At 62.6% G+C, this 56,715-nt stretch carries 55 protein-coding genes (1 of these 55 only partly in view); 26 read left to right on the top strand and 29 right to left on the bottom strand.

The features are described from left to right. Both T5B8_RS14385 and T5B8_RS14380 read left to right on the top strand, forming a co-directional pair. Nucleotides 1-335, top strand: partial view of an SLC13 family permease gene (locus T5B8_RS14385; protein ID WP_353179838.1) — the 3' end only. It extends 1,441 nt beyond the left edge of the window; 335 of the gene's 1,776 nt are visible here — the last part of the coding sequence; its start codon lies beyond the left edge, outside the window; its stop codon occupies nt 333-335. Between the two features lie 407 nt (nt 336-742). Continuing rightward, entirely contained in the window at nt 743-1,141 is a 399-nt protein-coding gene (locus tag T5B8_RS14380; protein ID WP_353179836.1) for a tautomerase family protein, read from the top strand. Nucleotides 1,142-1,633: 492 nt separating this feature from the next. Here T5B8_RS14380 and ybiO read toward each other — a convergent pair whose 3' ends face one another. The 5 genes from ybiO to glnT form a co-directional block, all read right to left on the bottom strand. Next, nucleotides 1,634-4,006 (bottom strand): mechanosensitive channel protein, encoded by a 2,373-nt coding sequence (gene ybiO / locus T5B8_RS14375; protein WP_353179834.1) that lies wholly within the window; start codon nt 4,004-4,006, stop codon nt 1,634-1,636. 358 nt (nt 4,007-4,364) lie between these two features. Continuing rightward, nucleotides 4,365-7,049 (bottom strand): DUF8508 domain-containing protein, encoded by a 2,685-nt coding sequence (locus T5B8_RS14370; protein WP_353179832.1) that lies wholly within the window; start codon nt 7,047-7,049, stop codon nt 4,365-4,367. A gap of 106 nt (nt 7,050-7,155) precedes the next feature. After that, nucleotides 7,156-7,785: a TetR family transcriptional regulator gene (locus tag T5B8_RS14365; RefSeq protein ID WP_353179831.1), complete on the bottom strand. Its 630-nt coding sequence runs from the start codon at nt 7,783-7,785 to the stop codon at nt 7,156-7,158. 79 nt (nt 7,786-7,864) lie between these two features. Continuing rightward, nucleotides 7,865-8,935, bottom strand: coding sequence for a putative urea ABC transporter substrate-binding protein (locus tag T5B8_RS14360; RefSeq protein ID WP_502950802.1), 1,071 nt, complete (start codon nt 8,933-8,935; stop codon nt 7,865-7,867). A gap of 45 nt (nt 8,936-8,980) precedes the next feature. Beyond that, nucleotides 8,981-10,339, bottom strand: a complete 1,359-nt coding sequence (glnT, locus tag T5B8_RS14355; RefSeq protein WP_353179829.1) for a type III glutamate--ammonia ligase — start codon at nt 10,337-10,339, stop codon at nt 8,981-8,983. A gap of 157 nt (nt 10,340-10,496) precedes the next feature. Here glnT and T5B8_RS14350 point away from each other — a divergent pair, with 157 nt between their 5' ends. Next, the gene (locus tag T5B8_RS14350; RefSeq protein ID WP_353179827.1) at nt 10,497-11,516 is read left to right on the top strand and encodes an alpha/beta fold hydrolase; all 1,020 of its coding nucleotides are present in this window, start codon (nt 10,497-10,499) and stop codon (nt 11,514-11,516) included. Between the two features lie 251 nt (nt 11,517-11,767). Here the strand turns inward: T5B8_RS14350 and T5B8_RS14345 are convergent, their stop codons facing one another. From T5B8_RS14345 to tadA, 3 genes are all read right to left on the bottom strand, one after another. Then, on the bottom strand, nt 11,768-13,030 hold the full coding sequence (locus T5B8_RS14345) for an aspartate aminotransferase family protein (RefSeq protein WP_353179825.1): 1,263 nt from the start codon (nt 13,028-13,030) through the stop codon (nt 11,768-11,770). A gap of 118 nt (nt 13,031-13,148) precedes the next feature. Beyond that, nucleotides 13,149-14,297: an isocitrate/isopropylmalate dehydrogenase family protein gene (locus tag T5B8_RS14340; RefSeq protein ID WP_353179824.1), complete on the bottom strand. Its 1,149-nt coding sequence runs from the start codon at nt 14,295-14,297 to the stop codon at nt 13,149-13,151. Nucleotides 14,298-14,409: 112 nt separating this feature from the next. Continuing rightward, nucleotides 14,410-14,865 (bottom strand): tRNA adenosine(34) deaminase TadA, encoded by a 456-nt coding sequence (tadA, locus tag T5B8_RS14335; protein ID WP_353179823.1) that lies wholly within the window; start codon nt 14,863-14,865, stop codon nt 14,410-14,412. A gap of 457 nt (nt 14,866-15,322) precedes the next feature. Here tadA and T5B8_RS14330 point away from each other — a divergent pair, with 457 nt between their 5' ends. Together T5B8_RS14330 and T5B8_RS14325 are read left to right on the top strand one after the other, a co-directional pair. After that, nucleotides 15,323-16,489, top strand: a complete 1,167-nt coding sequence (locus T5B8_RS14330) for a porin (protein WP_353179821.1) — start codon at nt 15,323-15,325, stop codon at nt 16,487-16,489. Between the two features lie 17 nt (nt 16,490-16,506). Further along, nucleotides 16,507-16,953, top strand: coding sequence for a hypothetical protein (locus tag T5B8_RS14325; protein WP_353179820.1), 447 nt, complete (start codon nt 16,507-16,509; stop codon nt 16,951-16,953). 451 nt (nt 16,954-17,404) lie between these two features. On the opposite strand, the gene T5B8_RS14320 is transcribed toward T5B8_RS14325, so the two are convergent. The 3 genes from T5B8_RS14320 to T5B8_RS14310 form a co-directional block, all read right to left on the bottom strand. After that, the gene (locus T5B8_RS14320; protein ID WP_353179818.1) at nt 17,405-19,420 is read right to left on the bottom strand and encodes a TRAP transporter permease; all 2,016 of its coding nucleotides are present in this window, start codon (nt 19,418-19,420) and stop codon (nt 17,405-17,407) included. A gap of 115 nt (nt 19,421-19,535) precedes the next feature. Then, entirely contained in the window at nt 19,536-20,531 is a 996-nt protein-coding gene (locus T5B8_RS14315) for a TAXI family TRAP transporter solute-binding subunit (RefSeq protein WP_353179816.1), read from the bottom strand. 134 nt (nt 20,532-20,665) lie between these two features. Further along, on the bottom strand, nt 20,666-21,577 hold the full coding sequence (locus T5B8_RS14310) for a LysR family transcriptional regulator (RefSeq protein WP_353179814.1): 912 nt from the start codon (nt 21,575-21,577) through the stop codon (nt 20,666-20,668). A 218-nt stretch (nt 21,578-21,795) separates the two neighbouring features. Here T5B8_RS14310 and T5B8_RS14305 point away from each other — a divergent pair, with 218 nt between their 5' ends. After that, nucleotides 21,796-22,590 (top strand): SDR family NAD(P)-dependent oxidoreductase, encoded by a 795-nt coding sequence (locus T5B8_RS14305; protein WP_353179812.1) that lies wholly within the window; start codon nt 21,796-21,798, stop codon nt 22,588-22,590. A 61-nt stretch (nt 22,591-22,651) separates the two neighbouring features. On the opposite strand, the gene T5B8_RS14300 is transcribed toward T5B8_RS14305, so the two are convergent. From T5B8_RS14300 to T5B8_RS14290, 3 genes are all read right to left on the bottom strand, one after another. Continuing rightward, nucleotides 22,652-23,398 (bottom strand): SDR family oxidoreductase, encoded by a 747-nt coding sequence (locus T5B8_RS14300; RefSeq protein WP_353179810.1) that lies wholly within the window; start codon nt 23,396-23,398, stop codon nt 22,652-22,654. A 47-nt stretch (nt 23,399-23,445) separates the two neighbouring features. Beyond that, on the bottom strand, nt 23,446-23,847 hold the full coding sequence (locus tag T5B8_RS14295) for a (R)-mandelonitrile lyase (RefSeq protein ID WP_353179809.1): 402 nt from the start codon (nt 23,845-23,847) through the stop codon (nt 23,446-23,448). A 205-nt stretch (nt 23,848-24,052) separates the two neighbouring features. After that, a complete protein-coding gene (locus T5B8_RS14290) occupies nt 24,053-24,559 on the bottom strand; it encodes a (R)-mandelonitrile lyase (RefSeq protein WP_353179808.1) in 507 nt (168 codons plus the stop codon). A gap of 142 nt (nt 24,560-24,701) precedes the next feature. On the opposite strand from T5B8_RS14290, the gene T5B8_RS14285 reads away from it, so the two are divergent. Next, nucleotides 24,702-25,595 carry a LysR family transcriptional regulator gene (locus T5B8_RS14285; protein WP_353179807.1) on the top strand — a complete coding sequence of 298 codons (894 nt, stop codon included), beginning with the start codon at nt 24,702-24,704 and terminating at the stop codon, nt 25,593-25,595. A gap of 153 nt (nt 25,596-25,748) precedes the next feature. Here the strand turns inward: T5B8_RS14285 and T5B8_RS14280 are convergent, their stop codons facing one another. Together T5B8_RS14280 and T5B8_RS14275 are read right to left on the bottom strand one after the other, a co-directional pair. Further along, complete coding sequence (locus T5B8_RS14280) at nt 25,749-26,294, bottom strand: DUF427 domain-containing protein (protein WP_353179805.1); 546 nt, start codon at nt 26,292-26,294, stop codon at nt 25,749-25,751. Further along, nucleotides 26,291-27,535 (bottom strand): magnesium transporter, encoded by a 1,245-nt coding sequence (locus T5B8_RS14275; RefSeq protein ID WP_353179804.1) that lies wholly within the window; start codon nt 27,533-27,535, stop codon nt 26,291-26,293. The genes T5B8_RS14280 and T5B8_RS14275 overlap by 4 nt, the downstream gene beginning before the upstream one ends. A gap of 179 nt (nt 27,536-27,714) precedes the next feature. Here T5B8_RS14275 and bhcB point away from each other — a divergent pair, with 179 nt between their 5' ends. Both bhcB and T5B8_RS14265 read left to right on the top strand, forming a co-directional pair. Continuing rightward, nucleotides 27,715-28,662 carry a beta-hydroxyaspartate dehydratase BhcB gene (bhcB, locus tag T5B8_RS14270; protein WP_353179802.1) on the top strand — a complete coding sequence of 316 codons (948 nt, stop codon included), beginning with the start codon at nt 27,715-27,717 and terminating at the stop codon, nt 28,660-28,662. A 67-nt stretch (nt 28,663-28,729) separates the two neighbouring features. Continuing rightward, entirely contained in the window at nt 28,730-29,959 is a 1,230-nt protein-coding gene (locus T5B8_RS14265; RefSeq protein WP_502950803.1) for a dicarboxylate/amino acid:cation symporter, read from the top strand. Nucleotides 29,960-30,013: 54 nt separating this feature from the next. Here T5B8_RS14265 and T5B8_RS14260 read toward each other — a convergent pair whose 3' ends face one another. From T5B8_RS14260 to T5B8_RS14250, 3 genes are all read right to left on the bottom strand, one after another. After that, the gene (locus T5B8_RS14260; protein WP_353179799.1) at nt 30,014-31,648 is read right to left on the bottom strand and encodes an acyl-CoA synthetase; all 1,635 of its coding nucleotides are present in this window, start codon (nt 31,646-31,648) and stop codon (nt 30,014-30,016) included. 63 nt (nt 31,649-31,711) lie between these two features. Next, entirely contained in the window at nt 31,712-31,909 is a 198-nt protein-coding gene (locus T5B8_RS14255; RefSeq protein ID WP_353179797.1) for a hypothetical protein, read from the bottom strand. 32 nt (nt 31,910-31,941) lie between these two features. Further along, entirely contained in the window at nt 31,942-32,211 is a 270-nt protein-coding gene (locus T5B8_RS14250) for a DksA/TraR family C4-type zinc finger protein (RefSeq protein WP_353179912.1), read from the bottom strand. Nucleotides 32,212-32,596: 385 nt separating this feature from the next. Between T5B8_RS14250 and T5B8_RS14245 the strand changes: the two genes are divergently transcribed. From T5B8_RS14245 to T5B8_RS14235, 3 genes are all read left to right on the top strand, one after another. Continuing rightward, nucleotides 32,597-33,169 carry a DUF421 domain-containing protein gene (locus T5B8_RS14245; protein WP_353179795.1) on the top strand — a complete coding sequence of 191 codons (573 nt, stop codon included), beginning with the start codon at nt 32,597-32,599 and terminating at the stop codon, nt 33,167-33,169. A 55-nt stretch (nt 33,170-33,224) separates the two neighbouring features. After that, nucleotides 33,225-34,394 (top strand): MFS transporter, encoded by a 1,170-nt coding sequence (locus T5B8_RS14240; RefSeq protein ID WP_353179793.1) that lies wholly within the window; start codon nt 33,225-33,227, stop codon nt 34,392-34,394. Between the two features lie 104 nt (nt 34,395-34,498). After that, nucleotides 34,499-34,891: a hypothetical protein gene (locus tag T5B8_RS14235; protein ID WP_353179791.1), complete on the top strand. Its 393-nt coding sequence runs from the start codon at nt 34,499-34,501 to the stop codon at nt 34,889-34,891. 86 nt (nt 34,892-34,977) lie between these two features. Here the strand turns inward: T5B8_RS14235 and T5B8_RS14230 are convergent, their stop codons facing one another. From T5B8_RS14230 to T5B8_RS14220, 3 genes are all read right to left on the bottom strand, one after another. After that, nucleotides 34,978-35,157, bottom strand: a complete 180-nt coding sequence (locus T5B8_RS14230) for a CsbD family protein (protein ID WP_353179789.1) — start codon at nt 35,155-35,157, stop codon at nt 34,978-34,980. Between the two features lie 233 nt (nt 35,158-35,390). After that, entirely contained in the window at nt 35,391-35,921 is a 531-nt protein-coding gene (locus T5B8_RS14225; RefSeq protein WP_353179787.1) for a cytochrome b, read from the bottom strand. A 42-nt stretch (nt 35,922-35,963) separates the two neighbouring features. Then, nucleotides 35,964-36,335: a VOC family protein gene (locus T5B8_RS14220; RefSeq protein ID WP_353179785.1), complete on the bottom strand. Its 372-nt coding sequence runs from the start codon at nt 36,333-36,335 to the stop codon at nt 35,964-35,966. A 166-nt stretch (nt 36,336-36,501) separates the two neighbouring features. Here T5B8_RS14220 and T5B8_RS14215 point away from each other — a divergent pair, with 166 nt between their 5' ends. Both T5B8_RS14215 and T5B8_RS14210 read left to right on the top strand, forming a co-directional pair. Next, entirely contained in the window at nt 36,502-37,452 is a 951-nt protein-coding gene (locus tag T5B8_RS14215) for an ABC transporter ATP-binding protein (RefSeq protein ID WP_353179783.1), read from the top strand. Beyond that, nucleotides 37,449-38,210, top strand: coding sequence for an ABC transporter permease (locus T5B8_RS14210; RefSeq protein ID WP_353179781.1), 762 nt, complete (start codon nt 37,449-37,451; stop codon nt 38,208-38,210). The genes T5B8_RS14215 and T5B8_RS14210 overlap by 4 nt, the downstream gene beginning before the upstream one ends. Before the next feature lie 27 nt (nt 38,211-38,237). Here T5B8_RS14210 and T5B8_RS14205 read toward each other — a convergent pair whose 3' ends face one another. Together T5B8_RS14205 and T5B8_RS14200 are read right to left on the bottom strand one after the other, a co-directional pair. Then, the gene (locus T5B8_RS14205; protein WP_353179779.1) at nt 38,238-38,669 is read right to left on the bottom strand and encodes a 3D domain-containing protein; all 432 of its coding nucleotides are present in this window, start codon (nt 38,667-38,669) and stop codon (nt 38,238-38,240) included. Between the two features lie 250 nt (nt 38,670-38,919). Then, nucleotides 38,920-39,324: a hypothetical protein gene (locus T5B8_RS14200; RefSeq protein WP_353179777.1), complete on the bottom strand. Its 405-nt coding sequence runs from the start codon at nt 39,322-39,324 to the stop codon at nt 38,920-38,922. 179 nt (nt 39,325-39,503) lie between these two features. Here T5B8_RS14200 and T5B8_RS14195 point away from each other — a divergent pair, with 179 nt between their 5' ends. After that, the gene (locus T5B8_RS14195) at nt 39,504-40,946 is read left to right on the top strand and encodes a sensor domain-containing diguanylate cyclase (RefSeq protein WP_353179775.1); all 1,443 of its coding nucleotides are present in this window, start codon (nt 39,504-39,506) and stop codon (nt 40,944-40,946) included. Nucleotides 40,947-41,231: 285 nt separating this feature from the next. On the opposite strand, the gene T5B8_RS14190 is transcribed toward T5B8_RS14195, so the two are convergent. Then, complete coding sequence (locus tag T5B8_RS14190; protein ID WP_353179773.1) at nt 41,232-41,990, bottom strand: MBL fold metallo-hydrolase; 759 nt, start codon at nt 41,988-41,990, stop codon at nt 41,232-41,234. Between the two features lie 169 nt (nt 41,991-42,159). Here T5B8_RS14190 and T5B8_RS14185 point away from each other — a divergent pair, with 169 nt between their 5' ends. From T5B8_RS14185 to T5B8_RS14160, 6 genes are all read left to right on the top strand, one after another. Next, nucleotides 42,160-42,714, top strand: coding sequence for a DUF2058 family protein (locus T5B8_RS14185; RefSeq protein ID WP_353179772.1), 555 nt, complete (start codon nt 42,160-42,162; stop codon nt 42,712-42,714). Between the two features lie 30 nt (nt 42,715-42,744). Further along, nucleotides 42,745-43,839, top strand: coding sequence for a ribosome small subunit-dependent GTPase A (gene rsgA, locus T5B8_RS14180; protein WP_353179770.1), 1,095 nt, complete (start codon nt 42,745-42,747; stop codon nt 43,837-43,839). A gap of 234 nt (nt 43,840-44,073) precedes the next feature. Next, nucleotides 44,074-44,766: a CsgG/HfaB family protein gene (locus tag T5B8_RS14175; RefSeq protein ID WP_353179768.1), complete on the top strand. Its 693-nt coding sequence runs from the start codon at nt 44,074-44,076 to the stop codon at nt 44,764-44,766. Then, nucleotides 44,763-45,143, top strand: coding sequence for a DUF4810 domain-containing protein (locus tag T5B8_RS14170; protein ID WP_353179767.1), 381 nt, complete (start codon nt 44,763-44,765; stop codon nt 45,141-45,143). The genes T5B8_RS14175 and T5B8_RS14170 overlap by 4 nt, the downstream gene beginning before the upstream one ends. A gap of 1 nt (nt 45,144) precedes the next feature. Next, nucleotides 45,145-45,807 carry a DUF799 domain-containing protein gene (locus T5B8_RS14165; RefSeq protein WP_353179765.1) on the top strand — a complete coding sequence of 221 codons (663 nt, stop codon included), beginning with the start codon at nt 45,145-45,147 and terminating at the stop codon, nt 45,805-45,807. Between the two features lie 79 nt (nt 45,808-45,886). Further along, nucleotides 45,887-46,321: a hypothetical protein gene (locus tag T5B8_RS14160; protein WP_353179764.1), complete on the top strand. Its 435-nt coding sequence runs from the start codon at nt 45,887-45,889 to the stop codon at nt 46,319-46,321. Between the two features lie 65 nt (nt 46,322-46,386). Here the strand turns inward: T5B8_RS14160 and T5B8_RS14155 are convergent, their stop codons facing one another. The 3 genes from T5B8_RS14155 to T5B8_RS14145 all read right to left on the bottom strand — a co-directional run bounded on the left by T5B8_RS14155 (nt 46,387) and on the right by T5B8_RS14145 (nt 49,784). Then, complete coding sequence (locus T5B8_RS14155; protein ID WP_353179762.1) at nt 46,387-47,484, bottom strand: acyl-CoA dehydrogenase family protein; 1,098 nt, start codon at nt 47,482-47,484, stop codon at nt 46,387-46,389. Between the two features lie 12 nt (nt 47,485-47,496). Continuing rightward, nucleotides 47,497-48,684 (bottom strand): acyl-CoA dehydrogenase family protein, encoded by a 1,188-nt coding sequence (locus T5B8_RS14150; protein WP_353179760.1) that lies wholly within the window; start codon nt 48,682-48,684, stop codon nt 47,497-47,499. 131 nt (nt 48,685-48,815) lie between these two features. Further along, the gene (locus T5B8_RS14145) at nt 48,816-49,784 is read right to left on the bottom strand and encodes a YihY/virulence factor BrkB family protein (RefSeq protein WP_353179758.1); all 969 of its coding nucleotides are present in this window, start codon (nt 49,782-49,784) and stop codon (nt 48,816-48,818) included. Nucleotides 49,785-49,901: 117 nt separating this feature from the next. Here T5B8_RS14145 and T5B8_RS14140 point away from each other — a divergent pair, with 117 nt between their 5' ends. The 3 genes from T5B8_RS14140 (at nt 49,902) to T5B8_RS14130 (ending at nt 53,774) form a co-directional block, all read left to right on the top strand. Then, entirely contained in the window at nt 49,902-50,687 is a 786-nt protein-coding gene (locus tag T5B8_RS14140; RefSeq protein WP_353179756.1) for a thioesterase family protein, read from the top strand. Between the two features lie 124 nt (nt 50,688-50,811). Continuing rightward, nucleotides 50,812-51,819: an NADP-dependent oxidoreductase gene (locus tag T5B8_RS14135; protein ID WP_353179754.1), complete on the top strand. Its 1,008-nt coding sequence runs from the start codon at nt 50,812-50,814 to the stop codon at nt 51,817-51,819. 233 nt (nt 51,820-52,052) lie between these two features. Further along, a complete protein-coding gene (locus T5B8_RS14130) occupies nt 52,053-53,774 on the top strand; it encodes a SulP family inorganic anion transporter (protein WP_353179753.1) in 1,722 nt (573 codons plus the stop codon). Nucleotides 53,775-54,109: 335 nt separating this feature from the next. Here the strand turns inward: T5B8_RS14130 and T5B8_RS14125 are convergent, their stop codons facing one another. Then, entirely contained in the window at nt 54,110-54,928 is an 819-nt protein-coding gene (locus tag T5B8_RS14125; RefSeq protein WP_353179751.1) for a DUF72 domain-containing protein, read from the bottom strand. 157 nt (nt 54,929-55,085) lie between these two features. On the opposite strand from T5B8_RS14125, the gene T5B8_RS14120 reads away from it, so the two are divergent. Further along, the gene (locus T5B8_RS14120) at nt 55,086-55,754 is read left to right on the top strand and encodes a YoaK family protein (protein ID WP_353179749.1); all 669 of its coding nucleotides are present in this window, start codon (nt 55,086-55,088) and stop codon (nt 55,752-55,754) included. A gap of 230 nt (nt 55,755-55,984) precedes the next feature. Beyond that, nucleotides 55,985-56,715 (top strand): GGDEF domain-containing protein (locus tag T5B8_RS14115; protein ID WP_353179747.1); only part of this gene is annotated, 731 nt, incomplete at its 3' end.

The following is a 56,715-nucleotide window of genomic DNA, read 5'->3' as shown; positions in this document are numbered from 1 at the left end:
GCAACTCCAGCTATGCCGCGCTCACCGGCCTGTTCGTGAGTACGGTGTTGATCTCTTCGATCGTGACCAACAACGCCGCTGCGGTGATCATGTTTCCGATCGCGGTCACCCTGGCCCAGGGCGCGTCGCAGTCGCCCATGCCCTATGCCATCGTGGTGGTCGTGGCCGCCTCGGCAAGCTTTCTCACCCCGATCGGCTATCAGACCAATCTGATGGTCTATGGCCCCGGCGGCTATCGTTTTACCGACTTTCTCCGCCTGGGCGCACCGCTGACACTGCTGGTCGGCTTGGTCACGATTGCGCTCGTGCCCTGGATCTGGCCTCTGGGCGGCTGAGGCCGGCGCGCATGTCGGGGCGCTTTGTGCACACCGGCTTTTGACAACCCTGTGGACAACCCGTTTGCAGTCGCGTGAACGCCCCAAGGCGCGGGCGATTCAAGCCTTTTGCGCAATAATTGATCAAGCCGCCGCTGTGCAGTCAGCGCAGCGAATCGGGCGCGGCGTGCCCGTCTGCATACCACCACGCACCCACGTCCCGGTGTCGGTTTTACCCACATAATCTTGGGACAAGCCTGTGGACAGGCTGCGCATGACGGCCGCAAACGCCCGCAGGACAAGGGCTGCGCCGCGCGCGATCAATCCACGATCAGTGCCTGTGCAATCGTTGCCACGCGCGCTGCATTGCATGCGCTGTCCGCGATATGCATTCATGGGCGTTCAATTCAAAATCCAGCAACAAGCTCATGCCTTACCTGCAACTCGATCTGCCGAGCGAATATCCCCAGGACACCAAGCGCAATCTGGCCCGCCGCCTGGGTGAAATCTATGCCGAACGCATGCACACCACCCCACGCCGGGTGAGCGTGGGGTTTCGCGAACTCACCAACGGTGGCCTGTGGCGGTGTGGTGAAGGCGAACCCGAACCCGGCGTGGTGATGATGTGCGATATCCGTCGTGGTCGTCCCACCGAATGGCGCGAGCAACTGGCCATCGAACTGCTGGACCTGTGCGTCGAACATCTGGACGTACCCCGCGAACGCATCGCGATCGAATTCACCCAGCACGCCGGCGACGAGATGTTTCGCGACGACGAAGGCTGGGCCCGCGACTGGAGCGAATCGGAGGCCGAATCCAGCGCGTAAACCTGCCCGCGCCGCGCTGCGCGCGCGGTCGTGAACAGTTTTCACAATCGCACTGGACAAGCCTGTGGACAACCGGTCATTAACTGGCGCAAACCCTTGCGCGACCGGCGTTACAGACGTATTGCACAATTATTGATCAAGCGCTACAGGCCTTGACGGACGGTGTTTTTACCGTTCCGAGCACGGGTGTTGAAAAGCCCCCGGTTTGTGCACACAGCCTTTGGATAAGGCTGTGGACAAACCGCGCACAGACGCCCGAAACGCCGGTCGTCACAGCGCTGTCACACAAGCGGCGAATTTATGCGCAATCTCGCAGCGCTCAGCCGCCAATCGCGCAGGATCGCGCGCGCTCGATTTCGAGCATGGCGCAGGTCGCGTGCTTGCACGCGGTGAGCCAGCGGTTGGGTCAAACGCGGCGCGCTCGCTGATCGCGGACATAAAAAACCCGCGGCCTGAACAGACCGCGGGTTGATTGGCACGAACCGCGTGCGACTAGGTGTCGGCCGGCGCGTCCCCGGTTTCCTCGGGCGCCGCATCGTCGCCCTTGCGTGTCTTGCGACGCGGTGCGGACTCTTCGCGGGCTTCGACGGGCGCATCGATGATGCGCAGATTCGCCGGCGGCGCCTTGCCGTCGCGATCCTCGCCGAAGTAGATCGTCTGATGCGGGAACGGGATCTCGATACCGGCCCGATCGAAATGCATCTTGACCAGACGGTTGAAGGCACGGCCCACACCCCACTGGGTGCCGGGTTTGGTCTTGATCATGATGCGGATATTGACCGAGCTGTCGGCCAGCGCCGTCACCCCCGGAACCGTCATGTCCTCGAGGATATTGTCGCGCACGTTTTCGTCGGCCTTGAGCTCCTCGAAGGCCTGACGCAGGTGATAGACGGCGTTGTCGATATCCTCGCGATAGCCAATGCCGTATTCGGTGCGGAAGTAGGCGAAATCACGCTGATAGTTGGTCACCGTGCTGGCCGACGAGAACGGCACGATATGGTACGAGCCGTCGAGATCGCGAATACCGACCGAGCGAATGGTCAGGCGCTCCGCGGTGCCGGTCACCCCGCCCACGGTCACGACATCGCCGGTATTCATCGCATTCTCGAGCTGAATGAACACGCCGGTGATGATGTCCTGTACCAGCTTCTGGGCACCGAAACCGATGGCCAGACCGAGCACACCGGCGCCGGCGATCAACGGGCCGATATCCACGCCAATCTGCGATAGCGAGATCATCAACGTCATGGTGATGATCAGAATCGCCAGCGCGTTGCGGAACAGCTCGAGCAGCGTTTCCTGGCGGGCACTGGGCTTGCCGGAGCCGGTATTCGGGTTGAGCCGGTGCTCGATGATGCTGGCCGCGATCAACCACAGCAACGCTGCCGCCGACAGTACGATGCCCACCCGGATGAGCGTGGATACCGTGGTCAGACCGGCGTCGGACGCCAGCCACGCGCCCAGATCGAACAGATGCCATGCATTGGCCACCACCAGCGCGAAGGCCACCAGAATCAGTACGCGGATAACCTTGAGCGCGGTCGGCACATAGGAATTCACCCGCGCTTCGAGCATCGGCAGCTTGGCACGCACGTTGTCGGAGAAGGTGACCCGCTTGCCGATTGCCTTCGACAGCAGCCCCGAGATACCCAGTGCCACTGCAGCCGCGACCAGCGTCTCGAGGGTGGCAGAGAGCATGAACGGCAATGCGTCGTTGGGGTCGACCTGGCTGGAGACGAACAGCGTGGTGAAATAGGCCACGGCCAGAATCACCCACAGCTTCGACATCAGCTTGAACAGCACGCCGAAGAAACCGATCGAGGCGGTTTCCGACATCCGCTGCAGGCGATCGTTGAACAGCTGCCGATTGCGGAAGATGACGACCAACGCATAGAGATAGGCGCCGCCCATGAGCACGAAGCTCACGACCGCGCCCAGGAAGAACGACAGCTGGACGTTGATGATTGGCACCAGCACCAGCAGCCCGTAACCGATAATGCCCACGAACCAGCGCAGGCGCACACTCCACCACTCGGCCACCGAGCTGGGAATATTGAGCAGACGCAGACTTTCATAGCGGGCAGCGAAGACCGCGCGGATGGCGACCTTAGTGAGTTCGATCAGCGCGAAGGCATTGATGAACAGCGACTCGCGCGTACCGATACTGCCGGTTTCACCAAAGGCATAGAGCCCGGCCAGATAACCCGCGCCACAGGCCAGCAGTACCACCGCCACATCCACGATCAGCGCGAGCACGATCGCCGTGCCCCGGCGAATCAGAACGCCCGCGCCGGTTTCGGCGCGTTGCGAAAAGCGCCCAATGGCGGAGAACAGCGTACCGGCGAGCAGGCGCAACACGAAAAACGACACCACGGTAGCGACTGCCACCAAGGCGAAGGTGGTGACCGCGGCGATAAACACCGACATATCGAATTCCGGGCCCGGGCCCCGGTCTTCGTCGAGCGACGTGAGCATCGCCCAGGTCGCCGATACGCGCTCGCCGATCACCTCGGCCCAGCCGGCCGTCGTCTGGGCGAAACGGCGCGCGAACGACACCCGCTCCTGGCTTGCGGCCGCCTGTTCGGCCGCGGCCCCTTCCCCGTCCGGGGCTTTTTCCAGCGCCGGGTCCTTGCCGGACTCGGGCGGCGCCGGCAAGGCGCTATCGGTGGCCTCGGCGTTGCCGGACTGCGCGGCCTGGCGCAGCTGATCGACGATCTGGGCTCGTGCCTCGTCGTTTTCGAGCAGGTCCGCCAGCTGGGTCAATGGCAGGGCCTGCTTGGCGACGTCGCCCCCGGCGGTATCGCCCTGTGACTGCTGGGCCATCGCCTGCGGGGCGATCAACGCAACCATGAGTACAACAAACACAACGAATATCCGCACGGCGTCGAACGCCGATCGCGAAGCACAGACTCGATTCATATTGCGTCTTTCCTTGCCAGACACGTTACAGCATAACGGCTATTACCGCGCCCAAAGACGGCCCGGCCAACCGTAGTACGGCGCATATCATGACTGCAGCAGTGCGCAGTGACAAATTGCGCCCCGTCTTCGCAGGGGGTTGCGAAGCGATCGATACCGCGCTTACCTACGCCTTGCGGGTCATGCCGTCAGCCGGCCGCCCGCGGCGGTCACCGCGCAGGGCGTCTGAACGCGACACGCCCCGGCGTCAAACCGGGGCGTGATCATGGAACGCGGGTGGGTTGGGTTATCGCAACCTGCTAGGTCACAGCTTGCGACGGCGCCGCCAGCCAAGGGTGAGCACGGCCGCGCATAAAAGCAGCACCAGGCTGGCGTCATGACCATTGCCCAGCGTACAGCCGCCACTCGAGTCGTCGTCGCTGGCCTGGGCCGGAGCATCGTTGTCGTCGTCGTTTTGCGATCCACTTGGCGTCATATCGAAGCTGGCCACGATCGGATCGTGGTCGCTGACCTGATCGGCGAATTGGGCATTCACATGCGCGACCGTCACGCTGGCGTTGGTTGCGAGCGCGGGGCTGACGAAGAAATGATCCAGCGCCTGCGAATTACCCTCGTATACGTAGGTATAGCGTGCCGTGGCATCGAGTGTATCCAGCAGATCCGAGACCACGGGCGTACCGGTATCGGCGCCGGTGAGGGTTTTCATGGGCGCGAGAAAGCCGAATTCGTGGAAATCGCCCACCAGGCCAATTCGGGCATCGTCCATCGCGGCCAGCGCGTCATCCACGAACGCATTGACGACTGCGGCCTGGGCGCTGCGCTGGTCGGCCGAGCCGTTCTCGTAGGGCTGTAGCGCACCGAACAGGGGCGAACTGCCGCCCTTGGATGCGAAGTGGTTGTTCACCAGCAGTACGCGTTGGCCGCGAAACTCGAACAGGGCAGCGACCGGCTTGCGGCTGTTATTGAAGGCCGGGTCCTGCGGCTGAACACGTCCAGGGTTGAGCGTGAGCGCCAGCTGGCCTTCACTATTCGCCGAAACCTGCGTAGCGGTCGTGGCATCGCCCACCCCGTCGCGGGCCTCGACCAGATTCACGCGACTGGCATCGTAGAGATAGGCTACGCGGATATTGCCGCCCGGCTGACCGACGTCTTTTTTAGACTCGGGCACGACTTCCGTGGCCGTATAGCGCGGCCCGCCCGCTTCGACAATGGCATCGACCAGACGCGCGAGCGTGCGATCGGCGGCCACCACCGGGTCGTTATTGTCGGAGGCCGAGCCGTCGTTGTCCTGGACTTCCTGCAGGGCGAGGATATCCGGCGCGCCCAGCTGATCGACGATCTGATCGGCGATGGCTTCGAACTTGCCATCGGCGATATCGGTATCGCCGTCGTCGTCGTTGGGGTCGAGGTTTTCCACGTTGTAGCCGGCCACGGTCAGGGTATCGCCGCGCGCCAGCACGCCCACCCCGCTCCGGTTAAGATTCGACGGCTGCGGCGCGGCCAGCGTATCCGGCAGGATTTCGAAGTTGCCGAACCCGTAACCGAGCACGCCGACCACTTCGGTGAACAACGCGCCCGTATCGACGGCCGGCATGGGCTCGGCGAGCAGCGTATCGTCGATCTGAATACGTTCGGGGTTGCAGTCCACGATATCGCCACGCTCGACCAGCGTAATCCCACCGCGTGCATTGATGCCGTTGGCGGTTGCGCCGGCATCAGGCACCAGAAATATCTCACCGAAACGGCTGGTCGGTCCGACCGCCATGCCCTGGTTCACTCGCACCCGCATGGCTTCCAGGCTTTCGTAGAAATCCAGTCCGTCTTCCTCGGGATCAAAGACCGTGGTATCGCTGGTCGCCACGTCGCCGTTGGTATCGTTATCGATGATCACCTGCGGAGCGATACGTCCGCCCTGACCGATGGTCACGGCCATAATCTCGGTCTGATCGAAGACCGCGCCGACATCGTCGATGGCTCGCGTACTGCCATCGCTGCCGATCGCGATTTCGGTGGTCGGCAGATTGGTTTGATTGTCGCCCGGATAGAATTCCTTGACCGTACCGGCGACGGCCACGACATCGCCGACCGCCACGGGGGCACCGTCACGTCGGGTGGGCGTACCGCCGGTAAACACGAGCACCGCATCACTGGTGGCCGCGTCGCCATCGCCGTCCGGGTCCTGAAAATAGAAACCGTTGCCGGTAACCGCAGTCACGATACCCGGCACGCCGGCCACCGCATCGCCTTCGTGCGGCGACAGATGGGAAGCGCCCTGGATGTCGTAGATGCGCAGCCCGGTTATCGCGTTATCGGGAATGCCATCGGCGTTATCGGGTGTGTCGTTGCCGTTATCAGGCGCGCTGCCCGTGGCCGCATTCGGCGTGGGCGCGGCCACCGTGAAACTCCGGGTATCGCGGCCCGTGCCACTGCTGTCGGACGTGCGTTGCAGCGATTGGTTGTTCTTGTCGCCATTGGCATCTTCATCGAGCTGCGGCGCGCCGTCGACGAGCAGCACGTCGAGCTCGGGATCGTCGCTGTCGCCGGTGCCATAGACCACGGCATCGATCAGATTGTCCGTGGTCACCGGCGTGCCATCGGGAAAATCGGCGGCATCGCCGGCATACAGGGCGACCGCGTCCTGGCCGTTCTGTAGCCCGTTGCTTGGAAAGACGGTGCCTACACCTGCCACACCGGCGTTACCCAGCACATAGTAGCCATCAGCCGAGGTCACCGTGCCGTCGAGATCGAAGGCGGCATAGCTTTGATCATTACTGCCGTTGTAGAACACCAACACCAGACCGTCGAGGGCCGTGTTGCCCGTGCCGCCATCGCTGAGTTCGACGAATTCCTCGGTATCGGTGCCGGTGGTATCGGCATCGATCTCGTTGATGAGAATCGAAGATTGGGCGTGACCGATACTGGCGATCGAACCACAAAACACCGTCGTCGCGAGCATCAGCGCGCGCCGCACGAACAAGGAAGCTGCCATTGAAATCCCCAGGCTGTCGTTGCGAAGCGCGCAGCTTGGCCAAGTCAGATGACAGCTTGCGAACGCGAACATCACACGGCGATGACAACGCCGCGGCCGCCCACCCTCAGACGGGCGGTATCTCGGCCCGACCGTACAGCGTGGCCAGGCACTTGCGATGAAAATAGGCTTTTTGCTGGCGCAACGAGAACAGTCGCGGCGCGAACAGCCAGGTCTGGGTCACGCCCATGAGATAGGTATAGGTCTGCAGGGCCAACGCCGGCGCAGGATCGCCGGCTGGCAGCAGATCCTGCGCACGCGCCTCGTCGATGAGGTTTTCGAACAGGTCGATGATCGCGCGCGTGAGTTCGCGCTCGCGGCGCACGGTACGGGCCATGCGTTGCGTGAGCTCGGTCTTGTTCATGAGAATTTCAAACGACTGGCGATGACGCTTGTCGTCGACCAGCCGGTCGAACCAGCCGGCAATGAAATCGCTCATGCGGGTGACCGGATCGGGCGTATCGGCACGCGCGGCCTGAACCAGCGCCTGGAGCGGCGTCTGCGAATAGGCGAGCACCGCTTCGAAGAGCTCGTCCTTGTTCTTGAAATGCCAGTAGATCGGCCCACGGCTCATGCCGGCGTCCTGGGCGATCATCGCCAGCGTGGTACCGGAATAGCCGTACTGGCTGAACAGGCGCAGCCCGGCATCGATGACCTTGAGCCGGGTCTGTTCGGCCTGTTCGGGAGTACGTCTCATCGTGTCATGATCGAGTGCGAGCCCCTTGCACGCAAGACAGGCGGACCGCGTCGCGGCCCGCCTGTCGCTACGGCTTTGGTTAGAGCGCGTCGTCGGCCGCCATCTGCATATAGGTGGTATCGAAGCGCAGGTTGACGTTGTTTTCGTCGCCCAGCACCCGGTCCTCCGGGAAGGCGATGCCTACGAAATCCGCGCTCGCCGCGCCCTCGCCCAGCAGGCCTTTCTCGAACGAGAACTGACGCACGCTGTCCATGGCCTCGTAGGCCTGATCGCTGGAGATGAACGCAATCGCCTCATCCGGCGTATAGAACATCTTCATGCCATCGAGCTGGGCTTCGTAGCCGGCGCGGTCGGTACCGGAGGCTTCACCCAGATAGGCCCGGACCTCGCGGCCCTTGGCGGTGTCCGCGCCGAGATCGGCCATCATTTCGTACCAGGCACCGACCAGGGCCTTTCCCAGCGCCGGATTGGCCTCGAGCGTGTCGGTGTTGACCAGCGTCAGGTCCTTGATATGGCCCGGGATCTGGCTGGAATCGAAGATCTCGTGGGCGCCGGGGGTCTCGGCGACCGTGCTCAGCAGCGGGTTCCAGGTCACCACCGTACGTACCGTGCTGCCCTGAAATGCCGCCACGATATCGGCATCCGAGGTGTTCACCAGATTCACGTCCGGCTCCGACAGCCCGTTTTCTTCCAGGGCACGGGCCAGCAGATAGTGGGACACCGACAGCTGTACGAGATTGATCGTCTTTCCTTTCAGATCGGCGACGTTATCGACATCCTTGGACACGATACCGTCATTGCCGTTGGAGTAGTCGCCCACGATCAGGGCCGTGGTATCCACGCCCGAAGCCGCGGGGATCGACAGCGCATCCATGCTGGTGGCGACCACGCCATCGAACTGGCCGGTCGTGTACTGGTTGATCGACTCGATATAGTCGTTGATCTGCACGATCTCGACGTCGATATCGTACTTGTCGGCCCATTTATCCATGATCCCCGAGGTCTTCACATAGTCCCAGGGAATCCAGCCGGCATAGATGGTCCAGGCAATACGGAACGAATCGCGCTTTTCGGCGGCCTGGGCTGTGCCCATGCCGGCCACAAGTGCGATCGTCGCGATCGCCAACGTTAGCGTTTTCTTCAAGTGCATCGGTATGTCTCCCGGTGGTCGGTCCAGTCACGCAACAACAAAGACTCAGAACAATTTCAGATAGCGTTCGATTTCCCAGTTCGAGACGGCTGTGTGATAGCTGTCCCATTCACCGCGCTTGAAATCGACATAGGCATCGAACATGCGATCGCCAAACACATCGCGTGCCAGCGGGTCGGCCGCGAAATCGGTGATCGCCTCGCCCAGCGTGCGCGGCAGCATGGTCACGCCCATGGCATCGATCTCGGCATCGCTGTAGCGGTACATGTTTTCGCGGTGCGGCTTGCCGGCATCCATGCCGTTTTCGATGCCTTCCAGCCCCGCGGCCAGCACGAGTGCGGCGCCCAGATAGGGGTTGCAGGCAATATCCGCCGCGCGGCATTCCACCCGCGAGCCCACGCCGGGGATACGAATCATGTTGGTGCGATTGTTATTGCCGTAGCAGGCGAACACCGGCGCCCAGGTCGAGCCCGACATGCTGCCCTGGCGAACCAGGCGCTTGTAGCTGTTGACCGTGGGCGCGATCACCGCGCTGATGGCACGGGCATGCTTGAGCACGCCGGCAATGAACTGATAACCCAGCTCGGAGACGCCGCAGCCGTACTGGTCGCCCTTGGCGGGTGAAAACAGGTTTGCGCCCGTATCGATATCGGCCAGCGACATGTTGTAGTGCGCGCCACTGCCCGTCTTGTCGGAATACGGCTTGGGCATGAAGCTGGCGAACGCCCCATGCTTACGGGCGATCTCGTTGGCCATCATGCGAAAGAACACGAAGCGATCCGCCATGGTCAGCGCATCGGCGAATTTGAAATCGGTTTCGAACTGGCCATTGGCGTCTTCGTGGTCGAACGAATACACATCCCAGCCGAGCGTATTCATGGCATCGACCAGTTCATCGACGATGGGCAGGTTATCCATGAGCCCGCGCGGGTCGTAGCAGGGTTTGGCCAGCGAATCGCGGTCGCTAATCGGCGCAAACCCGCCGTCTTCGGTTTCCCGAAACAGGAAGAACTCCGTCTCGATACCCAGATTGAAGGTAAAACCCATCGCCTTGGCGCGTTCGAGCTGGCGCTTGAGAATGGTGCGCGAACAGGCCTCGAACGGCGCACCATCGAGATGTAGATCGCCTGCAAACCACGCGAGGCGGTTATCCCAGGGGCAGACGGTCGCCGTCGCCGGATCGGGCATGGCGGCGACCTCATTGTCGGAAATATCCTGCGGTACGCCATCCAGCGCCGCGCCGGTATACAGCTCGCTACCGCCGAACATATTGTCGAGATGATCCAGCGGTACGAACTTGCCCTTTACGCAGCCGTGGATATCCACATAGCCGGCCATCGCGTATTTCACGCCTTGTTCTGCAAGACTCGCCTGTAGCGAGGCGGCGTCCACGGTATGTCCCATCGAATCGGTCCTTGGTTTGGTCTGGAAAACGTCAGCGGGCACTCGCCCGGCCCATCTGGCACAACGGCGCCATGCCAAACCACTTACAATATACATGCCAGCCTGTATATTTAATTATAGATACCGACCGGCTGACCACACGCCAAGGCGAAGATAAATGACTGATGAACAATGGGTTGAAGATTTTTTCCCGCTAGGCGATTTCATACTCGACAGCGGCACAGTCCTGCGCGACGCCTATCTCGCCTACTGCGTCGCCGGTACGTTAAACAGCGCAGCCGACAACCTGGTGGTGCTGCCCACGCACTATGGCGGTGCGATGAACGCCAACCGTGCCTGGGCCGAGGCTCCGGACAGCCCACTCGCCCAGGGCTATTGCCTGCTGATTCCGGCCCTGTTCGGCAACGGCGAGTCTTCTTCTCTCAGCAACGCGGCGCCGAGCCAGCGCGGGGCGGCGTTCCCGCCGGTCAGCCTGGCCGATAACGTTCGGGCGCAACGGCAATTGATTGCCGAACGCTTCGACGACGCCGCGCCGCGCCTGGTCGCGGGCTGGTCGATGGGCGGCATGCAAGCCCTGCAATGGGGCAGCCTCTATCCGAAGCGTGTCGGCAGCCTGCTGGCAGTCTGTGCTACGGCGCACTGTTATCCGCACAACGCCGTGTTTCTGGACGGCGTGAAGGCTGCGCTCGAAGCCGACCCGGCATTGGCTGCGGGCGGCCTGGCCGAACGCGGCCTGCGAGCCTTCGCACGGGTCTATGTGGGCTGGGCCTATTCGCAGCGTTTTTTTCGTGATGGCGGCTATCGCGCGCTCGGCTTCGACACAATCGATGCGCTCGTCGCCCACTGGGAAGCCGACCATCTGCGAGCGGACGCCCATAACCTGCTGGCCATGCTCGCGACCTGGCAGACCGGCGATATCGCCCGCACGCCCGGCTTTGGCGGCGATACGGCCGCGGCCCTGGCGCGTATCGACGCCCCCGCCATCGTCATGCCCTGTCGCAGCGATCTCTACTTCACCGCCGAAGATGTGGCCGCGGATGCGAGCCATATCGCCGGCAGCGAATGCCGCGTGCTCGATTCCGATTTCGGCCACTGTGCCGGCGGGCCCGGCTACGAACCAGCATCGACACGCCGCGTCCTGGACGCCATGCAGGCGTTGCTAGAACGAACGGCATAACAGCACGCTGTAAGCGCTGCCTTGGGCCGCCGCCAGCGCGTGCCGCTGCGCATGCCAACGTCGCGCGCGAACACAGGATTTAGCCCATACCAGTTTGGTAACGGTCGACCGGACCCGCCTTCGCGCCGAGGCGCTATTCGGATCGCAGGTGTTGTACGCATCACGCCGCAATCAGCCGCGGCCATTGGCGCCGCGCAATAAAAAAGCCGCCGTGAAACACGGCGGCTTTTGCTAACGCAGCTTGTCGCCGATTAGCGTGTCGCGTCGACGGCCTTGGCGAAGATATCCACGCCTTCGTCGATCTGGCCGCGGCTGACGATTAGCGGTGGCAGGAAGCGCACGACCTGCTTGCCCGGCCCGCAGCGCAGCAGCAACAGCCCATGCTTTTCGCATTCCTTGGCGACCTTCTCGGCGCGCTCGCCGTCAGGCTTGCCATCCTTGGCGAACTCGACACCGACCATCAGGCCCTTGCCGCGCACATCGCCAATGCCACCGTCCTTGTCGGCGAGCAGCTCCAGACGCTCCTTGAGGTGCGCGCCCTGGGTGCCGGCGTTGTCGACCAGCCCTTCTTCCTCGATTACGTCGAGCGTGGCGAGTGCGGCCGCACAGGCGACGACGTTGCCGCCATAGGTGCCGCCCTGCGAACCGGGCCGGCCTTTTTCCATGATCTTGCGCGGCGCGGCACAGGCCGACAGCGGGAAGCCGCTGGCCAGGCCCTTGGCGGTGACCACAATGTCCGGCTCCACGTCGAAGTGGCTATGCGACCAGAACTTGCCGGTACGGCCGTAGCCGGCCTGTACTTCGTCGGCGCCCAGCAGCATGCCGTGCTTGTCGCAGCGCTCGCGCAGACCCTGCATGAAACGGGTGTTGGCCGGAATGAAGCCGCCCTCGCCCTGGATCGGCTCGATGAGCATGCCGGCGGTGTCGCCCGGCGCGCTGATCGTCTGCAGGATGTAATCCAGTTCCTGCAGGCAGAAATCGGTGGCCTGATCCTCGGACCAGCCATAGCGGAAGGCGGCCGGGAACGGGGCCACGATCACACCGCCCATCAACGGCTGCAGGCCGGAGGTGTAGGCCGTACCCGAGGTGGTCATGGACGCCGAACCCATGGTGCGACCATGGAAGCCGCCATGAAAGACCACGATATTGGGACGGCCGGTGGCATGACGCATCAGACGCATGGCCGATTCCGCGGCTTCCGTGCCGGCACTGGCATAGAAGATGGAGTCGATATCGCCCGGCATCTTGTCGGCCAGACGCGCCGACAGATCCTGAATCGGCTTGTGCAGGATCGTGGTGTACTGGCCGTGGATCAGCTTGCCGACCTGCTCCTGCGCGGCCGCCACCACCTTGGGATGACAGTGCCCGGTACTGGTTACGCCGATACCGGCGGTGAAATCCAGATATTGCTTACCGTCGGTGTCGAACAGGTAGCAGCCTTCGCCGCGATCGACATGGACGTCGGTGGCCTGCTTGAGCAGGGGCGATAGATTGCTCTTGTTGCTTCCTATCATTTGACGGCACTCCTGGATGGCCTTGTTACAGATTGCGCGCGAGCCTAGACGGGATGAATACGAGTTTCAACGCCTGTACAGCGCCCGTCGCGCCAACCTTAGCGAAAAACGTGAAAAATCAAAGTGCGTTGACGATGGCGTCGCCGATTTCGTCGGTCGCGCGACGCTCGCGTCCGTGCGCGGCCAGATCGGCTGCGACGATTTCCCGCAAGCGCTTGCCGGCCCGATCGGCGGCCGTATCCTCGACACCCATCCATTCCAGCATCATCGCCGTGGTCAGCAGCATGGCTGCCGGCCCGGCCATATTCTGACCGGCGATATCCGGCGCGCTGCCGTGGGTGGGCTCGAACATGGGCGGGCGCGTGCGATCCGACGGATTGATATTCGACGAGGGCGATACGCCCATGCCGCCATTGAGCACCGCCGCCAGGTCGGTCAGGATGTCGCCGAACAGATTGGAAGCGACCACCACATCGAACGCCCAGGGGTGGCTGACGAACTTCATGCAGGCCGCGTCCACCAGCTCGTGATGGGTCGCCACATCCGGATAGTCCTTCGCGATCTCGGCGAACATGTCGGTCCACATATCGCCCCAGAAACGCTGGGCGTTACGTTTGGTGATCATGCACACCTGGCTGGCTTTCTGATCACGGCCGAAACTGCGCTCGCGCCCTTCGGCGGCGCGTTCGGCCGCACGCACGCGTGCCTGTTCGAAGGCATGGCGGATAATACGATCGGTCGCCCGATGGGTGAACAGCGCGACCTGGGTGGCGATCTCGTTTTCGGTGCCCACGGCCAGCCGACCGCCCTGATTGACGTATTCGCCTTCGCTGTTTTCACGAATCACGAGCATGTCGATATCGTTGGCGCGCGGATCGGCCAGATATTGGGGCGCACCCGCCATCGGCCGGCACGGGCGTTCGCAACACCACTGATCGAACCCCTTGCGGATCTCCAGCAACGGCGACAGCGATACCGCATCCGACAATAGATAACGATCGGGATCGTCGATCGGGCCCGGGTCACCCAGCGCGCCCAGCAAAATCGCATCGAATTGCTCGAGCTGTTCGAGATAATCGGCCGGCGCGCTCTCACCATGCTTTTCGTGCCAGGCATGCGAGGGCCAGTCGAAGATTTCGTAGTCGATCGCCAGATCCGGATCGCCGGCCACGAGGGCATCGATCGCCCGGACCGCCTGGGCAATGACTTCCGGACCGATCCCGTCACCGGGCAGAACCGCTACGCGCCATGTCTTTTTCGTATTCATGCGCCGCAGGCTATCACCGACCTGCCTCCATACGCATGGGTTTGTTGATCTGACGATGCAATTCGTTGTGCTCGGTGCCGGCCCTGCCCGGCGCTTTAGGTCGCAAACATGATCACGCCCGCGCGCGGCGCGCTCGAAAGAATGCACGCAAAAGGGCTGCGCTTTCATCGCCCAGCACACCGCCCACATGGGCCACTCGATGATTCAGACGCGGCTCGTCGAATACGTTGAAGATCGAATGCACTGCGCCGGCACGGAAATCGTCGGCGCCGTAGACCACACGCGCAATACGCGCATGGCCGATCGCGCCCGCACACATCGCACAGGGCTCGAGGGTGACATAGAGCGTGGCACCCGGCAGCCGATAATTGCCAACCGCGCTACAGGCCGCTCGAAGGGCCTGGATTTCGGCATGGGCGGTGGCATCGTGCCGGGCGATCGGGCAATTCCAACCCTCACCCAGGAGGGTGTCATCGCGCACTACAACGGCCCCGACCGGCACCTCGCCTTCGGCTTCGGCGCGGCGCGCCAACGCCAGGGCATGGCGCATCCACTGCGTATCGCTCATGTGTTGTTGCTGCTGTCGTGGTTACGCGAGCCGTATTGCGCATTCTACGCGAACGCCTTTTCCATACGGTCTGGCGAACCTCAGTCGAGCGCTCGTATGGAGCCGTATCGAGATATACGACCAAAGTCTAATTTCTGGCCTGCGAGGGGCGCACTACTTTCCACCGCCGTACGGTTTTGAACACACATTAAATATTGGGCACAACTTATTGGTGGCAATCGGCATTTGGACATCCGTTGGGGTAACGGAGCTTGTCGACCCATCAATTGAGCTGTATCGACCATCGAGCCCGGCCACCCGCTCGACCGAACCGCGTATCGGGGATCTCGTCATAGTGCGTCTTCGCACGGGCCGTTGACTGGCGCCGTGTACGTGCCAGGCGTTGAAATCTACGCTGTCGAAAAGGCTCTTTCGCGATCGTGCCTGCCGATCAACTAACCGCTCGGGGAGAGCCACCATGAAGACCCTGCACTCACGTTACCTGGTGCCATCGGCACTATCGGCTGCGACCGTATTCGCGTTCGCCGTGCCCGCCCATGCGTTCGAATTCAAGGTATCCGGCCAGGTCGACCGGGCCGCTATCGCCGCCGATAATGGCGAAGATCGCGATATCGGCTTCGTCGACAACGTCGGTTCCAACAGCCGTTTCCGTTTTACCGGCGAACAGGCACTGGACAACGGCTACAACCTCGGTTTCGCCTACGAGATCGGGCTCAACGAAAATCCGTCCACCTCTTTCGACGTCAATAACGGCGGCGGCAGCGAGGACGATTTCCTCGACAACCGTCTCGCCAATGTCTATGTCGAAGGCGACTTCGGTCGTTTCACCTTCGGCAAGCTCGACGGCGCGGCCAACGGCTCTTCCGAGCTCAACTATAGCGGCACCATGTATCTCGGCGGCGGCCAGGGTATTTCCATGTATGCCGGCGGCGTGAGCTTTCTCGACGACGAAGGCCGCGTGATCACCAATCTGTCGGCGGCCTCCAACCACTTCGACGGCATTTCGCGCCAGAACGGCGTGCGCTACGACTCGCCCAGCCTCGGCGGCGCCGTGCTGTCGGCTTCGCTGGACAACGGTCATGCCTACGAACTGGCCGCCCGTTACGAAACCCCGTTCGCCGACGGCGGCAAGGCTGGTTTCGTGCTCTCGCATCTCGATACCGAGGATCAGGACTTCGATATCGACCCCGACGGTACCGTCAACGACAACAGCCCGCGTTTCCAGGAAACCGGCGGCACCGGTTCGTTGCTGCTGCCCTCCGGCATCACCCTGACGGCGTCCTACAAGCAGCGCGACTACATGGCCGAGGATCGCGCCACCGCAGAAAACTATTTCGGCGGCGTGGGTTATGTGCTCGACAAGCACCACTTCGAAGCCAGCTACATGCAGACCAACGATCTGGCCGGCGATGGCAGCAAGGGTCGCAGCTACGGTCTGGCCTATGTCTATGACGTGATCGACAGCGTCGAACTGTTCGCCTCCTATCATCACCTGACGCTGGATGATGCGAGCTACAGCTATACCGAAACCGATGCCGGCGGCGCGACCACCACGGTCAACACCACCGGCGACGCCCAGGATCTTGATATCCTGTTTGTCGGTACCCGCCTGAAATTCCTCTAAGTCGAGTCGAAGACCGTATGCAGCACTCTCTGAAAATCGCGGCCTCCGGTCTTTGTGTCGCCGTGTGCAGCCTGCTTGTTGCAGGCTGCGCCGGCACCGGCACACCGGCGAACTATGAAAACCTGCCGGGCTCGGGTGACAAGATGGCCGAAGGCCCGGGATTGATGAGTCCGGCGCGTGGTGACGAGTACGACGACGGTGTTCGTGTCTACTCGGACGATGCCTCGAAACCGGCCCTGATCAACCGCGATTCGCGTGGCCGGCAAACCGCCCAGCGTAGCGACGCGGCACCAGCCGCGACCACGGCGACGCCGCCCAGTGCGGCCCAGCAGCAGGAATTCGCCGATTACGAGGAATATCAGCGTTTTCGCAACATGCCGAAAGACTCGCCGGAATACCAGCGTTTCAAGGACTGGCAGGAATGGAAGCAGTACCAGCAGTGGAAGGATAGCCAGCAACGCTAGCCCCACGCCTGGCTGCTAGGGCTGATCGATCGCACGGTTCGCAACCGGGCGTCGATCGGCTTTTTTTTTGTTCGACAATCGATGATTTTTCGGCTTGATACAGCGTGCATGTCAGCGCCCGTGCAGCGCGACCCGCGGCTGCGACGCCATTAAAAACCGCTGACCCCGCCCGCTGTTTGGGTGGCGTATCCATAACGCGAACCCGGGAAAAATCGGTCGCGCGCATCCACCCACCGCCCAGCGGATATGATTTCGCGCCACGAGATGCGTTCTTTCGAAGCCGCATCCGCGGATCGACGCCGATTCACGCCGAAGAGAAGCGCGGGAGCCTCGTTGGCGCTCGTTCAGGACGCGGCCAAACAGCCTGTCTAGATCTGTGTTGATCTGCGTCGATCTGCGGACAATCGCCTTATGGGCGTACCTTCGCATTCATGGGCGGGCAAGCTGTCGATCACGCAGCATACGGCCTGGCCTGTCGCGCGGCGCGCATATGGTGAAACAGACCCACCGCGATCAACAGGCCAATGCCTACGAAGTCGGTCCATGAGCCGGGCTTGAGCATGAGCAAGGCGCCAGCGAGCATGACCAGGCGTTCGTACCAGGTCATCCGGATTTTGAAATACCCCTGCGTGGCAGCCACGAAGGCGAGCATACCGACCAGCGCGGTCACGATCACCCAACCCGCGTAGTACCAGTTGCTGACGTTATAGAGCAGCAATTCGGGATTGAAGAAGAACATGAACGGCAGAATCGCGGTCCGCAGATCGTAGATGAAACCCTGTACGCCGGTGGCGATCGGATCGGCCCGGGAAATGGCCGACGCCGCATAGGCAGCCAGGCCCACCGGTGGCGTATCGTCGGCCAGAATGCCGAAATAGAACACGAACAGATGCACCGCCACCAGCGGTACGTTCATGCCGGCATCCGCAGCCAGGCTGGAGATCACCGGCGCGACCAACGCGGCCATGACAATATAGTTGGCCGTGGTCGGCAAACCGATGCCGAGGATGAGCGAGGTAATCGCCGACAGGATGAGCACGATCCAGATATTGCCGCCCGAGAGCACATCGAGTACCTGGGTCAGGCCGTAGCCGAGATTGGTCATCGTGACCATGCCCACGATGATGCCGGCCGCGCCCGTGGCGATGGCAATCGTCGTCATGTTGCGGGCCCCGCTTTCCAGACCAGCGGCAATCGCGCGCAGCCCCTGCCAGAGTCCGTCGACAATACCGTTGTCGCCCTTGAGCCCCTTGACCGCCTCCTGAACGAGGATGAGCCCAGCCAGAACGACGGTGGCATTGAGCGCACTGCGTTCCGGCGTGAGATTGGCCCACATCAGCTCGTAAAGCAGAAATGCGACCGGTATCAGGTAATGCACACCCTTGACGAAGGTCGGCCAGAACGGCGGCAGCTCCGAGCGCGGCAGCCCTTCCAGGCCGAGCTTGAGCGCTTCCAGATGGACCACGTAGAGCAGGCCCAGATAGGTCAGCACCGCGGGCACCAGCGCGTAGACGATCAGCTGCGAATACGGCACGTCGATGAAGGTGGCCATGATGAACGCGGCCGCGCCCATGATCGGCGGCATGAGCTGGCCGTTCACGGACGCCGCGACCTCGGTCGCGCCGGCCTTGACCGGCGGATAGCCGATCTTTTTCATCAACGGAATCGTGAAGGTACCGGTCGTGACCGTATTCGCGGTCGAGGAACCCGAGATCACACCGGTCAGCAGACTCGCCACCACCGAAGCCTTGGCGGGCCCACCCCGGAACGTACCCAACCCGCTATAGGCCAGATCCACGAAATACTGGCCGGCACCGGCCTTGTCCAGCAACGCGCCGAACAGTACGAACAGAAATACGAAGGTTGCCGACACCTGGATCGGCGTGCCCCAGATGCCCTCGGTAGTGATATAGAGCTGCTGAATGATCTCCGACCACTGATAGCCGTTATGCAGATAGATCACATCCGGCGGCGTGAGCGGAATGATCCCGGCCGGCCCGGTCACGCCATAAATCACCACGATGGCGGCGATCACCGGCAGGGCAAAGCCAAGCAGGCGAACCGAGGCAATCGCCAGAAACAGCATCAGCGCCGACCCGACCCATACGTCGCGCGCTACGGGCAGCCCGCCCTGGATCATGACGATGTTGTAGTAGTTGAACAGGATATACAGCGCACTGGCCACGCTGGCCGCGGCGAGTATCCAGTCGTACCAGGGAATACGATCGACCGCCCCGCCCTTGCGCGGGTACGCCAGAAACGCAAGCGCGAAGCCGAACGCCAGATGGATGGAGCCGATCTTCTGCGGATTGAGGGTGCCGAAGTAGCTGGCATAGAGCTGAAACAGACTCCAGGCCACCGCAATCGCCACCAGCAGCCAGCGCTGCCAGGCGAGCTTCGGTTCGCGGCCGCCGTATTCCGTGGCCTTGACGATGTCTTCGGCTTCTCGCGATACGTGTTCGCTCATCAATCGCCCCTGTTCTGTCTTGCACAGGCCGCGCACCCCCGCACGGCCCCGAAAACGAAAAAACCCCGACCATCCCGGTCGGGGTTTCGATTGGCTACAACGCTACAACGCGGTTTCAGGACGGCGGCAGCAGGCTGTCCTTGACGTCGATATTCTGTTCTTTGAAGAACTTCACCGCGCCCGGGTGCAGCGGAATCGACATGCCTTCCAGGGCGGTATCGAGCGTGAAGTACTTCTTCAGGTTCGGGTTGGCGATATCGTTGTAGAAAGCGTCCTTCTTTTTATTGAAGACGGTATTCATGAACTGATAAATCGCGTCTTCCGATAGCTCCGAGGACGTTACCAGCATGGCCTTGAGGGTGACCGCGGTCGCTTCGCCCATGTTCGGGTAGGTGTCTTCGGGGATGTCGATCTGGGTGTAGAACGGATACTTGGCGTTCAAGGCCTCGATCTTCTCCGGCGCGATCGAGACCAGCTCGATCGGCGCGGTCTGGGCCGCTTCCGTGATCGCCGACGCGCCCAGGCCGACGGTATAGAACATGGCATCGATCTGGCCGTCGCGCAGCAGGCCCACGGCACTGCCCGCGCTGCCCCGTACCGGGGCCTTGAGATCGTCGATGCTCATATCGAAGGCGCCGAACAGATTCTTGACGTCCTGTTCCGTGCCCGAGCCGATATCACCTACATAAACACGCTTGCCCTTCATATCCGACAGCGTTTCGATGTCCGCATCCTTGCGTGCAAGCACCTGAATCGTTTCCGGGTAGAGCACGGCCACGCCGCGCAGGTTTTCCACCGGCTTGCCGTCGAAGGCTTCCACGCCCTTGCCGTTATAGGCGTAGTAGGCGACGTTGTTCTGGCTCACACCCATCTGCAGCTGGCCGGCGCCTACCGCCCGATCGTTAAATACCGAACCGCCGGTCGAACGCGCGTTGGCGCGGATATCGATGCCGGCCTCGTTGACGATCTTGGCCATGCCCACTGCCGTGGGGTAATACAGGCCGGTGGTCGAACCCGAGCCGATGGTAATGAACGTGCGCGCACTCGCGGTGTGGGCGACGCCCAGCACCACCGTGGCCACGGCAAGCGTTTTGAGAATTCGCGTCAACATGGCGATAAGCCCCCTTTAAAAACAGGATGTGCGGTCGCGGATCAGGCCGCGACCGATCAATCGAGTCTAGCCGAGGCGACGATAAACGCAAGGAGCGCGCCAGGTTGCCCAAACAGCGGGGCCCGCACCGGCCATCACGCCGAAACTGCTTGTAATCCAGTCATTTCAACCGCCTGTTCCGCCAAACGTGCACGCAGGAAATCCACGCAAAGACGCACCTTGGGTGCGACGAATCGACGATGCGGATACATGGCATGAATATGTGCACAGGCCAGCGGATGCGCATCCAGTACCGTTTCGAGGCGGCCGGCATCGAGATCCTGTTGTACGTCCCAGATCGATTTGAGCACCAGGCCGGCGCCTTGTAGCGCCCATAAATGGGCAATCTCGCCGTCGTTGCTGGCCAATGCACCATTCACGCGCACGCTGCTGCCATCGGCGAACTGCCAGACGCCCGGGCCCGGATCGCCCATGAGCACGCAATCGTGATGCACCAGCTCCTGTGGATGGCTGGGCCGGCCATACCGGGCCAGATAGGCCGGCGCGGCACAGATCACGCGCCGATTGGGCGCCAGTTCGCGGGCGATGAGACTGGAATCGGCCAGCGCCCCGAAACGCACCGCCAGATCAAAGCCGCCCTCGACGATATTCACCACCGAGTCACTGGCGTGCAGCCGTACGCGTACGCCCTCATGCACGCGCTGAAACTCGTACAGCAAGGGGGCCAGCCGGCGCGCAAACGCCACCGTGGACGTCACACGCAACTCCCCGCTCGCAGCCTGGGCGCCGATCGCGGCCTGGGTTTCGGCCTCGTCGATATCGGCCAGAATACGTATGCAGCGGGTCTGAAACGCGGCCCCCTCGTCGGTCAGGGCCAGACTGCGCGTGGTGCGGTTGATCAGGCGTACGCCCAGACGCTGTTCGAGCGCGGCCAGCCGCCGGCTCACCACCGCCGGCGACAGCCCCAACTCGCGCGCAGCGGCCGACAGACTGCCCGCTTCCACCACCTGCACGAATACGCGCATCTGAATGAGTTCATCGGCCATCGGCGTATCGTCGCGCTCAATTCAAACCCATGAATTATTGCATACTGCGCAATAAACCATTCGCGATCGTGCCGGTTGGCCTTGTGCCAGACAAAACCCACTATCACCGCTAGCACGTCAATCGAGCGCCACGCCCGATGCGAGCGCATACGCTGCAATGCACGGCGCAGGCCACACGCACACACTCGAATCCGACCCAGGAACACAGGGGATTACGCATGCATATCCAACTCGACAACAAGACCGCACTGGTCACCGGCTCGACGCATGGCATCGGCTTTGCGATTGCCACCGGGCTCGCGCGTGCCGGCGCGACGGTCATCATCAACGGCCGCAAACCCGAGCGCGTAGACGACGCCCGCGCCCAGCTGATCGACACGGTTCCCGGCGCCGAGGTACGCGGCGTGGCAGCGGATCTCGGCACCGCCGAAGGCTGTCAGGCGCTGGTCGATGCCGAGCCGCGGGTGGATATCCTGGTCAACAACCTCGGCATCTTCGGTCCCAAGGATTTCTACGAAATCCCGGATGAGGAATGGCAACAGTTCTTCGACGTGAACATCATGTCCGGCGTACGCCTGTCCCGAGCCTATACCCCGGCCATGGTCGAGGCCGGCTGGGGCCGCGTGGTGTTTTTGTCCTCGGAATCCGGGTTGAACATTCCAGCCGAAATGATTCAGTACGGCATGACCAAGACCGCCAATCTGTCGGTCTCGCGCGGGCTGGCCAAGCGTCTGGCCGGCACCGGCGTAACCGTAAACGCGGTACTGCCCGGGCCCACCCTGTCCGAGGGCGTACAGGACATGCTGGCCGACCAGCAGGCCGAAAGTGGCAAGCCCATGGAACAGGTGGCCGCCGAGTTCGTCCAGAAAGCCCGGCCGAGCTCCATCATCCAACGCGCGGCCACGGTGGAAGAAGTCGCCAACATGGTCGTCTATGCCGTATCCGAACAGGCCTCGGCCACCACGGGCGCCGCCCTGCGTGTGGACGGCGGCGTGGTCGACAGCATCGCTTGAGGGCCGCGGGTGCGCGGTGTCGCGCCCGCGCCTGGACTCTGGCCTAAGCCGGCTCTAGCGTTTACAACGGCTGGGCGGTGGGTCGATACAGAATTTCGTTGATATCGACATCGGCCGGCTGGCTGATCGCGAAGTACACCGCGCGTGCGAACGAATCCGCCGAAATGGCGGCGGACCGGTAGAAGTCGTTGATCGCCTGGGAGGCCTGCGCATCGGTGATATGGCTGGGCAGCTCGGTATCGATCGCGCCGGGCGAGATGATGGTCGTTCGCAGATTGTAGTCCTTGACCTCCTGGCGCAGCCCTTCGCTGATCGCACGAACGGCATATTTCGTCGCGCAATAGACCGTGCCGGCGGGCGTGACCTTGTGCCCGGCCACCGACGATACGTTGATCACGTGTCCGCTCTTTTGTTTTTGCATCTGCGGCAGCACGGCCGCGATGCCGTAGAGCGTGCCCTTGATATTGATATCGATCATGTTGTCCCACTCGTCGATCTTGCGTTTTTCGAGTGCGGACTGTTGCATCAGGCCAGCATTGTTGAGCATGACGTCGACCCGTCCGAACTCGGCGACGGCGCGATCGACAAGATTCTGGACCTGGTGACGGTCGGTGACGTCGGTCTGCACGGCGAGCGCCTTGCCGCCCTCGGCCTGTATATCGGCGACGATCGCCTGCATGCGATCGAGTCGGCGCGCGCCCAGCACGATACGCGCGCCGTGAGCGGCGAGATGGCGGGCAGTGGCTTCGCCCAAACCACTGCTACCACCGGTGATAACGATGACGTGGTCGGTCAATGTGTCGCGCATGGCGAACTCCTCGGGAATGGATTGAATGGGATTGGAAAACAACCCGCCTAGTCGCGGCCTTCGTACTGGGCATCGGTGACTTTCTCCAGCCAGGTCACTGGCCCGTCTTCGCCTTTCTCCTGAATCGCGATATGCGTCATCGCGGTATCCGGCCCGGCGCCGTGCCAATGTTCCTCGCCCGGGGCAAACCACACGACATCGCCCGGCTCGATGGTTTCGATCGGCCCGCCCTTACGCTGAACGCGGCCACATCCGGCCGTTACGATCAATGTCTGGCCCAGCGGATGGGTATGCCAGGCGGTTCGTGCGGTGGGTTCGAAGGTCACGCTCGCACCGGCCGTGCGTGCCGGGTGCGTACTGTCGAACAACGGGTCAAGGCGTACCTGGCCGGTGAAATATTCCGCCGGCGGCGTGACCGAGGCACGGCTGCTGTTCTTGCTGATATCCATGACGTAGGTCCTTTTTTTCGTGTCTTATCAACCCGGCATAGAAATGGATGAGTGTTCGGGTTGATAAAACGGGTATGTAAAACCATGACCACCGCAGCCAGCGACTGCGAAGCCATTGAAAACAAACAACGGCTTCGTGCCGGCGTTTATTGTTCGCTGGCATTGAAAACAGCTGACCAGGTCGGCTGTTTCGGGGGCCCGATTACTACTCGGCGTTGTACTGCGCCTCACTGACGGCGTCGCCCCATTCGACGTTCTGGCCGTCGCGGCGCTCTTGAATGGCGATATGGGTCATGCTGTGATCGGGGCTTGCACCGTGCCAATGGCGAACGCCGGCAGGAATCCACACCACATCGCCGGCGCGCATCCGACGTGCGGGCCGACCTTCGATCTGGACCCGGCCGATGCCCTGTGTGATCACGAGCTGCTGGCCCACCGGGTGCACATGCCAGTTCGTGCGCGCGGCCGGCTCGAAGATGACTTCGGCCGCGGTGGTGTTGGAATCATCCTCGGCAGTGAACAGCGGGTTCACCAGCGCCCGGCCGGTGAAGTAGTCCGACAAATCGGTTCGGGTGGCGCGATCCGCCAGATCGGTTATCTGTAGCTGGTCGCGCGCATTATCGTGCTGGGTGGTCTCGGTGGCCTGGGCCGGGCTTATCACGGCGCTTGTCACCAGCATGAATGAAGCGGCAAGTCGATAACGGTTTTGCATGGGGCGGTTTCCTCGATGAAGGGCCTGGGATCGAACCCGGCATGCGAGGATTGTTGCGGGCAAGGCGCGGCCTATCCATAGTCGAAAAACGAATAGGTCTATTAGCCTTGCTTATCAATCGAACCCCGGAGCCGATCCACCCATGCCTCGCCGCTACTACGACGATCTGTTTTCCTTCGTCACGATCGCCCGCGCGGGCAGCTTCACGCGTGCGGCCGCCCAGCTCGGGATGTCGCAATCGGCATTGAGTCAGTCCATGAAGGCACTCGAGCAACGTCTCGACCTGCGCTTACTGGCACGCAACACGCGCAGCATTTCCACCACGGAGGCCGGTGATCGTCTGCTGAAAATGCTCGGTCCGCGCTTTGCGGATATCGAAGCCGAGCTCGCCGAACTGCAATCGCAGCAGCAACGCCCGGCCGGCACGATTCGAATCAACACCTTCGACTTCGTCGCCGAATACATCCTCTGGCCGCGTCTGGAAACAATCATCGAGCGATTTCCCGATATCGCGGTAGAAATCGCCACCGACTACGGGCTGACCGATATCGTGGCCAGTCGCTTCGATATCGGCGTACGGCTGGGCCCGACCGTCGCGCAGGATATGGTCGCCATCCCGCTACAGGCGCAACAACGTATGGTGGTGGTGGGTACGCCGGCCTATTTTGCCCGCCACCCCGAGCCGCGAACGCCAGACGAGCTGGCCCGTCATCAGGCCGCCAATCTGCGCCTGCCCACACGCGGCGAAATCTATGCCTGGGAGTTGGAACGGGCGGGCGAACACACCGCGGTTCGGGTGCCCGGACGGCTGGTCTTCGACACGCTCTACCAGATTCGTCACGCCGTTAGACGCGGCTTCGGGCTCGGCTTCATGCCAATTGAAATGGTGCACGCCGATATCGAAGCCGGCCGGCTACAGACCACCCTCGACGACTGGGTCCCGGTGTGGCCTGGGCATCATCTCTACTATCCGTCGCGTCGCCAGTCCTCGCACGCGCTGCGTACGGTCGTCGACGGCCTGCGACTCGTACGCTAGAGCGCCCGACCACTGCTCGAAACCCGGCCCGCGCATTCGACTGGGCGGCCGCGCGCCAGACCACCGCGCTGCAGCGAGGCCAACCCGTCGTGGCAAGCAGGCTCGATCAGCCCGCAATACCCCCGCCCGCGCCGCGGGCCTGGACTGCGTCAACTACCAGCGCTGGGTACCGGGCTCGCCCTTGAACGGACCGACAATATCGGGGGTTACCCAGCCGCCGTAGAAGCCGCCGGGCTGGGCAAAGGCACGTTGGCCATCCACACGGCAATCCAGGCGATCGCAGTAGAAAGCGATACAGCCGGCGATTGCGGCGAAACGATCGACCGCATCGGGATAGCTCCACGCCGCACGCGCGACCCGGCGCCGGCCGTCGGTCACGTCCCAATAGCGTGCCGTGCCCTTCCATTCACAGAAACTCTGGGCATCGGCCGCGATCAGGGCATCGAAATCCACCGCCTCGGGCGGCAGATAGTACGTGGGCGCGCCAGCCGTCTCGAGCACGCGAAACGCCGCCCGCGTACTGGCGATCAGCCGTGTACCCAGCCGCACGTCGATACGTTTGTCGCAGGCCACGATCGCCGGCGGGCGCGGGTAGTCCCAGACCGATTCCTGCCCCGGACCCGGCTCGATCGCGAACGGCGAGCGCTCGCCACCGCGGTAGTGCCAACCGAAGGTATCGTCGTCGTTGCTTACGTTCACAAAAGAATCGCGCTGGCCAGAAACAGCATCAAACCCATGCCGAGGATATCGGTGAACGTGGTCAGAAAGATACTGCTGGCCATGGCCGGATCGGCGCCCAGACGCTTGAGCGTCAACGGCACAATGACCCCGAAGATACCGCTGCCGGTACATGCCCCTACCATGGCCACCAGAATCACCAACCCCAGCATCACCGCATTCGGCTCGCCCGAATAGCGCGCATACAGCCACATCGCCAGTCCCGCGACCACACCCACCACGAGGCCGTTCAACGCCCCCAGCAAGACTTCCTTGCGCAGCAGCTTGCCGACCGGATATTCATCGAGCTGGCCGAGGGTAAGCCCGCGCAGGGTGATCGCCAGCGCCTGACAACCGGTATTGCCGCTCTGGCCGGCCAGTACCGGCAAGAACGCTGCCAGGGCGACGATCTGGGTGATCGTGTCTTCGAACAGGCTCACCACGAAGGCCGCCGCGAACGCGGTGAGCAGATTCACCTGCAACCAGGGATGGCGCATACGAAACGCACCCAGAATCGAGGTGTTGACCTGCTCTTCGCGCGACACACCGACCTGGGCGCCGGCCTGGCCGGTGACCTCGACCACCACGCGCTGGAACAACTGCCAGCCACGTACGCAGCCGAGCAGGCGGCCCTCACCGTCCACCACCGGATAGACCGGATAATGGCGGGCCAACGCCGCGCGCACTGCAACGTCCACGCCGGTCCCGCTTTTGAAGGCGAACGGTTCGCGCACCATGATCTCGGCCAGCGGCTGACCCGGCTTGGCCAGCACGATATCGCGCATGCCCACCACGCCGACCAGCTTGTCGTCGTCGACAACGAAAATATAGGTGATGTCGGCCACCGCCTCGCTTTGTACGAGAAAGGCGACCGCCTCGGCCGCGGTACGGCTGGATTCGAGCACGGCCGGCGCGGCTTCCAATAGTTCGTCGATGGTGGCATCGATATCGGCCGCGGCCGATTCGGTGGCCTGCTCGGCGGCGTCATCGCCGGACGGATCGCCCGCGCGCTCTTGGGCCGTGCCTGCCAGGTGTGCGGCCACGGCGATGGCTTCGTCGTGGGGCAGGCTGGCGAGCACTTGCGCGACCTGATCGGGCGGCAGATCGGCAAGGGTTCGAGCGGCCTCTTCCGGGCTCTGGCCATCAATGGGGCCATCAATGGGGCTATCGAGGGGACCGTCGATCACGTCGCGTTCGGGGTCGAAAGACTGGGGTCCGGCCATGGAAACCTCGGCACAGCAAGGCTGCGGTGAACAATCGATTGCTCATTATTAGGTCGCGCGCGAGCTTTTATTCAAGCATTTCGCATCGGCCACGATTGCTGGTCCACTGGCACGCCCGCGTTTTCATTGATCCACCAGCGTGGGGCAAGATGAAGCCTCGATCGCCTGCGAGCCCTGCCATGCATCTACCCGACTACGACGACGTCTGCCGCGCGCATCGGCGCATCACGCCCTGGATTCACCGCACGCCGGTGCTCACCAGTGCCACCTTCGATGCCATGACCGGCGCGACGCTTTTCTTCAAGTGCGAGAACTTCCAGAAGACCGGCGCTTTCAAGTCGCGCGGTGCGGTCAACGCCGTGTTCGGGCTCGACGAGACCGATGCCAAGCGCGGCGTCGCCACCCATTCGAGCGGTAATCACGGCATGGCGCTGGCCCGGGCTGCGGCCTGCCGCGGCATTGCCTGCACGGTGGTGATGCCGGAAACCGCGCCGCGCGCCAAAGTCGAGGCGGTACGCAGTTATGGCGGCGAAATCGTATTCTGCGCGCCGCGCAATACCGCTCGCCAGCAAACCCTGGACGCACTCGTGGCCGAAAGCGGTGCCAACGTCGTACCACCCTATGACGACGCCCGCGTGATCGCCGGTCAGGGCACCTGTGCCAAGGAACTGCTCGAGGACGTCCCGGAGCTGGATATCGTCATCGCGCCCATCGGCGGCGGCGGCCTGATCGGCGGCACCGCGCTGAGTACGCGCGCGTTATCGGCACATACAAAGGTGTACGCGGCCGAACCCGCAAATGCCGATGACGCCTATCGTTCGGTGCAGGCCGGGCAACGGCTCATCGAGGATGCGCCCGACACCATCGCCGACGGCCTGAAAGCCTCGCTGGGCGAACTCAACTGGGGCATCGTCAGCCGCGACGTCGACACGATCCTGCTCGCCGAGGAAGACGCGATCATCGAGGCCATGCGCCTGATATGGCAGCGCATGAAGATCATCGTCGAACCCTCCTGCGCAGTGCCGCTGGCGACAATCTTGCATAACCGGGAGCAGTTTGCAGATCAACGCGTGGGCGTAATTCTGACCGGGGGTAATGTCGATCTGGAGCGCCTGCCCTGGCTATAGATTCTTCAAATGCGTGGGGGACATAACAATGAATGATTCCGCTCAGGACAAGGACGACGCCCGGCCGATGACCTTCATCCCGGGTATCCCGCTGTGGGCCCAGATCCTGGCGGGTCTGGTGCTGGGTGCGATCGCCGGCGCGCTGCTCGGCGACAACGCGAGCCTGCTCAAGCCGCTAGGCGATATCTTCATTAGTGCGATCAAGATGCTGATCGTGCCCCTGGTGTTTTCGACGCTGGTGGTGGGTATTACCGGCATGGGCGATCCACAGAAAATGGGTCGGATCGGCCTGCGCACCATCGCCTTGTATTTGTTCACCACTGCCTTCGCGATCGCCATCGGCTTGCTGGCATCGACGATCTTCCAGCCCGGCGTGGGTCTGGATCTGCCCTTCGAGTCGTCGGTGGAGGCGAAAGAGGCGCCCTCGATGGTGGAAATCCTGGTCGGGCTCGTGCCACAGAATCCGATCGATGCGCTGGCCGAGGGCAATATCCTGCAGATCATCGTCTTCGCGATCGGCCTGGCGATTTCGCTCACGCTGATCGGCGAACGCGGCGCCCCGCTCACCCGTGTGTTCGAGAGCTTTGCCGAGGCGATGTACAAGCTCACCGAAATCGTGATGGCCTTCGCGCCGTTCGGCGTGTTCGGGCTGATCGCGAATGTGGCCGGCCAGTATGGCCTGGATGTGCTCATACCGCTGGCCAAGGTCATCGGTGTGGCCTACTTGGCCTGCGTGGTGCACGTGCTCGTGGTTTATACCGGGCTGATCGCCCTGCTCGGCCGGCTCAATCCCGTGCGCTATTTCCGTGGCAGTATCGATGCCCTGGTCGTGGCCTATTCGTCGGCGTCCTCCTCGGGTACGTTGCCGGTATCGCTGCGTTGCGCGCAGGACAACTACGGCGTGTCGCGTGGTGTCGCCGGTTTCGTACTGCCGGTGGGGGCAACCATCAACATGGACGGCACCGCTCTCTACCAGGGCGTGGTCGCGCTGTTCGTGGCCCAGTTCGTGGGTATCGATCTGTCCTGGGCGGACTACGGCATGATTATCCTCACCGGCACGCTGGCCTCGATCGGTACGGCCGGCGTGCCGGGCGCGGGGCTGGTGATGCTGTCGATCGTACTCACCCAGGTGGGCCTGCCGCTGGAAGCGGTCGGCGTGGTGGCCGGCATCGACCGAATTCTGGATATGGCACGCACCAGCGTGAACGTGGCTGGCGATCTGATGGTCACCATTCTGGTGGCCAAGAGCGAAGGCGAGCTCGACGAGGACGTCTACAACCGGCGTATCAAACGCTAGCCGCGAAGCACGGGCAGGCACGCTCGTGCCTGCCCGATATGCGCTCACACGCGTTTAGTCGTCGAGCTCACCTGCCTGCGAACGCAGTTCGTATTTCTGTACCTTGCCGGTGGAGGTCGTCGGCAGCGGGCCGAACACGACGGTCTTGGGGCATTTGAACTTCGCCATGTGTTCGCGGCAATAGGCGATGATTTCTTCTTCGCTGGCTTCGTAGCCATCGCGCAGCTGGATGAAGGCACAGGGGGTTTCGCCCCATTTTTCGTCGGGTTTGGCGACCACCGCCGACGACGCCACCGCGGGATGGCGCGAGAGCACGCTTTCCACCTCGAGCGAGGAAATATTCTCGCCACCGGAGATGATCACGTCCTTGGCCCGGTCGGCGATCTTGATATAGCCGTCGGGCTCGATATAGCCGAGATCGCCGGTGTGATACCAGCCATCGGCAAAGGCTTCCTCCGTGGCTGACGGATTCTTGAGATACCCCTTCATCACGATATTGCCGGCGAATACCAGCTCGCCCATCGTTTTGCCGTCGTGCGGCACGATCTCGCCGCTGTCCTGATCCACCACCGTCAGCGCCGCCTGGGTCGGGTAGCGCACGCCCTGGCGGCCATTCAAACGCACCCGCTCGTCGAGGCTGACATCGTCCCAGGATGCGTGCTTGGCGCACAACGCGGCCGGGCCGTAGGTTTCGGTCAGGCCATAAACATGGGTGAGCCGAAAGCCGATTCGTTCCATGCCTTCGATCATCGCCGCCGGCGGCGCAGCGCCCGCGACTAGCCCGTAGACGGTCTGCTTGATGCCATCGAGCTTTTGCGCATCGGCATTGACGAGCATGGAATGCACGATGGGGGCGCCGCAGTAGTGGGTGACGCCGTGCTCGGTCATCGCGTCAATAATCGGATCGGCCGCGACCTGGCGCAGGCACACATTGGTGCCCACCTTGGCCGCCAGGGTCCAGGGAAAACACCAGCCGTTGCAGTGAAACATCGGCAATGTCCACAGATACACCGTATGCGTGGGCATATCCCAGGCCATGGCATTGGTCATGGCGTTGAGATAGGCGCCGCGGTGGTGATAGACCACGCCCTTGGGGTTGCCGGTGGTGCCGGAGGTAAAGTTCAACGAGATGGCGTTCCATTCGTCGGCCGGCAGCTGCCAGGCAAAATCGGCGTCGCCTTCGGCGACCAGCGCTTCGTATTCGATCTCGCCGATCGGCGCTTCGTCGCCGTCGTAAACCGGGTCGTCGATATCGACCACGGTGGGCGGATTGTCGAGTCGGCTGACGGCATCGGCCATGACCGGGGCGAAGGCGCGATCGACGAACACCATCTTCGCTTCGCCGAACTCGAGCATGAACGCCAGCGTCGCAGCATCCAGACGTACGTTGAGCGCATTGAGCACCGCGCCGATCATCGCCGGGGCGAAATGCATTTCATAGGTGGCCGGGATATTCGGCGCCATGATGGCCACGGTGTCCCCGGCGCCAATATCGCGTTTGGCCAGCGCGCTGGCCAGCTGACGGCAACGGGCATAGGTTTCGCCCCAGCTCTGGCGCAGTTCGCCGTGAATCAGCGCGGTGTGCTCGGGATAGACTTCACCGGCCCAGGCCAGAAAACTCACCGGCGACAACGCCGCGTAGTTGGCCGCGTTCTGCGGCAGGCTCTCGAACGGATTGGACTGGCTCATCGTGAAAGGCTCGTACGGGTATGAGCCGTACATGCTGCCATAACCACGTATTGTTGAGCGTGCTTAGCCGGGCAGCGTGACCGTGTAGTCCGAGCCGGTGACCAATGGGAAATCGGCCTCGTTGGCCTCGGCCACATTGACGGTATAGGTACCGGCCCGCGTACCGGCATGCGCGCGCACTGCCGCTTCGGCTGCAGCTTCGAAAGTGTCGGCATCCACGAGATGTTCCTCGCCGCCGATTTCGCAGATGAAACGCATCATGGGCTTGTCGATCGTCGCGTGAAAATACGCTGCTAGCGCAGCTGGCTGTCCTTGCTGCCGCGGCGATTGAACGCCGCATTGTGACGGTAATTGTAGTCCGCCTCTTCCTGGCAGGCCACGCACAGCTGCACGCCGGGGATCGCCTCGCGCCGGCGCTGCGGAATTTCGTCGCCGCATTCGGCACAATATTCCAGACTCTCGCCCGCCTGACCCAGCCGTGAGCGGGCAAGCTCCACCCCTTCGGCGACAGTGCTATCGATTTGTTCCTGAACGGCGCCTTCGCGCGCCCAACCGGTGGCCATCGTATTCTCCTCGACATAACGAGAACGATCAGCATTACCCATGCGCGGCGTGGTTTCAATACGCCTTTTCACCCACCCCGCCCGCTCACGTAACGAAAACCGATGCCCCGTCGGCCTGCGCCCGGGCGCATCAACCGCCTGTACGGCGACGCCCATAGACTGGTCAAATTTTAACCGCTTCGTCATCGGGCCTTGTCCGCCGGGCGTTCGCAGCATTCGCGCACGGCTTATCCACAGCTTCGTCCAGCGCCGATGTGTAAAAAGCCGCATCATGAGCCATGGCCGGCGTTCGCACGGCCACCCGCATTCACCCACAGGCCGGCCGCCATATCGGGACCGATTCATACCTGCGGGCTTTCATTTTCATCTGCCGAGGACGCGCCCGATGGATGCGCAATGGCTGACCAGCAGTGCCACCACTTTCTGGATGGTGCTGCTCTCCGCGATCGGAATCTATATCGCCCTGCTCGTGCTGACCCGGCTGACCGGGCTGCGCAGTTTCTCCAAGATGTCGAGTTTCGATTTCGCCACCACGGTGGCGTTCGGTTCGATCATCGCCTCGACGCTGCTATCAAAAAATCCGCCGCTGGCGAGTGCCGCGTTCGGTCTGGCGGTGCTGTATGGCCTGCAATACACAGTCTCTCGCGCGCGCCATGCCAGCCCGGCGATCCAGCGGCTGGTCGACAACGAACCACTGTTGCTGATGGCCGGGCGAGAGGTGCTGCACGAAAACCTGGCAGCGGCGCGGGTGACCGAAGATGACCTGCGCTCGAAACTGCGCATGGCCGGTGTCAGCGATCGCAACCAGGTGCTGGCGGTAATCTTCGAAACCACCGGTGACTGCTCGGTCATCGCCGATGACGATGCGATCGACCCGTGGCTTGTCAAACGGGTACGCGGCGGCGAACGGCTGGCGCATCTCGTACGTGGCGAGGATTGCCCGCCCGCACGCCCTTGAAAGCCCGGCCCGTCGAAACGATGTACTGGCGTTGCCCGGTCGCTGCTGGATTTCCATGCCTGTAAAACTGTCCGCCTTGCCTGTACTGATCGCGCTCGCCACGGGCGCCTTTGCGATCGGCACCACCGAATTCGCCACCATGAGCCTGTTGCCGTTCATCGAGCACAGCCTGGGGATCGATGCGCCCACCGCCAGCCATCTGATCAGCGCCTATGCGCTCGGTGTGGTGTTCGGTGCGCCGGTGATCACCGTGCTCGCCGCGCGGGTCGCACGCAAACCGTTACTGCTGGTACTGATGTCGCTGTTTGCGCTGGGTAATGCCCTGAGCGCGATCGCGCCTGGCTACGGCTCGCTCATGCTGTGCCGGTTTCTGGCCGGCATACCGCACGGCGCCTATTTCGGCCTTGCCTCGCTGGTGGCTGCGTCGGTGGTCGACCCCGCCCGGCGCACCCAGGCGGTCGGCTACGTGATGCTCGGGTTGACCAGTGCGACCGTGGTCGGTGTGCCGCTGGCCACCTGGCTGGGGCATGCCGCAGGTTGGCGTAGCGGCTATTGGGTGATTACCGCCATCGCCTTGACCGCGGTCGCGCTGATCGCCATTTATGCGCCCCGCGACCGCGCCGCCCAAAACGCCAGCGCCATACGCGAACTGGGCGCGCTTGCTCGGACGTCGGTCTGGTTGACCCTGGCCATCGGCGCGGTCGGCTTCGGCGGCATGTTCGCGGTGTACACCTATGTAACCTCGACACTGGAACAGGTTACCGGCATGTCCGAACAATGGATTCCGCTGGTGCTGTGTATCTTCGGGCTGGGCATGACGTTCGGCAACGCCGTCTTGCCACGATTCGCCGACCGCGCACTCATGCCTACGGCCGGCGCGCTGCTGGTCTGGAGTGCGATTGCCCTGGCCTGTTTCCCACTGACCGCGGGCAATGCCTGGTTGATTAGCGTGAACGTATTCTGTATCGGCATCGGTGGTGCGCTCGGACCGGTATTGCAGACCCGCCTGATGGATGTGGCCGGTGATGCACAGAATCTGGCCGCCGCGCTCAACCATGTAGCCTTCAATATGGCCAACGCGCTGGGGCCGTGGGTCGCGGGCCTGGCACTGGCTGCCGGTTTCGGGCTGCGTTCGACCGGCCTCGTGGGCAGTCTGCTTGCGCTGGGTGGGCTGGCGATCTGGATGATCGCCGTTCTGCATGCCCGAGCCCGCACACGCCTGTAGCATGCAAGCAGCGGCCGCGCCATAATCGAAGTCTCGACGGCCGTCGCCTCACCAAGCGGCGGCCCGCAACATCCCGAACGGTCCACACGGGCCGGGAGATCGCCATGACCCTTCGTATTCTCGCCGTTACCTGTGTCTTGCTCGGCGTAACCGGCAATGCGTTTGCCCAGCGCACGATTACCGGCAGCGAGCGCGCCATCAGCGGCAGCAATCGCGCGATTACCGGCAGCGAGCGTGCTATTACCGGCAGTGAACGTGCGATCAACGATGACGACACATCGCGCTCGGGCAATATGTCGGTGATCGACAGCAGCGACAGGCGTACCAACCTCGGCATATCCGCTGGCAGCAGCAGCTATTCCAGTGGCGTCACCAACAGTGGCCGCGTACGCGACAGCCTGCTCGATACCCGCCGTAGCCAGTTCGAATCCGAATCGCGGCCCTTGAGCGACAAGATCGAACAACGTCGCAGGGCCTTCGAGTCGAGCGACAACTAGCGCAAAAAAAACGCGCCAGGCAGAACCCGGCGCGCTTTGAGTCTACGGTTTCGCGGCCTTGGGCCGCGGCCGGAGACAGGCTAGTCCTAGAGTTTGTCGCGAACCTTGTCCTTGGCCTTGCCGACCTTGTCCTGGACCTTGCCAGTCTTGCGTTGGGCCTTGCCTTCGGCTTCTTTTTCTTCGTCGCCGGTCACCTTGCCCACGCCTTCCTTGACGGCGCCCTTGACGCGGTCGGCCGTACCTTTCTTGCGATCATCATCGACCATGGGAGTACTCCGTAAAACGTCGGCGCGCGCTCGTGCGTGCCGAACGGTTGGATTCTCGGATACAGCGGCCACGCCGCGGCCCAAGGGCATAGCGGAGGGCGACTGCATACGGCGGCACACCTGCCGCTCAGACACACGCGGGATTGCATGTGTGTTCAGTTACTTTGGGCCGATTTTGCAAGGTGCAGTATCCGGGCTATTACGTAGCCGGCAACGCCGCACAAACGCTGCTTTTAGAGCATCCGATCGAGCGTGTGATCGCGGCGTACGACACGATGAAACAGCGCCCCGGCGATGTGCAGCGTCACCAGCGCCAGCAGCACCCAGCTCAGCCAGTAGTGCACAGCCGATAGCACCGGCGCGATCGCCGGCGATTTATCGATCGGGCTCCAGACCGGCAGCACACCGAACCATTGCAGCGCGAAACCGTGGGCATTGGTGGCCAGAAAGCCGCTGATCGGCATGGCGATGAGTACCAGATACAGCGCCCATTGCACGCCATCGGCCACCCACGCCTGCATGAGCGGCATGGGTTCGCGGGCCGGTGTTTCGGTGAGAAAACGAACGCACAGGCGCGCGAGCATGAGCCAGAGCACGAGAAAACCCAGCGACTCGTGCCAGAGATAGAAGCCGGTCTTGGCATCGTCGCGCACAAACGAAATCACCTTGCCCAGCGGCCATATTGCGAACACCAGCACCGCCACGAGCCAATGAAACGCCTTGAGCAGCGGATGAAACGTGGCCATCGGTGATGCGCCGCTCATGTGCGGCCACCGTTACCGATCGCGCACGGTATGCGCCTGCGTTCAGCCGAAATGATAGAAGGCGAGTTTGTTGCCATCGGGATCGCGCACGTAGGCGCCATAGAATTGGTCGGGGATACGCTGGCCCGGCTCACCATCACACTGCGCACCGAGCTCGATGGCCTTGTGGTAGATCGTATCGACCGCCGCCTTGGAACCGGGTGGAATGGCGACCATCGTGCCGTTGCCCGGATGTTGCGGCTGTTCGTCGTAGGGGATGCACACGGCCAGCATGGGCTCGCTCACCTTCTGGCCGATGAAGCAGATACGCCCCATATCCAGTAGCACGCGCGCGTTTAGATCCGCGAGCAGGTCCGTATAGAACGCTTTGGCACGGGTCATGTCGCGTACGCCGAGGGTCACATAGCCAATCATTCGTCACTCCTTGAAAGACTGTATCGAGCCTACACCAGTCGCGCGGCGAACGGATGCAGGGGCTTTTCATTTGCCTTGTGCGCAAAGCGCCGTAACCTACGCGCTTGGCCCGGGCGCGGCGCATCGACGCTGGTTCGTATACGCCGCCCACGACAAGGACGAAACGTTGGCTCCGATCATATCGATTCGCAACCTGGAAAAGCGCTACGAGTCGGGCTTTCACGCACTCAAGGGCATCGACCTGGATATTCCCGACGGCGATATCTTCGCCCTGCTCGGGCCCAACGGTGCCGGCAAGACGACGCTGATCAATGTCATCTGTGGCATCGTCAATCCCAGCAGCGGTACGGTCGAGGCCGGCGGCCACGACATCATCCGCGACTATCGCGCCGCACGCTCGCTGATCGGGCTGGTTCCCCAGGAACTCACCACCGATGCCTTCGAAACCGTCTGGGCGACCGTGAGTTTTTCCCGCGGGCTGTTCGGCAAGCCCAAAAACCCCGCGCATATCGAAAAGGTACTCAAGGACCTGTCGCTCTGGGACAAGCGCAACGACATGCTCATGACGCTCTCAGGCGGCATGAAGCGCCGGGTGATGATCGCCAAGGCGCTGTCGCACGAACCGCGAATTCTGTTTCTCGACGAACCCACGGCCGGGGTGGACGTGGAACTGCGACGCAGCATGTGGGACGTCGTGCGGTCGCTGCGCGCGCATGGCGTGACCATCATCCTGACCACCCATTATCTCGAAGAAGCCGAACAGATGGCCGATCGCATCGGCGTCATCAACGCTGGCGAAATCGTGCTCGTCGAACAGACCCACGAGTTGATGACCAAGCTCGGCGAAAAACGGCTGACCTTGCAACTCGAGACACCGATCACGCAGATCCCGCACGCCCTGAATGCGCATCGGCTGGAGCGTAGCGACGACGGCCATGCACTGGTCTATACCTACAACGCCAACGACAAGCGCACCGGCATCAACGCGCTGTTTCGCGATCTGGACCACGCAGGCCTGCGCCTGCGCGATGTCGACACCAAGCAAAGTTCGCTGGAAGAAATCTTCGTGGATCTGGTGAAAGCTCCGACGCCCCCGGACACAAGGAACGACGCATGAACCTCCACGCCATCGCCTCGATCTACAAGTTCGAAATGGCGCGCACCTGGCGCACGCTGTTTCAGAGCGTGGTCTCGCCGGTGATCTCGACGTCGCTGTATTTCGTCGTGTTCGGTTCCGCCATCGGCTCGCGCATCAACGAAATCCAGGGCGTGAGCTACGGCGCGTTCATCGTGCCGGGGCTGATCATGCTCTCGCTGATGACACAAAGCATTTCCAATGCCTCGTTCGCGATCTATTTCCCCAAGTTCATCGGCACCGTCTACGAGCTGCTTTCGGCACCCGTGTCTTATGTGGAAATCGTGATCAGCTATGTCGGGGCGGCGGCCACCAAGTCGGCCGCACTGGGGCTGATCATTCTGGGCACGTCGTTCTTCTTCGTGGACATCAGCATCGCGCACCCCTTCATGATGCTGCTGTTTCTGGCCCTGACCGCGATCACGTTCAGCCTGTTCGGCTTCATCATCGGCATCTGGGCCGACAATTTCGAAAAACTCCAGATCGTGCCGCTGCTAATCGTCACGCCGCTGACGTTTCTGGGCGGCACGTTCTATTCCATCGACATGCTGCCGGCGATCTGGCAGAAGATCACCCTGCTCAATCCCGTGGTCTATCTCGTTTCGGGGTTTCGCTGGAGCTTCTACGATGTGGCCGACGTCAACATCTTCGTCAGTCTGGGCATGATCGGGATGTTTCTGGCCGCCTGTCTCGTGCTCGTCGCCTGGATATTCAAAACCGGCTATCGCCTGAAATCGTAGAAACGCCGCGCGCGGCGCGGCCTCGCGTCAGCCCGCATCGGCGACCTGATACTGGATCTCGATGTTCTTGCGCCCCCATTCGAGCGCACGCTTGCGTTTCTTGAACAGGATGTCGATCTTGTTGCGCCAGCGGCGGTGCATCTTGTCCTGCACGGTATAGGTGCCCGGCAGGCCCTCGACGCGCACCTTGGTACCGTGTGTGAGTCCCAACCGGATGAGGTCGCGCGATACGGCGATCGCCTTGTCGCCCGGCTCGAGCTGATCGCCGAAGGCGGTAAGGCCGATATTGCCCTGCTTGGTTTCTTCCTCGGCGAGGGTGAACGAAGTCGCCGTCACTTCGAGCGTCTGCCAGCCGGCGTCGCTATCGGCTTGGCTGCTCGAGCAGCCGAGCACCCCGATCGCGAGCGCGATCCCCACGAGCGCGAAGCGGCGCGGGTATGGCCGATGATCGTCTGGCACGGTCGCCTCCTTGCCGGTCACTCATATTCGAAGAACATGTCGAAGCAAAATTAATACCATGTTCTCATCAAGATAGCCGAATCTGTTGAGATGTTACCTGCAATCGCTTGCAATCAGAACGGCGCTATCTCTCGGTCTGCACGGTATTTTTGCGGGTTGCCAACGGCGTGTCGCGGCCACCCGCGTGGAGGCTGATTCGTGGCTGGTCGCGCACTCTCGGATCGCGACGCCGAGCTTTCCTGATCGGCGCTCAGGGCAGCAAACGCCAACCGTTGTCGCCCTCGTTGACCCGCACCGTGGTTGTTTGAACCCGACGCGCGTCGGCCGTGACGATGTCGTAGCGCACATCCAGCGCATAGTCGTCGTGCTCGAGCGCACGAGACTCGAGAATTTCGACATTTTCGACATGAATGTCCGCGGGATCGGGCGCGCCCATGGCGCGCATGAGATCCACGCCCGATTCGCCGCCGAGCGCGCGCATCGTCGATTCGGCACTATCGAGTTGTTGCCTTAGCTGGTTCTCGAGCAAGGGCGCCACATCGTCTGCGTCGGGCGCGCCGGAACAGCCGGCAAGCACAAGCACGACGCAGATCACCGCCACGAGAATGCCGGGCTTCGAAACGAACGCGGCGCCCGAACCTTTCATTTGCTTCATCTGACCAATCCATCGGTTATTCATGAGATTAGAACGCCACGGCTGAATGTCTACCAGCCGGCTATGCTCCCCAAGGCCGGCCCAAGCGATTAAGCTTGCCCAGGGGGAACCTACGGGGCAATACGGCAGTCGCCGCCAGCGGCTACCTGCGGCCATCCGACCGACTTCGGAACGAATCAATGTTGGGTCGAAAGAAACTCTATTCGGCGATCGCGCTGGCGGGCGTACTTGTGCTCGGTTTTATTGCCACCAGTGTGATCAGCTATTTCCTGGCCGAGGATTCGGTCAGCGGCCATATTGCCGATGAGACACTGCCGCTAACCAGCGACAACATCTACTCGGAAATCGAGCAGGATCTGTTGCGTTCGGTGCTCATTTCATCGCTGATGGCGCACGATACATTGCTGCGCGACTGGACTATCGACGGCGAGGACGAGCCCGAGAAGATCGTCCGCTATCTCAAGGAGATCCAGCAGAAATACGACACCACCACGGCGTTCTATGTCTCCGAAAAGACACGCAACTACTACCACGCCGACGGTGTGCTCAAACAGGTATCCCGCGACGACCCGCAGGACGCCTGGTATTTTCGTGCACGCAAGCTCAATGCGCCCTACGAAATCAATGTCGACACCGACACGGCGGATCTGAGTCGCCTGACCATTTTCGTCAATTATCGCGTGACCAACTATCGGGACCGCCTGATCGGCGTGACCGGTATCGGGCTATCGGTCGACTCCGTGGCCCGACTCATTGCCAATTACCAGACCCGCTACGACCGCGAAATCTACCTGACCGACCGCCAGGGGCGCGTCACCCTGCGCGGGCCCCATTTCGTAGGCCCGGACACCCTGCGTGACCGACCCGGCATGCAGCATATCGCCACCACGATCCTGGCCAACCCGAGCGCATCGGTGAGCTATGAAAACGACGACGGCCGGCGTGTTTATGTCAACAGTCGCCTGATTCCGGAGTTCAACTGGTATCTGATCGTGCAGCAGGCCCAGTCCTCGACCGAGGCCCGGGTGCTGGGTGCACTGCTCATCAACATTGCCGTCGCCCTGGCCATTGCCGCACTCGTGGTCGCGCTGGGCTGGTATGCGGTACGCAACTACCAGCAGGGGCTGGAGCAGATGGCCGGCACCGACACGCTCACCGGCTGCACGACCCGGCGCCTGTTCGAGGCCATCTTCAATCAGGTGCGTAATCATGCAATACGCAACAATGCGCCGTTGTCGCTGCTGGCGATCGATATCGATCATTTCAAGCAGATCAACGACCAGTACGGGCATGCCGCGGGCGATCTCGTGCTCTACACGCTGACCGATATCTTCCGCTCGCATCTGCGCGACAATGACACCCTGTGTCGCTGGGGCGGCGACGAGTTCCTGATACTGCTCAGCGACTGCACCCTGCCCAACGCCATCCGCGTGGCCGATGCCATTCGTGCTGCCGTGGCCAGTCACCCGATTCGCGCCAGCGAACAGATCATCGACTGCACCATTAGCGTGGGTGCGGCCGAATACCAGCCCACCGAGGAACTGCGGTCGCTGGTTGCACGGGCCGATCTGGCCATGTACAGCGCCAAGCGCGACGGCCGTGATCAGGTCGCCAAAGCCTGATTATCAACCCGGCATAAAAACGAAAAAACGGTCCGCGAATGCACGCCAATAAACGCGAATACAAGGCGGTGCTTGACTAGGTGAACAGTCGAGCATGCGGCGTAAACAGCAAACCACCTGGCCTTTAAGGAATCTGTCTTTCGCCGTATTCGCGTGTCTTCGCGTTCATTTGCGGACAACCGGTTTGCTTGAGCACAGCCAACTGCGTTTCGTCCACAATCAAGCCCGCGTTCATTTTTCGCGTGCGTTGAAAACAGCTGATCAAGCCGGCTGTTGGACGCGGGGTTAATCGCGCGCATACCAGTCGCGCAGCCTGACTTCGGTGGCGACATCAGCTTCGGCCAGCCGGTCGCGAAATATGGCGGTGTCCTGACCGCGATAGTGATAGGGATAGACCACCGCTGGCGCAAAATCGGCCACGGCATCGGCAGCCTGTTCGACATCCATCGTATAGGGCAGATTCATACACACGAAGGCGACATCGATATCCTCGAGCGCACGCATTTCGTCGATGCCCTCGGTATCGCCGGAAATATAGATGCGTTTGTCGGCCAGTGTGAGCACATAGCCGTTGCCCCATCCCTTCGGATGATAGGCGTCCTCGCTGGGCGGCAGGTTGTACATGGGCATGGCATGAATACCCACGCCGGCATCCGTGTGCACCGTCTCGCCGTTGTCCATGATCGTCTGTGCATAGCCGTAGTCGTCGCCGATTTCATCGGCCACCGACTGCGGCATGACCACCAGCGCGCGGCGCAGATCCAGCCCGCCGAGCGTGGCCCGATCCAGGTGGTCGCCGTGCGCATGGGTGAGCAACACGATATCCGCCGTGCCCAGCCCCGCATAGGCGCCCGCGCCCTGGGTCGGATCGACATAGATCGTCTGGCCGTTCCATTCGAGCACGAAGCTCGCGTGTTGAATCGGATAGAGCGTAACGGGGCCCTGGGCGGTTTGCGTCGCCGTCTCGCCCTGCGGCGCGGCCGTTGCGCTATTGGCCGCGAAAACCAGTAATCCGATCGAAAGCATGGATGTGAAAAATTTCATCAGCGATTTCTCCCTGCAGATGCGCAGGCCCCCAGCGTAGCGCCAAACCGAGCCGTCTCAGCAACTTTTCATGCCAGCGGCAATCACGGCGCCATGACCGATGGCTGCGCGTGGGTGCCCGCCTTCGCTAGAATGGCCCAAGCCACGAACGCTCGTATCGAGACACCCGATGTCGAAATCCCTGCAGGAACAATTGCTGCAAGCCGGTCTTGCCAAACCCAAGCAGGCCAAGAAGGCTCGCCGTGACAAGACCCGCCAGGCCCAGGCCGCGCGCCGCGATCCGAAAAAAGCACAGGAACAGGATCAGGTGGCACGCGAAGTCGCCGCCAAAGAGGCCGGCAAACGCGACTACGACCGGCGCCTGAACGAACAGCGCAAGGCCCAGCGCGAAGCCCAGGAACGCCAGCAGAAAGCGGTGCAGATCATCGAGCGCAATCGCGTGGCCGCCGAAGGCGACAACGAGCAAGCCGTGGCCTACAACTACAACGTCAACGGCAAGATCAAGCGGCTGATGGTCAGCGACAGCCAGCGCAAGGCCCTGGCGGCGGGACGTATGGCCATCGTGCGTTATCAGGGCAAGACGTCGCTGGTGAGCGCCGAGGTCGCCAAACGCCTTGAGCCGCTCATCCCCAATCGGATCTGGCTGGCGACGCCGGCCGACGACACGCCGGACCCGGATGATCCCTATGCCGACTACCAGGTGCCCGACGATCTGATGTGGTAGCCGTGCGTTACGGCATGGGCGACGGCGGCGATGCCTGATATCGCCGCGCTGCGCCAGATCGGCTGGCCCTATGCAACGACGCGAGCAGCCGACGGGCCGTGGGCCGCGCTGCAGAGCGAATATTCGCTGGCCCGCCCGGCCCGCGTGGTCGAACAGCATCGCAGCGGCTACCTCGTGGCCGAAGATATCGAGCGCAGCTACCCGGTGGAATCGCTGCCGGACTGGCAGCGCCCGCGCCTACACGCCGAACAACGCCCCGCCGTGGGCGACTGGCTGCTGGTAACCGGCGGCGAGGAAAGTCTGGCCCGGGCGCTCGCCCTGCTGCCACGGCGTAGCGCGATCAAACGCAGCAGCGCCGGCAAGCACTACGGCCAACAGATCATCGCCGCGAATATCGATATCGTATTCATCGTCTCCAGTCTGGATGGCGACTTCAATATCCGCCGTATCGAACGCTATTTGTTACTGGTGGGCGGCGGCGCACAGCCGGTGGTGGTACTCACCAAGGCCGATATTGCCGAAGATCACGACCCGGGCGTCATCGCGCGCGCGACCAACGCCCTCGCCGCCCTGGGCGTTGCGGTGTGTACGCTCAACGCACGCGACCCCGCGAGCGTGGACGTGCTCAAGCGCTGGCTCGCGCCGGGCATTACCGCGGTGCTGGTCGGCAGTTCCGGGGTCGGCAAGTCCACGCTCACCAATACCCTAACCGGCGAACAGGTCATGAAAACCGGCGCGGTACGCACGAGCGATGCGCGTGGACGCCATACCACCACCCACCGGTGCCTGATCGCGCTTGCCGGCGATGCCTGCCTGATCGACACCCCCGGCATGCGGGAACTCAAGCCCACCGGCGAGGAAGACCTGCGCGAAGACGGCTTTGCCGATATCGAGGCGCTCGCCCTGGAATGCCGGTTTCGCGATTGCCGGCATATCGGCGAACCGGGTTGCGCGATCCGGGCCGCGATCGAGACAGGCGAACTCGATGCTGCCCGCTTCGAAAACTATCGCAAGCTGGGTAGCGAAATCGGCCAGGCCGCGGCGCAACTCGCCAGCCGGAATACACGAAACAGCGGCCCCAAGAAACCATCGCGCACGGCCAAGCGGCGCAAGCGCCCACGCTGAGCCACGCTACGGTAACGCGCGTTATCCGGCGCCTGGTACGCCGTTTACACAGTAGGCGTGTCGGCAGGGTCTTTGGCCAGCCTTGTCCGCCAATGGCTTTGTGCTTATCGGCTTCGGCGAGGAAAACGCGCTTGCCTTACAGGCCGGCCGACCGTTTATAGTGCAACCAGTATTCGGGGCACACGACACGAGCACCAGAAAACCGCCTCGTTGTCGTACTAGGGGATCATCGAGATGTTGAATCGTCATACAGCGTCGGCGCGCGTATTGGTCGCGCTCGTCATCGGTTTGTTGCTACTGGCCGGCTGTGCCACGGAATCGCATCGGAGCGTGCAGCCGGAAACGGTCGCCAGCTACGGCACGGCCTATAACGGGCCGCGCTATGTGCTCGTGGTCGGCAATTTTCAGAATCGCTCGACCTACCGTCAGGGCCTGTTCAGCGATGGCACCGATCGTCTCGGCAGCCAGGCCAAGACCATTCTCAAGACGCATCTGCAACAGACCAACCGCTTTGCCGTGGTCGATCGCGACAACATGAGGCAGATCGCCGAAGAAGCCCGCATTCGTGGCCAGCAGCAAACACTCAAGGGCGCCCAGGTCGCAATTGCCGGCGATGTCACCGAGTTCGGCCGGCGTACCACCGGCGACATGCAACTGTTCGGCATTCTCGGCGCCGGCAAGACCCAACTCGCCTATGCCAAGGTCGCACTCAACGTGGTCGATGTCTCGACTTCGGAAATCATCTATTCGGTTCAGGGCGCGGGCGAATACGAACTCAGCAATCGTCAGGTCGCCGGCTTTGGCGGCACGGCCGGCTACGACGCCACGCTCAACGGCAAGGTGCTCAATCTCGCCATCACCGAGGCCGTGAACAAGCTCACCCAGGCCATGGAAAATGGCGCCTGGTCGCCGGTGCGTGGCTCATGAGCGGCGCACGACCATACCGTGGTTACACCAGCGCAGCGGCCGCCGTGCTGGCCACGCTGGTGCTGTCCGGCTGCGTGACCCAGCCCGAGCCGCTCTATCGCTGGGGCGAATACGAACAGCTGATCTATACGATGTATACCCAGCCGGGCGCGGCTGAACCCGGCCTGCAGGTACAGAAACTACAGGCGGATATCCAACGCAGCGAAGCCGAGGGCAAGCGCGTGCCGCCGGGCGTCCATGCCCAGCTGGGCTACATGCAGTACATGCAGGGCAACGAGGCCGCCGCCGTCGACCAGTTCGCGATCGAACGCCGCCTCTATCCCGAGTCCAGCGCATTCATGACGACGTTCATCGAACGCATCGAGACCGGGAGCTGACATGATTCGACGCTATCTCCCTTTTTGTACGGCGCTCGCGGGCGCGCTGCTGGCAACCGGCTGTGCGACCTCACCCGGCTACGACTACAGCGCCTATCGTGCCGATCCGCCGCGTTCGATTCTGGTGTTGCCACCGGTCAACAATTCCGTTGACGTGGAGGCGCCCTATGTCTACCTGTCGACCGTGACCCGCCCGTTGGCAGAAGCCGGCTATTACGTCTATCCGGTGGCCGTGGTGGATGCCTTCATGAAGGAAAACGGGATCTCGGAGCCGGCCGAGATGCAGTCGGTACCGCTGGACAAGATCGACCGGATCATCGGCCCGGATGCCGTGCTCTATACCACCATCGAAGATTGGGGCCAGAAGTATCACGTGCTCTCGTCGGATACGACCGTCGATGTATCGGCACGGCTGATCGATGCCGATACCGGCACCCTGCTCTGGGATGGCTCGGCGCGGGCGGTCGAAGGCTCGAACAACAATCAGGGCGGTCTGCTGGGTGCGGTGATCGTCGCCCTGGTCGAACAGATCGTGGATACCAGCGCCGGGCGTACGCGCGAAGTCGCACGAATGGCGAATTTCAATATGGTGGGCGATCGTAGCGAGGGGCTGCCGCTGGGGCCTTACAACCCCGACCACGTCACCGACCCGCGTCGCCAGTAAACCCGGGTCGGCGCGCGCGTCTGGCGCAACGACGAGCGACGCGATAAATTCAGTTCAGGCCCGAACCCGTGTGAATCGTATGCGCTCGAAAATCACCACTGCCCTGTCGATTGCCATACTCGCCAGTGTGGCTGCTAGCAGCTTCGCGCAGTCAACGTCGTCCGTCGAATCCGCCCGTGCCGACGGGACCGGCGATATCCGTATCGCCGACAAGTTCCACCAGCTCGATCGTAATGACGACGGGTTACTCAGCCGCGAAGAAGCGCAGGCGGATTACGAAATCGGCAATCTCTACGATTCCTTCGATACCTCGGCCACGATCGAAAACGCAGACAAGAACAGTTCCGCCGACGGCATTACCCGCGAACAGTTCGAGGCCGGCATGCAGGCGCTGGCCAAGGGCGGCACCATCGGCCCCGCCGCTTCCGGCGGCGAGACGATTCTGGTCTTTCCCGACGGCACTATGGAACGGGTCAAGGGCACGGGTATTCAACCCAAAAAGCCCGGCCAATAGCGAGTCGGCGATACGAATCCGCCGGTTTCATGCCGGCGGATTCGTTTTCCTCTGCCTATGCGGGCTCAATAACCGCTGGCGCGGGCGAAACGCTCGGTACAGAAATTGGCATCGCCAAGCAGCTCGCTGGCAGCACGCGCGCGTTTCATGAAGAAACCGATATCGAACTCGTCGGTCATGCCCATGCCGCCGTGCATCTGCACACCTTCGGCACTGGCCAGACGCGCGGTTTCGGCCGCACGGGCCTTGGCCGCGAGAACCTGCTTGCCGGCATCCGGGGCCTGTGTATCGAACGCTGCGAGCGCCTGAAACGCCATCGCTTCGCTGATCTCGATTTCCACCGACAGATGTGCAGCCCGGTGCTGGAGCGCCTGAAACGCACCGATCGGCTGGCCGAACTGTTTGCGTTCGCGCAGATACGACAAGGTGCGTTCGAACACCGCCCGGGCCAGGCCGACCAGTTCCATGGCCAGCATGGCACGACCGGCATCGAGCACGGTATCCAGTACCGTCTCGTCGCCATCGAGCAACTGACCGCTTGCGCCGTCCAGGCGAACATCCGCCATGCTGCGGGTATCCAGCGACACCACCGGCTCGATATCCACGCCGGCATCCGCGGCCTCGATGGCGAACAGGCGCGGCTTATCGTCCAGCATGGCGCTGGCGATGAGCACATCGGCATTCGCGGCATCGAGCACGAGCGTCTTGTAGCCGGTAATCGTATAGCCATCGTCCGAGGCCGTAGCCTGGGTGGATACGCGCTCGGGCCGATGCTTGGCATGCTCGTCGACCGCCAGCGCCATGATGCATTCACCGGAGGCGATCCCGCCAAGCCAGCGGCTTTTCTGTGCTTCGTTGCCGGCACGGCTGATCGCCAGCGCGCCCAGCACGGCCGTCGACAGAAACGGCGTGAGCGCGAGCCGGCGGCCGACTTCCCGTGCGACCAGCCCCGCGCTGACCAGGCCGAAATCCATGCCTCCGTGGTCCTCGGGCACGAGAATACCGGTCAGCCCGGACTCCACCATCGCCTGCCAGAGCTCGCGATCGTAATCACTACCGTGGCTGCCCGCACGAATGGCGCGCAACGTATCCACACTCGCCTTGTCGGCAAAAAGACGCTCGGCCAGATCCGCGAGCATCTGTTGTTCTTCGTTCAGAATCATGGGACTGCCTCGCTAACCTTTGGGGAGTTCGAGCACGGCCGAGGAGATGATGCCCAGCATGATCTCCGAGGTGCCGCCTTCAATGGAGTTGCCTTTCGAACGCAACCACTCGCGTGCATAACGCCCGCCTTGGGTGCGCTGGCTGTCCCATTCCAGGCCCTGGCCGCCCATGGCGTCCATCATCAGGTTGTAGCGACGCTTGTTCAGCTCGGTGCCGTAATACTTGAGCATCGCCGAACGCGCGCCCACGCCTTCGCCGGCTTCTGCCTTGGCGCGGGTGTGTTCCACCAGGGCACGAAATGCCATGGCATCGATCTCCAGGCGCGCGATATCCGCACGCAGCATCGGATCGTCGAGCCGGCCCTGTTCATCCGCGCCCACGGCTTCGAGCGCCATCTTGGCCAGATCGCGGCCCTTGAGCAGGCCCGGCGGTTCGCCGCCGATATTGTCACGCTCGTGGGTAAGCAGATACTTGGCGATCGTCCAGCCCTGGTTGAGCTCGCCCACGAGATTGGCACGCGGTACGCGCACATCGTCGAAAAAGGTTTCGCAGAACGGCGACTCGCCGGAAATCAGCTGAATCGGCCGGGTCGATACGCCCGGGGTCTGCATATCCAGCAGGATGAAGGAAATACCGGCCTGCTTCTTGGCGTTCGGATCGGTACGCACCAGACAGAACATCTTGTCGGCCCGGTCGGCATAGGAGGTCCAGATCTTGCGGCCGTTGACCACGAACGCATCGCCGTCGATTTCCGCCGAGGTCTTCAGGCTGGCCAGATCGGAACCGGCGTTGGGCTCGGAATAGCCCTGGCACCAGCGAATTTCGCCCCGTGCGATCGCCGGCAGGTGCTCGCGTTTTTGTTCTTCGGAACCGAACTTCAGAAGCGCCGGGCCGAGCATCCAGAAGCCGAAATTGCTGACCGGGCTACGCGCGTTGATGCGCTTCATCTCAGCCTTGAAGATTTCGTGTTCGGCCGGGCTCATGCCGCCGCCGCCATATTCGACCGGCCAGGCCGGCGCAGTCCAGCCCTTGGCCACCATACGCTCGAACCAGACCCGCTGGGCGTCGGACGCGAATTCCCACTGGCGCCCACCCCAGACGTGATCCTTGTCGGAGGCCAGCGGCTGGCGCATTTCCTCCGGACAGTTTTCTTCCAGCCAGGACCGAACCTCGGCCCTGAATGCCTCCATATCGCGCATGCGCCACCTGTTTATTCTGGGAACCTGCGATCTGTTCATGGACCGGAGGTTCTTTTGTGAAACGAGATTTCGGGAATGCGAAGTATCTGGCGACAACACCAGTCGGTCAACCGTTCACACGGTAGGCCACGTTACCGTGACCGGGCCGAGTGATCCGCCACATGCGCGCCCCGCTCGCCCGCCGGGCGCGGCGCGTGAACGGTCGTATCCTCTGCAACTTCGTATTCCATCTGGGCATTGAACTCGGCGCCGACAAGCACCGTGACCACGGTTACGTAAATCAGCGTCAGCAGAATCACCACCGCGCTAAGTGAGCCGTACAACGCGGTATACGAGTTCGAATACGCCATGAACCAGGAAAACAGCAGCGAACCCACGGTCCAGAACGTAACCACGACCGCTGCACCCGCGCCGACCCAGCGCCAGCGTGGCGGGCGTCGATCCGGCGCCCAGCGATAGAGTGCCGCCAGACCGAACAACAGAATCAACCCGCCGACCGCCATGCCCGCGGCGCGCACCGCTTCAACCTGCCACAGACTCCAGCCCAGGCGTGAAGCGGCCACGGGCAGGCCGATCGCCAGCACGGCAGTAATCGTCAGACCGATGATCACCGCGATCGCCACCAGCAACGACTTCAGCAGCCGCCACCAGGTACCACGCTTGCTATCCTCGTGGTAGGCCGTATTCAGCGCGAGCAGCAGCGCCGCCACGCCCTGCTGGGCACACCACACCGCGACCACAAGACTGAATACACCCGCAGCCACGAGCTTGGGTAACGAACGGCTGGATACCGAACGCATCTGGTCAACCAGCGACAACACCACATCCGCCGGCACGAAGCCCTGTAGCGCGCGCATGTCCTGGACCATCGCACGCGGGTCGGCGATCAACCCGTAGAGGGCAACAAAGGCCGCCAAGGCCGAAAACACCGCGAACAGGGCAAGAAAGGACACGCCTGCGGCCGTAATGGTCATATCGTGGCGGTTGAATTCACGACTGACCCTTCGCACGATCGCCCACCAGCCGCGCCAACCGATCTGCACCGGCCCACGGGCATTACGGGGCCCGGTCTGCGAACGATGTCGATGTGAATCGGACATAGGCGAATCCGTTATCGGGCGCCCGCTGCCCCAACGAAAGCGAACACCGTAACGCGTATGAATCGTGGCAGCATAACCGCCGCAGGCGTTGTTGAATATCGACCCAGGGTTGCGACAGTGAACGACACGACACAAAGCATTTTCGAACGCGACGGCGACTATTTTCTGCCGACCCGACTCGCCCGCGGCCCCTGGGACGAAAACGCTCTGCATGGCGGCGCGCCGGCTGCCCTGCTGGCGCATGTGGCCGAACAGACCGCGGGCGCCGAATTCACGCTCGCTCGCCTGACGATCGAACTCACCCGCCCGGTGCCGTTGGCAGCACTGCGCGTAAAAGCCGAGGCCAGTCGCGGGCGCAGCGCGCGCCGGATAACCCTGCAAATGGAACACGACGGCGCGCCGGTTGCCCGCGCAATTGCCGTCATGCTGTGCGAACAACCCGTGGCCGTACCGCCACAGCCAGACAAGACGCTGGAACCGGCGCCCGCCGATTGCGACGACGGTTTCGATATAGCCGGCATGCCACGCGGTGCCTTCTTTCATGAGCAGGGCATGGAAATCCGCCTGGCCCGTGGCAGTACCCGTGAAGCCGGGCCGGCAGCGGCCTGGCTACGACTGCGCGTTCCGGCGATCGACGGTATCGCGACCACCGGCGCCATGCGCGCGGCCGCGGCCGCCGATTTCGGCAACGGCCTGAGCTGGGTACTGCCCTTCGACCGCTACCTGTTTACCAACACCGATCTGACGGTCTATCTACACCGCATGCCGGCAGGCGAATGGGTCGGCGTGGACGCGCAAACCATCGCCCAGCCCAGCGGCATCGGTTTGAGCAGCGCCACGCTTTACGACACCAGCGGCGTGATCGGCCACGCACACCAGAATCTGCTGATTCGCAAACGCTAGCAGGTCGCGACGGCGGCGTGGCTCGACGCCCGAGCCCATCGAACGTACGTTCGATTTCCCTTGCCCACGGGCCTGCGAGCTTCTAAGGTGCAGGGCACTTGTTTAGCCAAGAGCGCGTTATTTCATGAGTGCGACCGATCAGAATCGTCAATTTCGTCTTGCCGAACGTCCGCAGGGCCTGCCCAAGCAGAGTGACTGGGACCTGGTCAGCGAGGCCATCGGCGAGCCCGGCAACGACGAGATCCTCGTCGCTGTCGAATATATTTCGCTGGACCCGGCCATGCGCGGCTGGATGAACGCCGGCAAGTCCTATATCAAGCCCGTGGAAATCGGCGAAGTGATGCGCGCCGGCACCGCCGGGACCGTGCTCAAGTCCAACCACGCCGACTTTGCCGAGGGCGACAAGGTGACCGGCAACTTCGGTGTGCAGACCCATGCCGTGGTCGCCGGGCGCGATGCGCGCAAGGTCGACACCCGCCTGGCCGAGCTGCCGGCCTATCTCGGCGTATTGGGCATGCCGGGCATGACCGCCTACTTCGGTTTGCTGGATGTCGGCGGTGTCGCCGAAGGCGAAACCGTGGTGGTGTCGGCGGCTTCCGGCGCGGTCGGCGCGCTGGTCGGCCAGATTGCCAAACTCAAGGGCGCCCGTGTGGTCGGCATCGCTGGCGGCGCTGAGAAATGCCGCTATGTCAGCGAAGACCTCGGCTTCGATGCAGCCATCGACTACAAGAACGAAAACGTCTACAAGGCAATGAAGCAACACTGCCCCGACGGCATTAATGTGTTCTTCGACAACGTCGGTGGCGAGATACTGGACTACGCCCTGGCCAATCTGGCCCTTACGGGACGCATCGTGATCTGTGGTGCGATCTCGCAGTACAACGCCACCGACGGCATGTATGCGCCCAAGAACTACATGTCGCTGCTGGTCAACCGCGCCCGTATGGAAGGCTTCGTGGTGTTCGACTATGCCGATCGCTACGGCGAGGCCGCCAAGGCCCTGGCCGGCTGGCTGTCCGAAGGCAAGATCCAGCATCGCGAGGATATCGTGGAAGGCTTCGAAAACTTCCCGGATACGCTGCTCAAGCTCTTCGAAGGCAGCAACTTCGGCAAACTGGTGCTCAAGGTCTGACCATGCGCCGGCATTCGCCTCGCCGCCATAGCGCGCGAGGCGAACGCCCAGGCGTCGAGCGCGTCGTTCTGCGCCTGTCGGAAACAGCGCCTCGGGGCCGTGGCTCGTACACGAGCGCGCCAAGCTCTATAGTCCGTGCTATCGACTACGCGCGACCTTGAGCCCATGAATCGCAGACCCGCCCACCGCGGCGAACGATCGATCCCCGCCAGCCGCGCATGAGAGCGCGCCGGTTGCAGTTTGATCGGCTATGGGCGGGCCTGAAGCCCGGCGGCTACCCGCGCGATGCGCTCGTCGCGGATCTGCTCGCCGCGCTCGTGGTCACCACCCTGCTCATCCCTCAGGCGCTGGCTTATGCGTTGCTCGCCGGCATGCCACCCGAAACCGGGCTGTATGCCAGCATGCTGCCCTTGGTGGCCTATGCCATCTTCGGACGCAGCCGTGCGCTGGCCGTGGGCCCGTTCGCGGTGGTTTCGATCATGACCGCAGCGGCGGCGGCCCAGGTGGCGGCCCATACCGATATCGATAGCACCAGCGCGGCCATTACCCTCGCCCTGCTTTCCGGCGTCATGCTCATAGCCATGGGCACGCTGCGCCTGGGCTTTCTGATCAACTTCCTCAGCCGGCCGGTGATTTACGGGTTTATCGCGGCCTCGGGCGTGTTGATCGCGGCCAGTCAGTTCGGCCGCCTGCTCGGCGTGCCGGCCAGCGGCCAGACCCTGTGGGCAATCGTCGAAGCCCTCTGGCAACATCGCGCGGCGTTCGAACCGCTGACTGTGCTCCTCGCTGGCACTTGTCTGGCCTGGCTCATCGCGACCCGCTGGTATCTGGCCGGCTTGTTGAGCGCGCTCGGCATAGGCGAAACCACCGCAGGCCTGCTCGGCCGTACCGGCCCGATTCTGCTCGTGCTGGCGAGCACCGCCGCGAGTGCGGCATTCGATTTCGACGGCCACGGCATCGCCACCGTGGGCAAGGTGACAGCTGGTCTGCCCGCGCTGGCCCTGCCGTTGCCGCCGATCGCATCGCTGCAGTATCTGTGGTTGCCCGCGCTTTTGATCAGCATCGTGACGTTTGCCGAATCGGTGTCCATGGCCCAGACCCTGGCCGGCCCACGCAACGAGCAGGTCGCGCCCAATCGCGAACTGGCCGGGCTCGGCGCCGCCAATATGGTGTCGGCCCTGTCCGGCGCGTTTCCGGTAAGCGCCAGTCTGTCGCGCTCGGTCGTCAACGACGAAGCCGGAGCCCGCACCCGCGCCGCCGGGGCGCTGACCGCGGTCGGCGTGGCCGCCAGCGCGTTGTTTCTGATGCCGCTGCTGGCCTATCTGCCACTGGTCACCCTCTCGTGCATCATCATCGTGGCCGTGCAGAGCCTGATCGGCACCGGCTCGTTTATCCGCGCCTGGCGTTATAGCCGGCAGGACGGCTTCGCCCAGCTGGCGACCTTTGCAGTCACGCTGATTCTAGGCGTGAGCGGCGGGCTGATGATCGGTGTGGCGTTGTCGCTGGTGATCTATATCTATCGTACGTCGAAACCGCACTATGCCATCGTCGGCCTGATGCCGAATTCGGAACATTTTCGCAATGTTCGTCGTCACGGTGTCCAAACCGCCGACCACGTCACGATTTTGCGTATCGACGAAAGTCTTTATTTCGGCAACGCCCGTTTTTTCGAGCAGGTGGTCGACGAGATCCGCCGCCAGCAACCGGGGCTGACCGATCTGGTGCTGATGTGTCCGGCGGTCAATTTCATCGATTATTCGGCCCTGGAGAGCCTGGAGCTGATCAGCGACAAGCTCGCCCGCCACGGCGTGCGGCTGCACCTGGCGGAGGTCAAGGGCCCGGTCATGGACCGGCTCCAGCACACCGAATTTCTAAAGCGACTCAACGGTAACGTCTTCTTGAGCACCTACGACGCCTGGCGCACGCTGGTGCAAGACACGCCGCCCAGCCGCTGATGGCAACGTAACGGGCTGTCCTCAAGCCGGTAGGTTGTCCGCGAATGAACGCGAAGACACGCGAATAAGGCAAAGACGGATTGCGCTGAAGACAATCCGCAGACGCAGCACGCTGTATTCGCATTTCGGTCCTCGACTGTGTGACGGCTTCGTTCTTCAAGAGCAACCACAGATTTCGCAGATTCCGCAGATGAAAAGAGCGCGGCCGGTGCGCAACATCACAGCGAACGAACGCGGTTTCTTATTCTTCGATCTGTGTAATCTGCGGATAAATGACTTCCGGAACCGTGTACATGCGCGCGTTCGTCGATGAGCTGGGAAACAAGCGCGACCCTTTACGCGTCGATACGCTGTTGCAAGGCCAGGGCCGCCTGCGGGGCACGCACCTTGCCTTCGCGTATGAAATAGGCGAATACATCCTTGGGTTTCGACGTACTCGGACTCGCCTGCGTATCGACACAGGGCAAATCCTGGGGCTGGCGGCCCTCGGCCCAGTTTCGCAAGCGCGTAGCCCACTCATCGAGCGCGGCCGGAGAATAGCCGGTATCGCAGTCATTGTCGCCGCGTTGTAGTCGCGCATAGACAAAATCCGGCGCGGTGGTATCGGCGATCGCCGGGTAGTCGTCGCTATCGGCATAGACGATCGCCACGCCGGCCGCGCGACACAGGTCAATCGCCTCGCTACAGGCGAAGCTGTCATGCCGCAGTTCCACGGCATGGCGCAAACCCATCCCGTCGACCGAATCCGGCAGGGCGTCGAGGAAGGCGCCGAATTCGTCTGCTGCGAATGGCTTGGCCGGCGGCAGCTGCCACAGAATCGGGCCAAGCCGATCGCCCAGCGCTACGATGCCGGAGTTGACGAAACGCGCGATGCCCTCGCCGGCCTCATCGAGGCGCTTGCGGTTGACCACATAGCGCGGCGCCTTGAGCGAAAAGACAAAACCATCCGGTACCGCCTGCGCCCAACGTTCGAAGGTGGCCGGCTTCTGCGTACGGTAATAGGTGCCGTTGATCTCGATAGTCGCGAGCTGGCCCGCGGCATAGGCCAACTCATCCTTCTGAGCCAAATCGGGCGGATAGAAGCTGCCCCGCCACGGTTTGTAGGTCCAGCCACCGATGCCGGTACGAATCGTTGCCTCGTTTGTGTCCGTCATGGCTTGCGCCGTTGCGTTCGCTGACCGGCCATACTCGCATACCGGCCTGACGGTGCGTACGATAACCGGCCGCGCGTACTCGTCTTCGCGGCGCGCCAGACCGCGCACAATCAGCGCGCCTGTCTTTGTGTCCCTGAACCTGTCGAGTTGTGTTCACGTGATCAGCTATCGTCGCCGCGAACGTGTGATTGCCGCCGGCCTGACGGCCTTGTCCGGCTATGTCGATGCCATGGGCTTTATCGCCCTGGGCGGTTACTTCGTCTCTTTCATGAGCGGCAATTCCACGCGCCTGGGTGTCGGGCTTGAAAGTGCCTGGTCGAAAGCGGCGCTGCCGGCGGCCTTGATCGGCCTGTTCGTCGCCGGTGTGATGCTGGGCACGCTCATCGGCCAGCGGGCGCGCCACCGGCGCCCGAGCGCGGTGGTGGCGGTCGTCGCCTTGCTACTGGGCATCGCCGCAATATGCCACGACGTGGGCATGGGCACGCTTGCCATCATGTGCATGGCGCTGGCCATGGGGGCTGAAAACACGGTGTTCGAGCGCAACGGCGAGGTCACCATCGGTTTGACCTATATGACCGGCACGCTGGTCAAACTCGGCCAACGTATTACAGCCGCCCTGCTCGGCCAGGGCGATCGCCTGGCCTGGGCCTGGTATCTCATGCTCTGGCTGGGCCTGGTCATGGGCACGCTGATCGGCGCGCGTGTCTATACCCTCATCGGCCTCGATGGGCTCTGGTTCGCCGCGCTGGCCGCGGCCGCGCTCGGCCTTGCGGCGCATCGCTATATCAATGCCGACGAGGGCGTTGGCGCCTCGGCACAGCGTTAGCACCAAGCCGACATGCTGCCCATGCGCGCTTGAATTGGATAAACCTATGGGTTATTCCTAAGTCCGCGCCGCGCAGCGCCGATACCGCCCACTACATGCCAAGCGTATTGCCATGTCGCATTGCAACCGTGTTTGAATTGCGTGCCGATCCCAATCGCGGGCCCGCATCCCACGCCTGGTCGCCGGGCCAGGATGCCGCAACCGGGCCTGACAAACGTTCGGCCTGGAGCATGCGTGCCTTTGTCCGGCGTGTCGGTGTATGGCGCGCCACGGCGGTGGTCACCTTCGTAACCACCCTGGTGGCGTTCGCGGTCACCGGTATCAGCATGGAACTGGCGGGCTTGCCACACGGGGCAATCGGTTATGTAATCGCGCTGGCCTGCTCGCTGACGATCATGCCGGCGATCATGCCGGCGATGATGCTCACGCTGTTATCGCTGATCAAACGTCTCGATGTTGCCGAACACGAGCTCTATCGTCTGGCGCGCACCGACGAACTGACCGGCCTGCCCAATCGCCGTGTCCTGTTCGAAGTAGCCAACCGCGAATTGAACGCCGATACGCCGGTCGCGCTCTTGTTCATCGATATCGATCACTTCAAGCAGGTCAACGATACCTACGGCCATCGCGTGGGCGACATCATTCTGTGCCGCGTGGCCAAGGCGATTGACCGCGCGCTGCACGCAAACGGCGTGCTGTGTCGATTCGGCGGCGAAGAATTCGCCAGTCTGCTACGCGATACCACGCCCCAGCGCGCGCAGGAGATCGCCGAGGCCCTGCGTCGGCATATCCAGCATATGCCGATCACGATCGGGGGCGATACACTGCATGTCACCCTGAGTATCGGTATCGCGACCGCGTCGGCGCCGCGCGCCAGCCATATCGCCGCGCTGATCGACCAGGCCGACAAGGCGAATAAGCAACACCCTTTCTGTAAATTCGCGATCCTAACGCTGGCGTA

The organism is Salinisphaera sp. T5B8 (assembly GCF_040361255.1).
Lineage (GTDB): Bacteria > Pseudomonadota > Gammaproteobacteria > Nevskiales > Salinisphaeraceae > Salinisphaera.
Note: the sequence above shows the minus strand (reverse complement) of the source record. Positions and strands in the feature narration are given on the sequence as shown.

What these genes read in the sequence shown, in the direction of transcription:
- T5B8_RS14315 (WP_353179816.1), bottom strand. Translation starts at nt 20,531, where the DNA reads ATGTTGACGCGAATTCTCAAAACGCTTGCCGTGGCCACGGTGGTGCTG.
- T5B8_RS14360 (WP_502950802.1), bottom strand. Translation starts at nt 8,935, where the DNA reads ATGCACTTGAAGAAAACGCTAACGTTGGCGATCGCGACGATCGCACTT.
- T5B8_RS14190 (WP_353179773.1), bottom strand. Translation starts at nt 41,990, where the DNA reads ATGAAATTTTTCACATCCATGCTTTCGATCGGATTACTGGTTTTCGCG.
- T5B8_RS14165 (WP_353179765.1), top strand. Translation starts at nt 45,145, where the DNA reads ATGATTCGACGCTATCTCCCTTTTTGTACGGCGCTCGCGGGCGCGCTG.
- T5B8_RS14125 (WP_353179751.1), bottom strand. Translation starts at nt 54,928, where the DNA reads ATGACGGACACAAACGAGGCAACGATTCGTACCGGCATCGGTGGCTGG.
- T5B8_RS14175 (WP_353179768.1), top strand. Translation starts at nt 44,074, where the DNA reads ATGTTGAATCGTCATACAGCGTCGGCGCGCGTATTGGTCGCGCTCGTC.
- T5B8_RS14320 (WP_353179818.1), bottom strand. Translation starts at nt 19,420, where the DNA reads ATGAGCGAACACGTATCGCGAGAAGCCGAAGACATCGTCAAGGCCACG.
- T5B8_RS14365 (WP_353179831.1), bottom strand. Translation starts at nt 7,785, where the DNA reads ATGAGACGTACTCCCGAACAGGCCGAACAGACCCGGCTCAAGGTCATC.
- T5B8_RS14285 (WP_353179807.1), top strand. Translation starts at nt 24,702, where the DNA reads ATGCCTCGCCGCTACTACGACGATCTGTTTTCCTTCGTCACGATCGCC.
- T5B8_RS14245 (WP_353179795.1), top strand. Translation starts at nt 32,597, where the DNA reads ATGGATGCGCAATGGCTGACCAGCAGTGCCACCACTTTCTGGATGGTG.
- T5B8_RS14260 (WP_353179799.1), bottom strand. Translation starts at nt 31,648, where the DNA reads ATGAGCCAGTCCAATCCGTTCGAGAGCCTGCCGCAGAACGCGGCCAAC.
- T5B8_RS14145 (WP_353179758.1), bottom strand. Translation starts at nt 49,784, where the DNA reads ATGTCCGATTCACATCGACATCGTTCGCAGACCGGGCCCCGTAATGCC.
- T5B8_RS14350 (WP_353179827.1), top strand. Translation starts at nt 10,497, where the DNA reads ATGACTGATGAACAATGGGTTGAAGATTTTTTCCCGCTAGGCGATTTC.
- T5B8_RS14230 (WP_353179789.1), bottom strand. Translation starts at nt 35,157, where the DNA reads ATGGTCGATGATGATCGCAAGAAAGGTACGGCCGACCGCGTCAAGGGC.
- T5B8_RS14235 (WP_353179791.1), top strand. Translation starts at nt 34,499, where the DNA reads ATGACCCTTCGTATTCTCGCCGTTACCTGTGTCTTGCTCGGCGTAACC.
- T5B8_RS14150 (WP_353179760.1), bottom strand. Translation starts at nt 48,684, where the DNA reads ATGCGCGATATGGAGGCATTCAGGGCCGAGGTTCGGTCCTGGCTGGAA.
- T5B8_RS14340 (WP_353179824.1), bottom strand. Translation starts at nt 14,297, where the DNA reads ATGAATACGAAAAAGACATGGCGCGTAGCGGTTCTGCCCGGTGACGGG.
- T5B8_RS14210 (WP_353179781.1), top strand. Translation starts at nt 37,449, where the DNA reads ATGAACCTCCACGCCATCGCCTCGATCTACAAGTTCGAAATGGCGCGC.
- tadA (WP_353179823.1), bottom strand. Translation starts at nt 14,865, where the DNA reads ATGAGCGATACGCAGTGGATGCGCCATGCCCTGGCGTTGGCGCGCCGC.
- T5B8_RS14370 (WP_353179832.1), bottom strand. Translation starts at nt 7,049, where the DNA reads ATGGCAGCTTCCTTGTTCGTGCGGCGCGCGCTGATGCTCGCGACGACG.
- T5B8_RS14305 (WP_353179812.1), top strand. Translation starts at nt 21,796, where the DNA reads ATGCATATCCAACTCGACAACAAGACCGCACTGGTCACCGGCTCGACG.
- T5B8_RS14295 (WP_353179809.1), bottom strand. Translation starts at nt 23,847, where the DNA reads ATGGATATCAGCAAGAACAGCAGCCGTGCCTCGGTCACGCCGCCGGCG.
- T5B8_RS14275 (WP_353179804.1), bottom strand. Translation starts at nt 27,535, where the DNA reads ATGGCCGGACCCCAGTCTTTCGACCCCGAACGCGACGTGATCGACGGT.
- T5B8_RS14185 (WP_353179772.1), top strand. Translation starts at nt 42,160, where the DNA reads ATGTCGAAATCCCTGCAGGAACAATTGCTGCAAGCCGGTCTTGCCAAA.
- T5B8_RS14310 (WP_353179814.1), bottom strand. Translation starts at nt 21,577, where the DNA reads ATGGCCGATGAACTCATTCAGATGCGCGTATTCGTGCAGGTGGTGGAA.
- T5B8_RS14240 (WP_353179793.1), top strand. Translation starts at nt 33,225, where the DNA reads ATGCCTGTAAAACTGTCCGCCTTGCCTGTACTGATCGCGCTCGCCACG.
- T5B8_RS14265 (WP_502950803.1), top strand. Translation starts at nt 28,730, where the DNA reads ATGACCTTCATCCCGGGTATCCCGCTGTGGGCCCAGATCCTGGCGGGT.
- T5B8_RS14135 (WP_353179754.1), top strand. Translation starts at nt 50,812, where the DNA reads ATGAGTGCGACCGATCAGAATCGTCAATTTCGTCTTGCCGAACGTCCG.
- T5B8_RS14200 (WP_353179777.1), bottom strand. Translation starts at nt 39,324, where the DNA reads ATGAAGCAAATGAAAGGTTCGGGCGCCGCGTTCGTTTCGAAGCCCGGC.
- T5B8_RS14300 (WP_353179810.1), bottom strand. Translation starts at nt 23,398, where the DNA reads ATGCGCGACACATTGACCGACCACGTCATCGTTATCACCGGTGGTAGC.
- bhcB (WP_353179802.1), top strand. Translation starts at nt 27,715, where the DNA reads ATGCATCTACCCGACTACGACGACGTCTGCCGCGCGCATCGGCGCATC.
- T5B8_RS14345 (WP_353179825.1), bottom strand. Translation starts at nt 13,030, where the DNA reads ATGATAGGAAGCAACAAGAGCAATCTATCGCCCCTGCTCAAGCAGGCC.
- T5B8_RS14155 (WP_353179762.1), bottom strand. Translation starts at nt 47,484, where the DNA reads ATGATTCTGAACGAAGAACAACAGATGCTCGCGGATCTGGCCGAGCGT.
- rsgA (WP_353179770.1), top strand. Translation starts at nt 42,745, where the DNA reads ATGCCTGATATCGCCGCGCTGCGCCAGATCGGCTGGCCCTATGCAACG.
- T5B8_RS14170 (WP_353179767.1), top strand. Translation starts at nt 44,763, where the DNA reads ATGAGCGGCGCACGACCATACCGTGGTTACACCAGCGCAGCGGCCGCC.
- T5B8_RS14380 (WP_353179836.1), top strand. Translation starts at nt 743, where the DNA reads ATGCCTTACCTGCAACTCGATCTGCCGAGCGAATATCCCCAGGACACC.
- T5B8_RS14290 (WP_353179808.1), bottom strand. Translation starts at nt 24,559, where the DNA reads ATGCAAAACCGTTATCGACTTGCCGCTTCATTCATGCTGGTGACAAGC.
- glnT (WP_353179829.1), bottom strand. Translation starts at nt 10,339, where the DNA reads ATGGGACATACCGTGGACGCCGCCTCGCTACAGGCGAGTCTTGCAGAA.
- T5B8_RS14255 (WP_353179797.1), bottom strand. Translation starts at nt 31,909, where the DNA reads ATGATGCGTTTCATCTGCGAAATCGGCGGCGAGGAACATCTCGTGGAT.
- T5B8_RS14325 (WP_353179820.1), top strand. Translation starts at nt 16,507, where the DNA reads ATGCAGCACTCTCTGAAAATCGCGGCCTCCGGTCTTTGTGTCGCCGTG.
- T5B8_RS14250 (WP_353179912.1), bottom strand. Translation starts at nt 32,211, where the DNA reads ATGGCCACCGGTTGGGCGCGCGAAGGCGCCGTTCAGGAACAAATCGAT.
- T5B8_RS14225 (WP_353179787.1), bottom strand. Translation starts at nt 35,921, where the DNA reads ATGAGCGGCGCATCACCGATGGCCACGTTTCATCCGCTGCTCAAGGCG.
- T5B8_RS14330 (WP_353179821.1), top strand. Translation starts at nt 15,323, where the DNA reads ATGAAGACCCTGCACTCACGTTACCTGGTGCCATCGGCACTATCGGCT.
- T5B8_RS14160 (WP_353179764.1), top strand. Translation starts at nt 45,887, where the DNA reads ATGCGCTCGAAAATCACCACTGCCCTGTCGATTGCCATACTCGCCAGT.
- T5B8_RS14195 (WP_353179775.1), top strand. Translation starts at nt 39,504, where the DNA reads ATGTTGGGTCGAAAGAAACTCTATTCGGCGATCGCGCTGGCGGGCGTA.
- T5B8_RS14220 (WP_353179785.1), bottom strand. Translation starts at nt 36,335, where the DNA reads ATGATTGGCTATGTGACCCTCGGCGTACGCGACATGACCCGTGCCAAA.